Source organism: Tumebacillus sp. BK434 (assembly GCF_004340785.1).
In the GTDB taxonomy this organism is placed as follows: domain Bacteria; phylum Bacillota; class Bacilli; order Tumebacillales; family Tumebacillaceae; genus Tumebacillus_A.
Genome location: NZ_SLXS01000014.1, coordinates 1 through 44,578 on the forward strand (window position 1 = coordinate 1; position 44,578 = coordinate 44,578).

Below are 44,578 nucleotides of genomic sequence, written 5' to 3' on the forward strand. Positions count from 1 at the left end.
TTTTTTAGCCATAAAAAATCCCCTCCAGTCAACAAGGATAAGTCCATCTTATCGATGTCCTTTTTCTCTTGTCTACCATGAGGGGATAATACCACCAAACCACGAAGTCTTTTCCCCTCCCCAAGCTTTTCCCTACATCACGTCATGCAAATGCCGCGCCACATGCACCCCGGCTGCCGAGGCCTGTGCCAGGCCGCGGGTGATGCCGGCGCCGTCGCCGACGGTGAACAGGCCGGATATCTCCGTCTCGAACTTGTCGGTCAGCCGCGGGCGCGAGGAGTAGAATTTCGCCTCGACGCCGTAGAACAGCGTGTGCTCCGAAGCGATGCCCGGCGTGACTTTGTCGAGCGCTTCCATCATCTCGATCAAGGATTTCATCGTGTTGTACGGCAGCACCAGCCCGAGATCGCCCGGCACCGCTTCTTTCAAGGTCGGTTCGAGGAAGCCTTCCTTGATCCGCTTTTCGGTCGAACGGCGCCCTTTCAGGATGTCGCCGTACTTCTGGATGATCACCGAGCCGTTCGACAGGTCGTTGGCGCGGCGCGAGATCTCTTTCGCATACTCGATCGGCTTGTCAAACGGATCGGTAAACGTGTGTGAGACGAGCAGGGCGAAGTTGGTGTTTTGGCTGCCCAGCTTCGGGTCTTTGTACGAGTGTCCGTTCGCCGTCATCACGCCGGAGTGGTTCTCGACCACGACGTGCCCCGAAGGGTTGGAGCAGAACGTGCGCACCGTCGTCCCGACGCTGGTGTTGAACACAAATTTCGCTTCATACAGATGCTCGTTGATCTCCGCCATGATCACGTCGGACGTCTCCACGCGCACGCCGATGTCGACTTGGTTGTTCGTCATCACAAGACCCTGGCGCTTCAAGATCTCGCCCAGCCACTGCGAACCGTCGCGCCCGGGGGCGATGATCACTTTTTTCGCCTGAATCTTTTCCCCCGTTTTCAGGACGACGCCCGTCGCTTGGAGCCCGTCGGCCGTCTTTTCCACGAGAATGTCTTCCACGAGCGTCTTAAACCGCGTCTCGATCCGCCCTTCCAGCGTGCGGTAGATGTTCGCGAGGATCTTCAAGTTCTCCTCGGTGCCCAGATGGCGCACCCGCGCTTTCAACAGCTTCAAGCCCGCAGCCGCTGCCTGCCGCTCGATCTTCGCCACGTCGCGCGTCGTCGGGTCGGTGATCTGCAGCGTCCCGCCGTGCGCGAGGTTGATCGCATCGGCGTATTCGATCAGCTGCAACACCTCCGACGGCGCCAGATAATCCTGCATCCAGCCGCCAAACTCGGTGGTCAGGTTAAACTTCCCGTCGCTGTATGCTCCCGCCCCGCCCCAGCCGGCGGTGATCGAGCAGGCGGGCAGGCAGCCGGCATATTCTTTCTTCTGGTGCGCCGGCGGGCACTTGGTCAGCTTTTCTTCTAAGATCGGACAGCTGCGCCGGAAAATATCATGACCTTTATCGATCAATAGCACCTTCTTGTTCGGATCGAGGTGCGTCAGTTCATACGCTGCAAAAATACCGCCAGGACCTGCTCCGACAATGACCACATCATACAACATTGTTCGGGTATCCCCTTTCTGCTTGTCAATTCGGAAAAATACAAAGGCTCCCGTGGAAACACCGGCCACGTCTGACTGTCCCTGCGCTTTTCCTTGCAAGGGACAGTCATCGTAGTCGGCTCTTCCCGGGAGCCGGTAGAAACGCTGAGCCATATCCTCAGCCTATACGAGCTGTTCAACAGCTCTTATCATACTCAAAAACACGAACAATCGTCAACACCTACTCACTTTTGTTCGTATTCATTGCGGAGCAGTCCATAGATCACCAGATCGCAGAATTCGCCTGACACGAACGCGCCGTGCCGCAGCACGCCTTCCTGTTGAAAGCCGATCTTCTCGAACAGACGGCGGCTGGCCGCGTTATGCGACTCGACCGTGCCCTGAAGGCGGTGCAGGCCCAGCTCCTGAAAGCCGTATTGGATCAGCTTGTGAAACGCTTCGGTCATGATGCCTTGCCCCCAGTACTCTTTGCGCAGCACCGCCACCATCTCCGCCTTGAACTCCTTTGGTTCCCAGCCATAATAGCCGCAGGTGCCGATCAGCCGGCCGCTCTCTTTCCACTCGATCCCAAGACGCAAGGTGGTCTTGTTCTGAAAGCTGTCATCGTACCGGATGATCGTCTGATAGACCTGCTCCAACCGCTCAAACGGGTCTGTGCCGTAGTGTTTCATCACCTCAAAATCGGACAGATACGCAAACAGATCTTCCGCATCTTCCTTGCGCACCTGCCGCAGCACCAGCCGCTCCGTTTCCAATCTCGGGAATCCTGCTTCCATGACGCCTCACTCTCCCTTTTCAGCTTGCCATTATCAGCAGTATAAGTGGGGAAAGTACCGTTTGCCAATCTGTATGAAATGGTCTATACTTTTTCCAATTCCACCTCATGAAACGGGGGCCTAATCTTATGGCAATACGCACTGGTCTGTTTCAGTAGAAACAGGAGAATCGTATACCCAATTCATTCTGCTGTTTCTACTCTCGTCGTGAACTGCCAATAAACGAGAAGAAACAGGAGGTACTTCCCTATGACACAGGAACAAACGATGGTGCCGTTCATGCACCCGCACCAGATCAATTTCATCCGCCACCAGCTGTTGCAGCTGATCGGCGCCTTCTATTTTGCAGGCGATTACCGCGTGCTGGCTGCGTCCCGCGAGAACGTGGAAGACACCGTGCTTTCGCTCTTTCCCGGCGCGACACCGGCTCAGCGTGCCCTGCTGCAAGATGCCAAGAACGTCCGTGACCGCGATGAGCTGAAAGCGTACATGAGCCGTCTGGAGCCGTACATCATCCCGTTCCCGGAGATTACAGCTGCGGAGATCCGCAAGCTGTTCCCGAAGGTGAAGAAGCTCGTGCTGCCCGATCTGGAGAACCTCGACCGCACCAAGCTGACCTACCTCGGCTGGCGCGACATCGCGACCAACAGCCTGTATCTGGTCTCCCGCAACGGTGACAAGTGGGCCGGCACGGAGTTCAAATTTGTCGCGGCTCAGAAGAACCGCACGATGATCTGCTCGTGGTGCCATTCGGTCGGCAAAGGCGATGACGTGGCATTGGTCACGTCGCGGGTGAAAACGAAGATCGTGGACGGGTACAAAACGCAAGGCAATCATCTGTGCCTGGACAGTGCCGCATGCAATGCACGCATCACCTCGACAACGGAGATGGAAGCGCTTTTGGCTTCCTTTCGATAAGTGAAACATGAGTGAATAAGAATAGCGGAGCCGCTCTGGGAGCAGCTCCGTTTTTTCATGTGTTACGACCCGCGCGGTTTCGCCCGGTTGGTCGGGACGGCGCTGTACGCGTCGTCCGGCCAGTGGTGTTTGGGATAGCGGCCTTTGAGGTCTTTTTTCACCTCGAAGTAGGTGTTTTGCCAAAAGCTCGCCAAGTCGCGCGTCACCTGCACCGGGCGGTGCGCCGGAGACAGCAGATGCAAAGTCAGCGGCACCCGCCCTCCCGCGATGCGCGGCGTTGCCTGCAAGCCAAACATCTCCTGCAGGCGCACGGCCAGCACCGGCGCGTCCGGGTCGCTGTAGTCGATCGGGATGCGCGAGCCGCTCGGCACGGTCAGGTGCGTCGGCGCCTGCTCGTCCAGTTCGCGGCGCTGCTCCCACGAGAGCATCGTCTCCAAGATGCTGATCAACTGCAGCCGCTGCAGGTCGTCCCGGTTTTTCAGCCCGTAGAGGTGCGGGGCGAGCCAGTCGGTAAGCGTGTCGATCAGTCCGGCGCGCGACACATCCGGCCAGGACGGATCATGGCGGTGCAGGAAGCTGAGGCGCTCCCGAAACTGTTTCGCCGCTTTCGTCCACGGCAGGATGTCCAACCCTTCCTGCCGGATGCCGCTCAAAAGCGCGACCAGCACCCGTTCCGCGTCGGGGTTCGGCAGCGGGGCTTCTTTCAGCAGCAGCGCGCCGAGCCTCTCCCGTTTGCGCGCCCGCACCCTGTGCGCGGAGGCGTCCCATTCGATGAGCTGCTCGGTGACGATCTGCTCCTGACAATGCTCGCGAAGCTCCGCCTCCTCCACTTCGGCGGCGAGAAAAATCCGGCTCTCTGCCCCTTGGTCGTCCAGTTCGGCCGCGACCAGATACGGGACGAACGACAGGGGCTGTTCCTCCGCCAAAGCAGCCCCTCGCCCGTTGCGCAGCAAAAAGCGCCCGTTCCCGCGCCGCTGCGCGATCCGGTCCGGGTAGGCAAAGGCGAGCAAGAGTCCGCACGACGCCAGATTCCCTTTTTCCCCGGCGGGGAGGTTCAAAGCCCGCTTCCACTGGTTCGCTTCGGCGGTCATCCGGCGGTCGGCCTGCCCGCGCTGCAGCGCTTCGATGCGCAGGCGCAGGTCGGCGTTCCGCTCCTTGAGAAAGTCCCGCTCGTTCAGCACCGCCGCCAGCTCGCAGGCCAGACCGCCGAGCTGAAGCGGCACCGCGCGCAGCACCATATGGGCGAGGCGCGGGTGCAGCCCGAACTCCGCCATTCGCTTCCCGTGCTCCGTCAGCGTCCCCGCATCGCGCAGTGCGCCCAACTGGGCGAGCAGTTCGCGCGCCTGGGCAAACGCAGGTGCGGGCGGCGCATCCATCCACGCCAGTTCCGCCGGGTCGGTCACGCCCCAGACGGCCAGTTCCAGCGCGAGCGGAGCCAAGTCGGCCTCCAAGATCTCCGGCGTGCTGCGCGCGGGCAGCCCTTTGTCCTCGTGCTCCGTCCACAGGCGGTAGCACACGCCCGGCGCCACCCGGCCAGCCCGGCCGCGCCGCTGTTCCGCCGACGCGCGGGACACGGTGACCGTCTCCAGCCGCGTCATGCCGGTGCGCGGCGAAAAGCGCGGCACGCGCATCAGCCCGCTGTCGATGACGACGCGCACGCCTTCCACCGTCAAGCTCGTCTCGGCGATCGAAGTGGCCAGCACGATTTTGCGCTCACCGGGGCGGCTCGGCGCGATCGCCGCGTCCTGCGCTTCCCGGGCCAACGTGCCGTGCAGCGGCATGATCTTCGCCTCGCGCCGCAGCCCCTGCTCGTGCAGCAGCGACTCGACGCGCCGAATCTCGCCCGCTCCCGGCAGGAAGACGAGCAGGTCGCCCGCTTCCTGTGCCAGAGCCGTCTGGATCGTCCGCACGACAAGCGGCTCGATGCGGCCTTCCGCGCGGCGCTCCAAGAAGCGCGTCTCCACCGGGTAGGCGCGGCCAACGCTTTGCAGCACCGGCGCACCGCCGAGCAGCGCGGCGACCGGTTCTGCCTCCAGCGTCGCCGACATCACCAGCACGCGCAGGTCTTCGCGCAAGAGCTGCTGTGACTGCAGGCACAAAGCCAGCCCGAGGTCGCCATGCAAGTTACGCTCGTGAAACTCGTCAAAGATCACGATCCCCGCCTCTTCCAGCGCCGGATCGCTCTGCAGCATCCGTGTCAGCACGCCTTCGGTGATCACTTCGATCCGCGTCTTCGGCCCGACTTTCGTATCCATCCGCACCCGGTAGCCCACCGTCTCCCCGGTCTGCTCGCCGAGCTGGCGGGCCATATACGCCGCCGCCGCACGTGCGGCCAGACGGCGCGGTTCGAGCATGATGATCTTCTTCCCTTGCAGCCACGGCTCGTCTAACAGAGCCAGTGGAACCCGCGTCGTCTTCCCCGCCCCCGGAGCGGCGACGAGGACGGCATTTTCCCGCGTGCGGAGGGTCTCTGTTAGTGCGGGCAGTACTGCATCGATCGGTAAGACAGGCAATCTGCGTCCCTCCATTCTTCCGTTGACAAAACTTCCCCAATCCCTCTATCATGATGTTGTAAGAACATTCTAACGAACCAGGAGGTGAGGTCAAATGAAAACGACAATCGTATGTTCTTCATTTGTTGCCCCCTCGACAACGGTCTGTCCATTCCGCCGCGGGTAACGTCCCGCGGCTTTTTCATTTCTTCGGGGGAATCAACCATAAAGGGGTATGATTCATGACCAAGTGGAACATTGATGCGCTGACCCGCTGCACGGCCGAACAAACGGCCGCAGTGGCAGCGCTGGAAGAGCTCTGCGGCGTTCGCGTCGGCGTGGAGTATCTGGCAGCACGCAAAGGGGATCTGCCGCAGGATTTCCTCTGTTTTCAGGACGAGCAACTGATCGGGTATCTCAGCTGGTCTTCCAATGACGGCATCGTCGCCGTGATCAACGGCATGGTGCACCCGGATCACCGCCGCCAAGGGGTGTTTTCCCAGCTGTTGCAAGCCGCGGAAAACGTGTTCGCGGCGCAAGGCATCCATAGCCTGCTCTTCATCGTCCCGGCCGACTCCCGCTCCGGGCGCAGCTTCGCCGAGCGTCAAGGAGCGGTGTATCGCAACGCGGAGTATGCGATGCAATATGCGGCTTCCTCTGCGCCCGAACTGAACTCCACCGTCGCATTGCGTCCGGCGACCGAGGCTGATGTTGACTTCATGGTTACCTGCATCATGCAGGCTTTTGGCGATACGGAGGAGTGGACGCGCGCTTATCTCACCAGCACCGACCGCCCGAACCGCACCAACCTGATCGTCCTGCAGGACGGGGAGCCATGCGGACTGGTCCGCATCACCTACGGCACGGGCGGGCAGGCGCTGCTCCACGATCTTGCCGTCCTGCCCGACCGGCAAGGCCGGGGGATCGGGCGGCACATGCTCGCACAGGCGATCGAACGGCTGCTGGCCGAAGGTATGCGCCAGATTCAGCTCAGTGTCGTCACCGACAATGAACACGCCTTGGGCCTGTACAAACGCGCCGGTTTCGCGATCACGTCTTGCGAACAGTTTTACGGCCGGGACTCCCGCCTCGCAGCGATCACCGCTTTTTCCCCGGAAGAGGCAGCGGCCGTTGCCGCCTTGGAAGAGCTGTGCAACACAGCGGAGGGGATGAACCTGCGCATCGGCACCGAATACTTGCTGAGCCGATCGGGAGACCAGCCGTACGATTTCCTCTATTACGAAAACGGGCAGCTGCTCGGCTTCCTCTGCTGGTTCACGATGGACGGCAAGGAGGCGGAGATCAATGGCATGGTGCATCCCGACCACCGCAGGCGGGGCATTTTCAAAAAGCTCCTTGCTGCCGCCGACGCGGAAATGCGTAAGCACGGCATCGAGTCCCGGCTCTATCTGGTCAACCCGCAGTCCCGCTCGGGGCTTGCCTTCCTCGAACATCTCGGCGGTGCGTTCCGCCATGCCGAATACACGATGCAGCTCCAGGAATTCCTGCCGCCGTCCACACGCGACGAGGCGCTATGCCTGCGTCCGGCTGCCGAAGCGGATCTTGAATTCATGGTCACCTGCGCAGCGCAAGCGTTCGGCGATCCCGAGGACTGGATGCGCGACCTGCTGCTCAGCACGTCCGGCCCGGAGCGCACCACCTACATCGCCGAGCTCGAAGGGACGCCGGTCGCGATGATCCGCGTCCTCCGCTCCACTGAGGGGATCGCCGACATCCATGGCTTTTCCGTCCTGCCCGCACTGCGCGGGCGCGGTTACGGCCGCCAGATCCTCGCCGACACCGTCGAGCTGCTGCTGCAAGAGCAGCGCACCCGGATCTGCCTCGACGTGCTCACCGACAACGAGCGCGCCTTGCAGCTCTACGAAAGCCTCGGCTTTTCTGTCATCTCCGCCTGCCGCTATTACGCAGGCTAACCGCAACCCCTTTTGCCAGTTGGCAGAAGGGGTTCTTGCGTTTGATACCAAAAAGTGTATCGATTCTCAACTAAATTCTCAACAAAAATGCTGAAGAGATGGTATGATGTTGAACTAGATGTATTCTTTTATGATGATCCCGGAGGAGAAAACCTACAATGAGTATCCTAAACGTTGAAAATATCGGTCACGGCTTTGGTGCCCGCCATCTGTTTTCCGGCGTGACCTTCCGTTTGCTGAATGGCGAGCACGTCGGTCTGGTCGGCGCGAACGGCACCGGCAAGACGACCCTGATGAGCATTTTGACCGGCAAATTGCAAGCAGACCAAGGCAAGCTGGAATGGTCGAACCGCGCCACGATCGGCTACCTCGACCAGCACGCCGCCTTAACACCGGGCAAGACGATCCGCGAGATCCTGAGCGACGCGTTCAAGCCGCTGTTCGACATGGAAGCGGAGATCGGCGTCATCGCGGAGCAGATGGCCGACCCGGAAGCCGATCTGGAAAAACTGCTCGAAGACATGGGCGAGATCCAAGACCGCCTGGAAAACAGCGGCTTCTACATGATCGACGCGAAAGTCGAAGAGATCGCCAAAGGCCTCGGCCTGACCGCCATCGGTCTGGAGCGCGAAGTGCAGGACCTCTCCGGCGGCCAGCGCACGAAAGTATTGCTGGCGAAGCTGTTGCTGGAAAAACCAAACGTGCTGCTGCTCGACGAGCCGACCAACTATCTGGACGTGGAGCACATCGAATGGCTGACGCAGTACCTGCAGGACTACCCGTATGCGTTCATGCTGATCTCCCACGACGTGGAGTTCATGAATGCGGTCGTCAACATCATCTACCACCTCGAAGGCGGCAAGTTGACCCGCTACACGGGCGACTATGAGAAGTTCGTCGAAGTCTACCTCGCCAAGCGCTCGCAGCAGGAAGATGCGTTCGAGCGGCAGCAAGAAGAGATCAAGCGCATGGAGATGTTTATCGCGAAAAACAAAGCCCGCGCCTCGACCTCGACCCGCGCCAAGTCGCGCCAAAAGCAGCTCGACAAGATGGAGCGTCTGGAGAAGCCGGTCACCTATCCCCGTCCGAGCTTCCGTTTTCAGGAGACGCGCCTGTCGTCGAAGCTGGTCTTTGAAGCGACCGACCTGCAGATCGGCTACAACCATCCGCTGCTCCCGCCGCTGAACTTCAAGCTGGAGCGCGGCGAAAAAGTGGCGATCACCGGCATGAACGGGATGGGCAAATCGACCCTGATGAAAACGATCCTCGGCCTGATCAAGCCGCTCGGCGGCAAGATCGAGCGCGGCGACTACCTGGAGCCGGTCTATTTCGAGCAGGAAGTGTCCGATCGCCCGAACGTCACGGCGCTGGACGATGTCTGGAACTCCTTCCCGCACATGCAGAATCAGGATGTGCGCGCCAACTTGGCCCGCTGCGGCCTCGGCAACGAGCATATCACCTCGAAACTCTCCGCCCTCTCCGGCGGCGAGCACGCCAAAGTGCGCCTGTGCAAACTGATGCTCACCGCCTCCAACTGGATCCTCTTCGACGAGCCGACCAACCACTTGGACGTCGCGGCGAAAGAAGAGCTCGCCCTGACCTTGAAAAACTACAAAGGCACCGTGTTGCTGGTCTGCCACGAACCGGAATTCTACAAAGACTGGGTCACCAGCGTCTGGAACGTGGAAGACTGGGCGAAGCAATTGCAGAAATAGCGAGGAAAAACGAAAGGGAAGCCCTGAGGGCTTCCCTTTTTATGATCCGAGGATCGTTTTCACGCGGCCGACTTGGCCGTCTTGAAGACGGACTTTGATGCCGCGGGTGTGGGTGGGGGCGCTGGTGAGGATGTCTTTGACGATCCCGCGCGTGGTTTTGCCGGTGCGTTGGTCTTGTTTCAAGATGATGTCCACCTCGAGGCCGGGGTGGATGTCTTTGCGATTTTGTCCACTCTTCATAACCTAAGCTCCCATCTCTTCCATACTACCGCCCGCGCCGGCCTTTTCCGCCGCCGCCGCGATTGTCAGACCGTCCGCCGCCACTGCGGTTGCCGCCACCGCCACGGGTGTCCGGTCTTCCCCCGCCGCGCGATTCAGGTCTGCCGCCGGAACGGCTTTCGAAACGGTCGCCGCCTCGGTTCCCTGCTCCGCCACGCGTGTCGGGTCTGCCACCAGAGCGGTTGTCAAAGCGGTTTCCACCTTGATTCCCTGCTCCTCCGCGCGTGTCGGGTCTGCCACCAGAGCGGTTGTCAAAGCGGTTTCCACCTTGATTCCCTGCTCCTCCACGCGTGTCAGGTCTGCCACCAGAGCGGTTGTCAAAGCGGTTTCCACCTTGATTCCCTGCTCCTCCACGCGTGTCGGGTCTGCCACCAGAGCGGTTGTCAAAACGGTCTCCGCCTCGACTCTCTACTCCACCGCGCGTGTCAGATCTTCCGCCAGAGCGGTTGTCAAAGCGCTCTCCGCCTCGATTCCCAGCTCCGCCGCGCGTGTCGGGTCTGCCTCCTCCGCGGTTGTCCGGTCGACCACCGCCCCGGTTGCCGCCGCCGTCACGCCCGCCTTGACGCTTCTCACGGGGGACAAAATCATCGCCGCCTTTGCCTGGCCAGGCCTCGCCGTGCGGGCGGCGGATGCCTTCGCCCATCTGGCGCTCCATCTTCATGCCGATGCCGCGCTCGATCATCGTCAGCTCCTGACGGTCGTTCGGCGCCACGATGGTGAAGGCCACGCCTTTCTCCCCGGCGCGGCCCGTGCGGCCGATGCGGTGGATGTAGCTCTCGACATCCTGCGGGATGTCGTAGTTGAACACATGCGTGACCCCTTCCACATCCAATCCTCTCGCCGCCACATCGGTCGCCACCAGCAGTTGCAGCTTCGCGTCGCGGAACGCTTTCATCACCCGCTCCCGCTTCGCTTGCGACAGGTCGCCGTGCAGCTCGTCTGACGCATATCCAGCCGCCTGCAGCGCCTCGTTCAGCGAGCTCGCCCGGCGTTTCGTCCGGCAGAACAGGATCGCCAGATACGGCTGATGCTTCTCGATCAGCTTCATCACCGTGTCCTTCTTGCCGCGATCGGTCGTTTCGATCACGATCTGCTGAATCTCGTCGAGCGTAACCCGCTTGCTCTCCACTTGAATGTCTTCCGGCACCCGCAGATAGCGGTCGGCCAGCTTGCGCACATTTTCCGGCATCGTCGCCGAAAAGAGCAGCGTCTGCCGATCCAAAGGCAGCTCGTCCATGATCATGTTCACTTCCGGCAAAAAGCCCATATGCAGCATCTGATCCGCTTCATCGAGCACCAACGTCTGCACGCCGCCGAGGTCGATCGACCCGCGCGACACATGATCGAGCAGCCGCCCCGGCGTCGCCACGACCACATGCATCGCCCGCTTCAGCCGCTTCAGTTGCGCCTCGACATCCTGCCCGCCATAGACGGCCAATACGTTGACGCCTTCCAAAAACAAGATCATCTTCTTCACTTCTGCCGTGATCTGCAGCGCCAACTCCCGCGTCGGCGTCACGATCAGCGCCTGCACTTCATTGCGCGACGGGTCGATCTTCTCCAAGATCGGCAAAACAAACGAAAGCGTCTTCCCCGTGCCTGTCTGCGCCTGTGCCACCACGTCGCTGCCGGTCAGGACGACCGGGATCGCCCGCTCCTGCACCGGCGTCGCTTCAAAGATCGCGTGCGCCGTCAGCGCCCGCACCAATTCCGGCCTGATTCCCAACGATTCAAAATCCGCCATAACACCACTCCTTTTTCTACACTCTTTCCCTGCTGCTTACTCCTGATATCGCTTCTTCAACTGCGCATCCAGCACAAACGTCCCCAACGGGATCGAAGATGCGATCAACGCCCACAAGCTAAACTGCCACGACCACTTCTTCACGTACGCCGCCTGCAGCACCGCCAAAATGAACAGCACGAACAGCACCCCGTGAATCGCCCCGACCACCGCGACCGGCTCCGGATTGTCCATCCAATACTTCATCGGCATCGCGATCAAGAGCAGCACCAAAAATGAAGTCCCTTCCACCAAGCCGACCAACCGCAACCGCCCGATTGCTGTCTTTACATTCATTCGTCTCCACTCCCCGGTACATGATCAAGCCAAACAAGGGAAGCCGTCCGACTCCCCTTCTTATTCCTCTTCCAGCAGTTCCATCAGGCCGGCCAGTTCCTTGTGCGTCAGATTGCGCCAGTGTCCCAGCTTCAGCCCTTCGAGGCGAATGTTCATGACCCGAATCCGCTTCAGCGTCCGCACCCGGTAGCCCAAAGCTTCGCACATCCGGCGAATCTGGCGGTTCAACCCTTGCGTCAAAATGATGCGGAACGTGTTTTCGCTGACCGGATAGACTTTGGCCGGCTTGGTCACCGTGTCCAAAATCTCCACGCCGCTCGCCATCTTTTTCAAAAAGTCTTTCGTCCACGGCTTGTTCACCGTCACCACGTACTCTTTCTCATGGTTGTTTTCCGCGCGCAGGATCTTGTTGACGATATCCCCGTCATTGGTGAGCAGAATCAGCCCTTCCGAATCCTTGTCCAAACGCCCAATCGGAAAAATCCGGTCGTGGTGGTTGACGAAATCGATGATGTTGTCTTTCACTTTCATCTCGGTCGTCGACGTGACGCCGACCGGTTTGTTCAGCATGATGTAGACCGGCTTGCGGCGCTTCCGCCGCTCTCCGCCGCCGCTGCCAACCTGCTCACCGTCGACGCGGACGACATCGCCGTCCTCCACCGTCATGCCCGTCTCGGCCACACGGCCGTTGATCGTGACGCGGCGCTCTTCGATCAATTTATCCGCTTCCCGCCGGGAACAAAGCCCGGTGCCGCTTATGTATTTATTCAGCCTCATCTTGATCCCTCTCTGCCCATTTTCCAAGTAGTGTTTTCAAAAGCGCAGACCCATTATACCATTTCATCGAGAAAAGCTCTCACTTCTCTCTGTCCCCGTGCAAAATCATTGGCCCACTATTAGAAAAACCTGCCCCGGTCAGCCGGGAGCAGGTTCACGTCTGTCTTGCCTTATGCTTGCGGTTCGCTTGGCGGCGGCGGGTTGCGCTCGTCGTCCTCTTGATTGTCGCGAATCGTCTTTTGCAGAACGAACGAAGACATCACCAGAAACAGCGCCGTCACAGCATAATAGCCTTTCACCGGCAGTGTAGCATCTAACGTATAAATTCCGATAAACATCGCCAAGAAAGCCAAGACAAAAGAGGCCCATGCTAAAAAAGTAAAAGCAGATGTATTCCGTCTTTTCGTTCTCACTGGCAAACGCCTCCTTCCGAACTACCTTGATTTTACAATTTTCCGTTATCTTTGCGCAACTAAAAAGCAGGAAAAACTAAAGCACAACCCGAACACTGTATGGACAGAAACGGAGGTACGGATAGCAGATGAGTGACCAATTGCAAAAGATGCGCGAACTTGTGAACAAGAAAAAAGCGGCGAACAGCAACCAAAAAGGCAAACTGCGCCCGGAAAAGAACCTGGTCGAAGGCAACTTTAAAGTGACCAAACAGCACAAAAAAGGCGGCCTGTTCGACGGCAAATAAAAAAGCAAAACCACCTGATCATACAGGTGGTTTTGTTTTGCGCAGATATTCATGCGAGCAGATCAAACCGACCAGATACAAGGCCAGCGCGATGTAAGCGGGCAGCAGGTGCCAGAAGTCGGTGTAGAGGATCTTCACATGCACGCCGATCCCCGCCGCCAGCCCGAAGAACCCGCCGATCAGGTAGCTCCACCAGAGCCAGCTCTCCCCTTGCCGATAGCCCCAGAGCGAAATCAGGAGCAGCAGGAGCCCTTCGGTGATCAAGGAGCCGCCAAAACCGGCCCGGTCGTGGGCGATCAGCGGGATCAGCCGGTGGTTGTACTCGTGGATCTGCTCCGGGGTCAGACCCATGTAGGCGAGGTCTTCCGGCACGAACACGCCGGTCATGCCGATCGCCGAGATCACAACGCCTGCCGTCAACAGCGCAGCGCCGAGAACGACGAACATCAGCTGTCCGACGAGTCCTTTTTTCCACGCCTTCGTGTTGCGGCGGTTGAGCGACCCGTGCGGCGTGGACAGCTCCCGCGTCCGCACCAGCCCCCAAAGGAAAAAAGGCAGGATCAGCAGGTTGTAGATCACGTGCAGCGAGTCAATGTAGCCGACGACATAGGAGTACAAAAAATTCAGGAAACCGTACCCGGCCGCCGCCGCGAACAGCACGACCGCCCAGCGTTCCCCGCGCCTGATCTTGTGCCACGCGAGCTGCGCGAACAGAAACCCGGCCGACAGCATGATCCCGGCCAGCGTGATCCGGTCGTGCGACATGAAATGAAACAGCTCCTCGCTCCACCCCGCGATCTCCTCCCGCGTCAGCCCCAGGAACTGCTCATCATGCGCCAAAATCACATCGGTCAGCCCGACCAGCATCGCGATCATCCCGGCAAAAAACACCCCGCAGCCCATCAAAAACCAGCTCAGCCACCCTGTGCCGCCTTTCGTGACTACAGAAACGTCACCTTCAGCACCTTCAGCACCTTCAGCACTTTCGACCCTCGCACCCGTACGCGCTGCTTGCAGGCGCTCATCCAGCACCGCCTCGTTGATCCGCTTCGGCAGCCCTGGTCCGCTGAACACAAATCCGCTGTCCAGCATGACCAGATCGGCCCCTGCCGCATACAGATCGAGCGCATCCTGCGGCTCATACACGCCCCCGCCCGCGAGCACCGGCACGTCTGGCCTGGCCGCTTTCCACGCTCGGAGCAGTTCCAGCGCCCGCGTCGTCCCTTCGCGCCCGACGCGCCCGCAAGGCTCTTCCAGATACACCCCGTCCAGCTCCGGCCACGCAGGCAGGTCTCCCTGCACGACCACTACGACCGGCACGCGCACCGACGCTTTTGCTGCGCGATACTCCTCTTCCGTGCCTTCGAACAGAAACAGAGCGGCATACTTCTCCATCCGCTGCATCCACGCGGCATCTTGCCCGCGCCCTGCCCGCACCGCCAGCGGAACGCCGACGCTCCGGTGCCGCTCCAGCCGCTGCACAAAATCCGCCTCGTCGAGCTCCGGCAACGGCGCCCCATAGACCACCGCTTCCCCCGCCGTGTCGAGCGACACCTCGCTGCGAAAGCCCGGCCCCACTTCCAAGAAGCCGAACCCAAACTTCCCCAGCGCTCCCGTCGCCGCGAGCTCCGGATCGATCCGCCCGGACAGCCCGACCGGAGCGCTGAACTCCCGCCCCCAGACCGTCCGCCGCAGCTCCGGCTCCGGCTTCATATGACCCATCAGCTCGATCAGCAAATACCCGCCCGGCAAGCTGTTCAGCGTCCCGATCGCCCGCAACGTCAGCGAGCGCGCTTTGGCTGCAGGCATCCGAAACAGCAGCGGCTTAAACAGCGGGTGGTATGACCAGTCCGGCATCTTCGTTCCTCCTCATCAGGTTCTCATTACCCCCATTATCGCCCCTTCCGCCAAATCCAGCAATTGCCTGCCCTGCCGCTTTGCAAAAAGGGTGCAAAAAATGGATTGACAAACAAAATCCCCCCATAGTAACATAACCCCATCACAATACACCCACATTCCGATGTGTTAATTCGGAATTATTCCCTCGTCTCGGCGAGGGCCTTTTTCAAACACAAGCATAACGATCTCTTATGCTATCAATTAGATTCTGTTATTCAAAGGAGGTGTGCCTGCCGATGGTACAACGTTTGCTGCGACAAGGGCTGTTCGCAACCGTCTTGCTCTATTTCTTCCTGCTCGTCGTGCTGCCGATCGTCAGCGTGTATCAAAAAGGGCTGTCCAACGGCATCGCCGCTTTTTGGAGCAGCATCGCCAACCCGATGGCGTGGGAAGCGGTGCTGCTGACGCTGAAACTGGCGCTGCTGGCGACGCTGTTCAACGCCGTGCTCGGCACCGTCATCGCCTGGGTGCTGGTGCGCTATCGCTTTCCGGGGCGGCGTCTGCTCAACTCGCTGGTCGACCTGCCCTTCGCCTTGCCGACCGCCGTCGGCGGGCTGATCATCCTGCTCCTGCTCGGTCCGCAGAGCTTCGCCGGACAGCTGGCCGCCCGCTTCGGGCTGGAGATCGTCTTTCAAGCCCCGGCGATCGTGATCGCGATGATCTTCGTCACCTTCCCGTTTGTGATCCGCACCTTGCAGCCGTTGCTGGAAGAGCTCGATCCGGCGGAGGAAGAAGCAGCCCACACCTTGGGCGCGGGGCGGGCGCGGACTTTTTTCGGGATCGTCTTCCCGGCGATCCGCCCCGGTCTGCTCGCCGGCGCGATGCTCGCTTTTTCCCGCGCGCTGGCTGAATTCGGCGCGGTCGTGCTGGTCGCCGGCAACATCCCCGGCAAAACGCTGCTCGCTTCTGTCTACGTGTTCGGACAGATCGAAAGCGGCAACCCGGAGGCGGCGGCCGCCGTGTCGGTGCTGCTGCTCACCTTGTCCTTGGTAATCCTGTGGAGCATCGCGCTCACCCAGAAGCGGAGGGATGCCGTATGAAAAAAAGCTTGATCGCGCTGACCTATGCGGTCTTCCTGCTCGTGCTGATCCTGCCGCTCGTGCAGATTTTTACGGAGGCGGGCGCAGGCGGTCTGGACGGCTTCTGGCAGACGCTGCAGCGGCCGGACGCGCAGCACGCCTTGTTCGTCTCTGGGCTGATCGTCGTCATCGTCACCGCGCTGAACACGCTGTTCGGCGTGCTGCTCGCCTTGTATCTAGTGCGGGACGGACGCTTGCCGCACCGGGTGAAGCAGTTCCTGAACGCGCTGGTCGACCTGCCTTTTGCCGTGTCGCCTGTCATCGGCGGCCTGATGATCCTGCTCCTGTTCGGGCCGAACACCATCCTCGGCACGTTTTTTGACGGCATCGGCGTCAAGCTGGTCTTCGCCTTGCCGGGCATGGTGATCGCCACCCTGTTTGTCACCTTCCCCCTGATGGTGCGGGAAGTGATGCCGGTGCTGCAGGAGATCGGGACACAGCAGGAAGAGGCGGCGTTCACGCTCGGCGCCACCCCGTGGCAGACCTTTTGGCGGGTGACATGGCCGTCGATCCGCTATGGCGTCCTGTACGGCGTGGTGCTGACCGTCGCCCGCTCGCTCGGCGAGTTTGGCGCGGTGCTGGTCGTCTCCGGCAACATCGTCGGCAAAACGCAGACGGCGACGACGTTCGTCTATCAGGAGGTCGAGAACTTCGATTTTCTCGCCGCCAACTCGGTGGCGCTGGTGCTGGCGCTCGTCTCGATCCTCACCCTGCTCACCCTCGAATGGACCAAATCGCGAAAGGAAGTGATCTGACGTGCAGATCGACGTGCAGCAACTCAGCAAGTCTTGGGGCCCGGTCAGCGCCGTCTCTGACCTCAACTTCAGCATCACCGAAGGGCAGCTGGTCGGACTGCTCGGCCCGAGCGGCGGCGGCAAGACCACCCTGCTGCGCATGCTGGCCGGGCTGGAGTCGCCCGACTGCGGCGAGATCCGCTTCGACGGGCGGCTCGTGAACGGACTTCCGCCCCAAGAGCGGGGCATCGGGTTCGTGTTTCAAAACTACGCCCTGTTCAAACACATGACCGTCGCGGAGAACATCGCGTTCGGCCTGCGCGTGCAAAAGCGCAGCAAGGCGGAGATCAGCGCCCGCACCGCCGAACTGATCGAGCTGATCGGCCTGGCCGGGCTGGAGCAGCGCTATCCGCATCAGCTCTCCGGCGGGCAGCGCCAGCGCGTCGCTTTTGCCCGCGCCCTCGCGCCGTCTCCGCGCCTGCTGCTGCTCGACGAGCCGTTTGCGGCGATCGACGCCCAAGTGCGCAAAGAGCTGCGCAACTGGCTGCGCGCGATGATCACCCGCGTCGGCGTGACGTCGATCTTCGTCACGCACGATCAGGAAGAAGCTGTCGCCGTCGCCGATGAGATCCTCGTCATGAACCACGGCCAGCTGGAACAAAAAGGCACCCCGTGGGAGATCTTCAAAGCGCCGCGCACCCCGTTTGTCGCCGGGTTTATCGGCGAGACGCACCGCATCCACGACCTCGGCGTGCTGCTCGGCTTCGGCGCGCTGCCCCCATGGGCACCGAAAGCGGAGATCCTCGTCCGCCCCGAATCGGTCGAAGCGGACCGCCAAGGCCAGTTGCAGGCGACCGACGCTTTGACCGGCACCGTACAGGCGGTGCACTTTCGCGGCAACGCCTGGCAGGTCGAGATCCTCGTCGGCACGCAGCGGTTGACCGCCATCCGCGCGCTGGAAAAAGCGGCGCTGCGCCCCGGCGACGACGTAGAAGTCCTGATTCACCGCGCCCATCTGTTCCACCCCGACACAAAGGAGGCCTTCATCTATGAAAAAAGCGCTGCAGCGCACACTCACCCTGTCCGCACTTTCGCTTAGCCTGCTCGCCGTGACCGCATGCGGCTCAACGGAGTCCGGCACCCCAGCCGCCGACAGCAAAAATGTCACCTTGATCCTCGGCGCCTACTCCGTGCCGAAAGAAGCGTTCGGCGAGATCATCCCCCAGTTCCAAAAAGAGTGGCAAGCGAAAACGGGCCAGACGGTCACCTTCCAAGAGTCGTATGAAGCGTCGGGCGCCCAGGCGCGGGCGATCGCAGGAGGATTTGAAGCGGACGTCACCGCCCTCTCTCTGGAAGCGGACATCGACACGATCGCCAAAGCCGGCCTGATCACGCACGACTGGCGCAGCAAACAGCACGGCGGCATGATCACGACGTCTGTCGTGGCGATCGGCACCCGCGAAGGCAACCCCAAGCAGATCCAAGACTGGGCGGACATCGCGAAGCCCGGCCTCGCCGTCCTCTACCCCAATCCGAAAACGTCGGGCGGCGCACAGTGGGACATCAACGCCATCTACGGCGCCGGTCTCAAGCGGTCGGAGGAGCAAGGCAAGCAAGATCCGGCCGTGGCCAAAGACCTGCTCGCCCGCATCCACAAAAACGTGAAGACGATGGACAAAAGCGGCCGCGCCTCAATGACCACCTTCGAAAGCGGGATCGGCGATGCGGTCATCACCTACGAAAACGAACTGCTGGCCCGGGTCAGCGAGGGTGCAAAGTACACCATCGTCGTGCCCCGGCACACGATCCGCGTCGACAACCCGGCTGCCGTCGTCGACAAAAACGCCGACAAGCACGGCGTCCGCCAAGTGGCCGATGCGTTTGTCGACTACCTCTGGTCGGCCGAAGCCCAGCAGATCTTTGCCGAAAAAGGCTTCCGCTCCGTCGATCCGGCGATCGCCAAGAAATACGCCGACCGCTACCAGACGCCGGAGGGCCTGTTCGACATCACCTACCTCGGCGGCTGGGACCAAGTCCGCCAAGACCTCTACGCCGACGGTGCGCTGTGGGATCAGATTTTGATGCAGAAATAAGAAAAGAGAGCCATGTCGGCTCTCTTTTTTGCGTGAACACAATGAACAAAATGCGCAAAATGAGCTTTTTGCAACTTATCTGTCTTAACATAAAATTCGGAATTTACCATGCTATGATGAGCTTGCAATCTTGAAAACGCTATCATTCTCAATCTTCACCACCATAAAAGGGGGCTCTTACAGATGAAAAAGAAATGGGCACTTGCAGTATTGACCGGCGTGATGGCACTGACGCTGACCGCCTGCGGCGGCAGTTCGGGGACGAACGGCACGGCGTCAAACTATCCGGAGAAGCCGATCGTCATCGTCGCACCGAGCGGCGCGGGCGGCGGCTGGGACAAGACGGCGCGTTCGATCACCAAGATCCTCGGCGAAAGCAAGCTGGTCGAGAAAACGATGACGGTGGAAAACAAGCCGGGCGGCGGCGGCACCGTGTTCATGGCGCAGTACGCGACGAAAGACGTGAAAAACGACTACCGCCTGTTCGTCAGCTCCCCGCCGATCCTGATCAACAACTTGAAGAAGGAAGGCAACTCCCAGTTCGGCTACAAAAACACCACGCCGCTGGCACAGCTGACCCGCGACTACGGCGCGATCGTGGTCGGAGCGGACTCCAAGTACACCGACCTGCAAAGCCTGCTCGCAGCGATCAAAGCCGATCCGAAAAGCGTGACGCTGGCGGGCGGTTCCGCGCCGGGCTCGATGGACCATCTGGTCGCCGTGCTGCCGGCCTACAAGGCGGGCGTCGACCCGAAGAGCGTCAAGTACATCTCCTACGACGGCGGCGGCGAAGCGATCGCAGCGCTGCTCGGCGGCAATGCCGATGCGATTGCGACCGATGCGTCCAACGTCAGCGAATACATGAAAGCGGGCAAAGTCAAAGTCCTCGCCGTCACCTCCACCGAGCGTCTCGGCGGCGAGCTGAAAGACATCCCGACTTTGAAAGAGCAAGGCATCGATGCCGAGTTCACCATCTGGCGCGGCGTGTTTGGCCCGGAGCAGATGTCCGACGCGGCCAAGTCCTACTGGGAAACGAAGCTCAAAGCGCTCTCCGAATCCCCGGAATGGCAAAAAGAGCTCGAAGTCAACGGCTGGGCATCCGAATACAAAAACAGCGCCGACTTCACCAAGTTCCTCGGCGAGCAAGAAAAGACCGTCCAAGAGCTGCTCACCGCGCTCGGCATGCAAAAATAAGCAACCAACACCAACAGGGGGAGCCGGACTCCCCCTTCTTGATCTCGATCGATAGGAAGTGATTTCTGTGAGCAAAACGTTCGACCGCTATGCCAGCCTCGTCTTTCTGATCATCGGGGCGGCGTTCATGGTGGAGAGCCGGAGCATCTCCGACAGCGCGTACGGCAGCAACATTGGGCCGGACATCTTCCCGTTTGGACTGGGTCTGGTGTTTGCGCTGCTCAGCCTGCGCCTCTTTTATGAAACGTTCAAATATCCCAAGCAAGAGCAGGATGGCGAGCCGACTGCCCGCCTCGACTACAAGCGCTTTGGCATCATCTTGGCAGCCGCTGTCCTCTATGCGTTCTTTCTGGAAGACATCGGGTTCATCATCAGCACCTTCCTCTTCCTGCTCCTTGGTTTTCAGACGATGGAGAAGGGCAAATGGCTGCCCTCGATCCTCATCGCCGCCTTCTTCTCGTACGGCGTGTACTATTTATTCGTAGAAATTCTGGAAGGCACACTGCCCGGCTGGCCGGTGTGGCTGGGCCTGTAAAGGAGGTTGTGACATGGATGCGCTGCAATATCTCATGAATGGTTTCGCCACCGCGTTTGAGTGGCACAACCTGCTCTTCGCCTTTGTCGGAGTGCTGATCGGCACCGCGGTCGGCGTTCTGCCTGGCATCGGCCCGATGAGCGGCGTCGCGCTGCTGATCCCGGTCACCGCATCGCTCACTTCCGGACTGGGGCCGGAAGCGGCGGCGACCTCGTCGATCATCCTGCTCGCCGGCGTCTACTACGGCGCGATGTACGGCGGCTCGACCACTTCGATCCTGCTGAACACGCCGGGTGAGTCCTCCTCGGTCGTCACCGCCCTCGACGGCTATCAGATGGCCAAGCAGGGCCGCGCCGGAGCCGCGCTTTCGATCGCGGCGATCGGCTCCTTTATTGCCGGGATCGTCGCGCTCGTCGCGCTGGTATTTCTCGCCCAGCCGCTGTCTGAGGTCGCCTTGAAGTTCGGCCCGGCCGAATACTTCTCCCTGATGATCCTCGGCCTCTGCGCCGTCAGCGGTCTCGCCGGCAATTCGATGACCAAAGCGTTCATGATGACGATCTTCGGTCTGATGCTCGGCACGGTCGGCCTCGACACCGTCTCCGGCGTGGCGCGCTTCACGTATGACTTGCCGGAGTTGTACCAAGGCCTCGAATTCCTCACCGTCGCCGTCGGGCTCTTCGCGCTCGGCGAAGTGTTCAAGTCGATCCTCGAACGGGAAAAGAATGACGGCAAGATCGCCAAGATCCACCGCGTGCTGCCGACCAAGCAAGACCTGAAAGACAGCGCCGCCCCGATCGCCCGCGGCTCCCTGCTCGGCTTCTTCATCGGGATTCTGCCCGGTGCCGGTGCGACGCTCGCTTCCTTCTTCTCGTACATCACCGAGAAGAAAATCAGCAAGAATCCCGACCAGTTCGGCAAAGGCGCCATCGCCGGCGTCGCCGCGCCGGAGTCGGCCAACAACGCCGCTTCGGGCGGTGCGATGATCCCGCTGCTCACCTTGGGCATCCCCGGCTCCGGCACGACGGCGATCCTGATGGGCGCCCTGATCATGTACAACGTCCAGCCGGGCCCCTTGCTCTTCGACGAGCACCCGCAGGTCGCCTGGGGGCTGATCGCGTCGATGTTCATCGGCAACCTGATGCTGCTTGCGCTCAACATGCCGTTGGTCAAAGTGTTCGCGAAGATCATCCAGACCCCGCCGAAATATCTGCTGCCGATCATCGTCGCCATCTCCGTGTTCGGCGTCTATGCGGTGCAGGCGAACACGTTCGACCTGCTGCTGCTGATGACCTGCGGCGTGGCCGGCTACTACCTCGCCAAAAACGACTTTCCGCTCGCGCCGCTGGTGCTCGGTCTCGTCCTCGGGCCGATGATCGAAAACAACATGCGCCGCGCGCTGACCGGCTCGAACGGCGACTTCATGGTCTTCCTGGACAAACCGCTCTCGCTCGCCTTCCTGATCGTCTCCGCACTCTGGATCTCGATCCCGCTCCTGCTCAAGCTGCGCGGCAAAAAGGTGCTGGTCAACGAAGAAGGCTAAACACACGCTTGTGGTAAGATGAAGAGAGAACGGAGGAACAGTACATGAAACTGCAATCCAAATTGATCCTCTTCATCTGTTCCCTCTTGCTTACGATCATCCTCGTCATCGGGCTGTACATCGAACACCTGCAGACCGAGTCGATACAGCAGCAGATCGGGATGCGCGCGTTGACCGTCGCCGAGACGGTCTCCCGCATTCCGGAGATCCGCACCGCCTTTTTCGCCCAAGACCCGTCGCAGATCATCCAGCCGCTGGTCGAGGACATCCGCATCGAGACCGGCGCCGAATACATCGTCGTCGGCAACCGCGAAGGCGTGCGCTATTCCCACCCGCTTCCGGAGCGCATCGGCGAGCACATGATCGGCGGCGACAACGCCCCCGTCCTGCGCGGCGAGTCGATCATCTCAGAAGCGGTCGGCTCGCTCGGCCCGTCCCTGCGCGGCAAGGCACCGATCTACGATGAGCGCGGCAAAGTGATCGGGATCGTCTCCGTCGGCTTCTTGCAGGAGGACATCGAACACCGCCTCGAACCGGGCCGGCAAAAGCTGGCCTGGGTGATCCTGCTCGGACTGCTCGCCGCCGTCATCGGCGCGGTCCTGATCGCCAACAGCGTGAAGCGGGCGATCTTCGGCTTGGAGCCGGCAGAGATCGCCCGCCTGTACCGCGAGCAGGAAGCGGTGCTGGAATCGGTGCGCGAAGGCATCTTCGCCGTCAACCGCCAAGGCTTCGTCACGATGGCCAATCACGCCGCCAAACAGATGCTCGGCCTCTCGCCCGAGCAGGATCTGAAAGGCTCGTACAGCCGCGACGTGCAAAAAGGCTGGCGCTTGCTGAAAGTGATGGAGTCGGGCGTCGCCGAATACGACCGCGAGATGATCGTCGGCGACGAAGTGGTGATGGTCAACCGCATCCCCGTCAAAAGCGGCAAAGGCGATGTGATCGGCGCCGTCGCCTCGTTTCGCAGCAAGTCTGACTGGTACAAAGTCAACGAAGAGCTGTCCCAAGTCAAGCGCTACGCCGAGTCCCTGCGCGCGCAGACGCACGAGTTTTCCAACAAGCTGTACATGATCTCCGGCCTGATCCAGCTGGAATCGTATCAGGAAGCGATGGAGATCATCTCCCGCGAATCGGACGTGCACCAGCACCTCGTGCATTTCATCATGCGCTATGTGCCCGACCCGATGATCGGCGGCCTGCTGATCGGCAAGTTCAACCGGGCCAATGAGCTGAAGGTGGAGCTGTACATCGACAAAGAGAGCACTTTCGTCGACCTGCCGCCCGGCCTTGACCGCAACCATCTCGTGACGATCCTCGGCAACCTGATCGACAACGCGATGGAAGCGGTGCTGCAACAGGATGGGGAAAAACAAGTCCACGTCTTCCTGACCGACCTCGGCGCCGACCTGATCCTCGAAGTCGAAGATACCGGCCCCGGCATTCCCGAGGGGGACGTGGAGCGGATCTTCGAGGTCGGGTATTCGACAAAAGGCGCGGAAGAACACCGCGGCTTTGGCCTCGCCTTGGTGAAAAAAGCGGTCGAACAGCTCGGCGGCTACCTCACCATCACCGCCAACCAGCCGACGGGAAGCGTGTTTACCGTCGCCATTCCCAAACACGCGCCGGGAGGTGAATCCACACATGCTGAACATCTTGATCGTGGAAGATGATCCGCGCATCGCCGAGATCAACCGCCGTTTTGTGGAGAAAGTGCCCGGGTACGGGGTGATCGGCATCGCCACCACCCGGCAGCAGGCGCAGGAGCAGCTGGAAGTGCTGCGCCCGGAGCTGGTGCTGCTCGACATCTTTTTCCCGGACATGAACGGGCTCGATTTTCTGCGCTGGATGCATGAGCATCACCGCGAGACGGACGTGATCATGATCACGGCGGCGAAGGAAGTCAATACGGTGCGCGAGGCGATTCGCGGCGGCGTGTTCGATTTTATCGTCAAGCCGCTCGTCTTCGAACGGTTCGAACAGACGCTGCTGCGCTATCAGGAGTACCGCAGCCAGCTCCAGCACCTGAAGACGGAGCACAGCCAGATCGATCAGGCCAAGATCGACCAGCTGATCGGCGGCGGGCAGAAGCTGTCCAAAGAGTCGTACCTCCCGAAAGGCATCGACAGCCTGACGCTGGAGAAAGTCTCCGCCGTCATCACACAGTACGCCGACGGCTTGACCGCCGAAGCGGTCGGACGCGAGATCGGCGCGTCCCGCTCCACGGCAAGACGCTATCTGGAATATCTGGTCGCCCAAGGCGCCGTCAGTGCCGACCTGTCCTATGGCGTGGTCGGCCGGCCGGAGCGGGTGTACCGCAAACGCAAAGAGGGTTAGCTCGTCGACGAGCTGACCCTCTTTTCTGGTTTCAGCACATGAAACAACCATAACGTCAACGGCTGCACACAGATGTAGACCGCAAAGGAGTGCTCGATCTTCCATGCTTTGTACTCAAAGACACCGGCCAGATGCAAGAGCCACTCGATCCCGGTGCTGAGCAGCGACCAGCACAGGATATAGGCCGGCACGGCCAGCCCTTTTACCTCCCAGCGATCATAAAGGTAGACGAAGAGATACCCGGCAGGCGCAAACATCACATAGGTCATCAGGTCGCCGGCATCGAGTTTGTTCCAGTCCATGATGTCATACAGGTCATGCAGAAACGGACCGGCCAGCATGCGGTCAAACGTGCGGGCGGTGGCGAGACAGAACAAGAGCAAAGGGATGATCAAGGAGAGCCGAAACCGTTTCGGCAAGCGCCAGGCGATGAAAGCGCTGAAGAGGAAAAAGCCGATCACCGCCCATTCGTTGAGGTCAAAGTCTTGGGGCAGAGGGATCACGACTGCTGCACCTCCTTCTGCAAGAGGCTGCGCATCCCTTTTTGCAAGCCGACCGCAAACGCCAGCATCACCAGCCAGAAGAAAGGCGACCACCAGAATTGCCATCTCTGGTAGGACATCACCTTCAGGCAGACGATCCCCAGCTCGCACCCGTATAACACGAGCAAACAGAACAGCGCCGCCAGCCATTTCGCACCTCTCCGCTCCAGAGACTGCGAGCGGTTCAGATACAGCAGCAGCACCAGCGGGATGACCAGCACCTCCCAGATGCGGATCGAAACGTAGGTCGGCAGATCTTCCTGCACGCTCAGGAACTTGCCGTTTTTCGGGCCAGCCATGCCGAGCAAGGTGATCAACACAAAAACGAATCCCGTCCAGACCGTGGCGATCTCGCGGGGATGCAACCGTTTGGGCAGACAGATAAAAGCGACCAGCAGGAGCATAGCTGCCGAGACTAGGAATGCCGTTACCATAAGCATGACCTCCGATTTTTATCCTGTCCAAATGTAGCTAAAAAATGAGACGGCCATGCTCGATAAATTGCATATACTTCGCAATTTCGATATTCTAAGGGTAATAGCCGCAAAGGATGGTACGGATGGATTATCGCGATTATAAGCTGGAACATTCGATTGGCTTCAAGCTGGCCAACACCTCACGACTGGTCACCAACCGGCTCAATCAGAACTTCACGGCGAAAAATTTACCTGTCACGCACGAGCAGTGGCTGCTGATGATGGAGCTGTGGGTCAAAGACGGCCAGACGCAAAACGCGCTGGCAGCCGCCACGCACAAAGACCAGCCCAGCGTCTCCCGCCTGCTGGACAACATGATCAAACGCAACCTCGTCATGCGGGTCGCGCATCCGAACGACCGCCGTTCGAACCTGATCTACCTGACGGCAGAAGGCCGCGAAATGCAAAAAGGCCTGATCGGTCAAGCCCAGCAGACGATCTCCGACACCACCGCCGGCATCGATCCGGACGACTTGACCGTTTGCATGCGGGTCTTGGATCAGATCGCCGAGAACCTGAAATAGAAAAAGACCTCCCACCGGAGGTCTTTTTTAGTTGCCGAGCGTCAGATAGACCAGCCCGTCGCGCAGTTGCTCCTCCCGCGCGAACCCCAGCCGCTCCATCAGCTTCAGGCAGCGCTCGTTTGGCGGCTCGACCGTCGCTTCGATCAGCCGCAGTCCCATGTTGCCAAAGCCAAACGCCAGCACCGGGCGCAGCGCCTCCTGCATCAAGCCCTGTCCCCAGAACTCCCGGGCCAGATCGAACCCGATCTCCGCCCGCGCCTCGCTTTGCACCCAGCAATGGTATCCAATCGTCCCGACCAAGGCGCCGCCATCCTTCTCAAACAGGCCCCAGCGCGTGCCGGTGTCCTCCAGATGAAACCGGATGATCTCCTCCGCTTCCGCCAAGTCCCGGCATGGCTCAATGTCCATAAACTCCGTCACTTCCGCGCTGGCAAAATGCCGCCACACCGCTTCCCGGTCGTCCAATGTCAACTCGCGGATCGTCAACCGTTCTGTTTCAATCGTATGATACAACATCATGAGTGCCCCTCTCTGCTCTGAATCTTGGTTATTTTCTACTATATACCAGAAATAAACTTTTGTCTTTACTTTCCATACATAATCATATAATATGTATTCATACAGAATATGGAGGAGTTGGTATTCATGATCAATGAGCGGTATTTGGAACTTGGCTTGACGGCGCTGGGGCGCACCGGGGAAAAACCGGGCTGGTTCGGCGGGCACTACGGCGCGGCCGTCTTGGCTGCCTACTATCTCGATCGGGATATTGACCTGCCTGAACATGTCCGCACCGGCATCCAAAACATGGCGGATCACTTGATCGCCGCCTCTCCCGAGCTGTTCGTCCCGTACGATGGCGAGCAAGCCGACCCGGCGCTGCTCGAACGCATCCTGAACGGCCTGCGCGCCAACACCGCGCGCCTCTCGCACTCCGGACATGGCAACGCGTACGGCTTCCTCGCGCTGAGAGCGCTGCTCGAACGCCCCGACATGCTGTTGCCAAGCGTTGTCAACGGCTTCTACAACTGCCTGATCGCGTCGTCCGAAGGCCCGGGCAACCGCTATTATGGCATCGAAGACTACAGCCGGTTCACCGTCGACCAAGTCACCGCCATCCCGGCGTATCAAGATCTGGATGAGCTGGCCGAGCGCGCGCTGGAAGAGTGCCGCCACATCTATCCGGGTCAAGTGATCGACGGCAAGAAGTACCACTTCACCGGCGAAGTTGAACACGGCCTGACCCACGCCCAAGCCCTGATCGAATACGACCGCCTCGGCTTCCCCGAGCTGACCGAAGCCGGCCTGCCCAACCACCGCATCCAAATGCAGCTCAACCGCACCGTCCCCGTCGACCACGAACAGGTGCGCGGCACCGAGATCGTCGTACCGCCGTTCACTTCGATCTTCGCGCCGGAGTACTGGGGCCGGACCTACAACGACCCGCACTGCCTGAAAGTCCCCTACGCCGCCCTCTTCCTCCTGCAGCGCCTGCCGGAAGCCAAGCGCGCCGAAGCGGAATACAACGTCTGCAAAATCCTTGGACAGATGAACTAATACCAGCCAGCCAGAACACCAAGCCTGCCCGCACGGGGCAGGCTTCTTTTTTCCGCATGGGGTGATATGATAACAATGTGATTTTTACTGCGAAAGAAGGATTCACAACATGAAAGATGCAATTGAACCTGCTTCCCCTCCCTTGTTGTCGACCAAGCTCTATATACCGCATCAACCCTTGTACCACATCTCCCGCGAGCGCTTGCTGGCCAAGATGGCGATGGCGCTTACCTGCAAGCTGACGGTCGTCACCGCCCCGCCCGGTTTTGGCAAAACGACATTGGTCAGCGACTGGGTGCGCCAGTTCCAGATCGCGGCGGCGTGGGTGTCGCTCGACAAAGGCGAGAACGACCTGCTGCGCTTCTGGAGCTATGTGATCGCGGCGCTCGACCCGCTTTTGCCGGGGCTGGCGAAAAAGGCGGCCGGGCTGCTGCAGCCGACCTTGACGTTTTCCATCGACGGGTTGCTGGCCTGGCTGGTCAATCAGCTGTTCCTGCTCGAGCACGATGTGGTGCTGGTGCTCGACGACTGCCATCTGCTGCAGTCGGAAGAGGTGCACCGCTCGCTGTCTGATTTGCTCGAACACCTCCCCCGGCAGGTGCACGTCTGCCTGATCTCGCGTCAGGACCTGCCGATCCCGCTCGGCGCCTTGCGCGCCAAAGGGCAGCTGCTGGCGCTGGAGATCGCCGACATCAAATTCACCGCCGACGAGATGGAGACGTACTGGTCGTTGCAGACCAGCACGCCGCCCAGCGCCGAGGACCTGCGCCTGCTCGCCGCGCGCACCGAAGGCTGGGCGGCCGGGATTCAGCTCGCCGTCGTGTCACAGCGGGCCGGTCAGCCCGGCGCTTTGCAGCATTTTTCCGGCCATCACCGCTATGTGGTCGAGTATCTGATGGAGGAAGTGTTTCAGCACCTGCCCGACGCGGTGCAAAGCTTCCTCTTGCACACTTCGATCCTGTCGCGGATGAACGGCGAACTGTGCGCGTCGGTCACCTTGCAAGCGGACGCCGAAGCGCTGCTTCGCCAGATCGGCCAGGCCAATCTCTTCCTGATCCCGCTCGACGAAAGCCGCTATTGGTTCCGCTACCACCACCTGTTCGCCGACTTTTTGAGCAGCCGCCTGCAACACGAGCCGGTCAAAGCAGTGTCTCTTTTGCATGAGCGAGCCTCCCGCTGGTACGAAGCGCAGGGCCTGATCGAAGAGGCGATCCCCCACGCCCTCGCCGCCGGGAGCTATGAGCGGGCGAGCGGGCTGATCCGGCGCATCGTCCCCTCCCTGTTCCGCCGGCGCGTGCTGTCCACGCTCTACGACTGGCTGCTGCAATTGCCCCCGCCGTTCTCCGCGCAGCCGGAAATGCTGCTGATCCAGTCGTGGACGGAGCTATTGATGGGCAAGTTCGACGGCATGCAGCGCCATCTCCGGGACTTGAACGCCGCGCTTCTCACGATGGGGCAGACGGGAGACCCGCTCCTGCTGCGCATGGGTGAAGAGGTGCAGATCCTCGAGAACTTCTCCGCGCTGATCACCCGCAACTTCGACCTCGCGATCGAGCTGATCGACCGGCTTTATGCGCGCGACGACCTCCCGGAACAGGACGCGCTGCCGCTCCTGCTGTCCCTGGGCATCGAATTAAACGACGGTGCGGTGCCGTTCATCCGCAGCTATTACGGATTCGACGGCCGGATCAAACTGGCCTCGCGCCACCATGCGGTCTACGATGCGTTCATCAGCAAAAACGGCCTGCAGCGCTTTCCCTACAGCGCCTATCAGCGCCTTGCGCTGAGCGAGCTCTGCTATGAGCGCGGCGAGCTGGAGCAAGCGGAGCGGTGCGCCGATGCAGCCATCGCCCTCGCCAAGCCGGGCCACCTGCTCGGCGCGTACATTCCGGCGATGATCGTCATGTCGAATGTACTCCGCGCCCAAGGCGATCTCGACGCCGCGCAGGAAACGCTGACTGCAGCGCTGACCGTGCTGCAAGAGCACGACCTGCTCGACTCCCACTGGCACAGCGCGTTGAATGCCGCCTTCATCCGACTTGCGCTGGCAAAAGGCGACTTAGCGCCGGTCCGCACGTGGCTGGACGCTGCCAAGCAGCAGTTTCGCCCCGGCCAGGAGTACGAGACCCTGACCTGCATCCGCGCCCTGCTCGCCGTTGGCCGGGCGGAAGCTGCTGTTCCGCTGGCCGAAGCGCTGCTGAAGACGGCCCGCCGGAAGCACTGTGTGATGACGGCGCTGGAGGCGCAGCTTTGCCTCGCCGCCCTGTCGCACCAGCTCGGCAACGACCACGCCGCCTTGCTCCACCTGCACGAAGCGCTGACCCTCGGCGAGCTCCATGGCTACCTGCGCACCCCGGCCGAAGCGATCCGTGAAGCGGACGCGCTGTTGTGCCGCTATGCCGAAGTGCGCAAGAAGCGCCACATGCCGGAACTGCAGACGGGCGTGTCGCAGGCCTATTTCAACCGCCTCCTGCTCACCGCCGGAAGCGGGGCTGCGGCTTCGCCTGACGCCCCGCCCGTGCACACGCTGACCGCCCGCGAGCTGGAAGTCCTGCAACTGCTCGCCACCGGGCGCACCAACCGCGAGGTCGCCGCCGCGCTCGTGCTGACCGAAGGCACCGTCAAACTGCACCTCAACCGCATCTACAGCAAACTGCAGGCCAAAGGCCGCGTGCAGGCGATCCAAAAGGCGAAAGAGCAGCGCCTGCTGAACAGGTGAAGTTATAACGTCCCGTATAACGTTCGATGGATGGCTCCCCCTTTTCTCTCCCGTAAGATGGAAGAAAAAGGGGGATTGTTTATGAAAACGACTTATGACGTCATCATCGTCGGTGCCCGCATCGCCGGCTCAGCGCTCGCCTATGAGCTGTCCCAAAAAGGTTTTACCGTCCTGCTGCTGGAGCGCAGCACCTTCCCGAGCGATGTCTACTCCACACATAATTTTTTCAACAACTCGGTCGCCATGCTCCGCGAGATGGGCGTGTTAGACAAATTGCTGGCGACCCATACGCCGACCTACAAGCGCTGCTACATGAAGTTCGAAGACGCCGAGATCGACGGCGACATGCCGGAAGTGGACGGCGAAACGCATTGCCTCTGCATCCGCCGCCCCTACCTCGACACCATCCTGTACGAGCACGCCACCGCCCAGCCCGGCGTGACGGGACGCCAGGGCTTTCGCGTCACCGAGGTGCTGCGGGCAGACGGCGCGGTGAGCGGCGTGGCCGGCGTTGACCAGGACGGTGTCCGGCAAGAATATCAGGCCAAGCTGGTCGTCGGCGCGGACGGACGCCGCTCCACTGTGCGCCGTCTGGTCGGTGCACAGCAGAAGCTGGCGGTGCCGACCGATTACGCTTCCTATGTCGCGTACTACTCCGGCTTCCAATCGGACGGTGAGACCTGTGTCGAGTTTTACAAGATCGGTGAAAACATCGCCATCGTCTTCCCGACCTCCGACGGCCTCGCCGTGGTCGGTGTGATGTATCCGCTCGACAATCAGAAGGAGATGGAGCGTTTCCGGCACGACCCGGAACGGGCGATCCTCGATCTGCTCCGCGAAAGCTTTTCTAGCACCACCTTCCCTGAGCGGCTCAGCCAGGCCACGCTGGTCGGCAAAGTGAAAGGGCTGCACGGCTATGACAACGATTGGTACCAAGGCATGGGTCCGGGCTGGGCGCTGCTCGGCGATGCCCTGTCGTTCAAAGACCCGGCCGTCGGCCAAGGCATGCACGACGCCTTGTACGGTGCGCGCGTGCTGGCCAAACACCTCGACTGGAACCGATCGTGGGCGGAACTCGCCGCCGCGTACGAAGGCGAGATGGAAGCGCACATGATGTCCCGCTTCCAATTGGCCTGCGTCTTCACCAAAAACATCCCGTTCACGCCGGAGCAGACGGCCGTCAACAAGCTGATCGGCTCCGACGAGCAGGCGACCCGCGCCTTCCTCGGCTTCTACAACTACCACAACGAGATGGAAGACGTGGAAAAAGAAGTCGGGCGCATCTTGACAACGATTTCGCGCTCCTCATATAATTAATGAAATTTACCTGGGCGCAGGTCTTGCAGCAGCACTTGGTGTTCCCAATTGGTTTGCCAAAACGGAAAGGAGGCGTTTCCCTTGTTGATTCCCATTCGATAACCGCACAGTTCCCAATCGAAAGGATGAACGATTGTATGACAACTCCGAACACCTCGCTTTTCACGATCACCGCTGCGGTGACCGACCAAGACCTGCAAGACTGCGCCACCGTCAAAAACACGCTGACCCCGAAAGAACCGGTCACGCTGGAAGCTCTGAAGAATGATGTCGAAAGCAACCCGGACGGACTTTTGCTCATCGCCCGCGTCGGCGACCGCCCGGCCGGCAGCGCCGTCTGCAAAGCGTCCAGCTCGCCGCAGCAGGCGTTCACGATGCTCCGCGTGCTGCCCGAGTGGCGCAACAAAGGGCTCGGCACCCTGTTCTACCAAGCGGTGTCGGAACACGCCCGCAAGCTGAATCGCAGCTCCCTGCAAGGCCGCGTCACCGAAACGGACCGCGCCGCCTTGGCCTTTTTTGAAAAGCGCGGCTTTGCCGAAGTGGCCCGCGAATGCCCGGTCATTCTGAATGTGCAAGACCTCGTTGTAACACCCGCTGCGCTGCCGGACGGACTTGAGGTCGTGGCGCTGCAAGACCGGGAAGACCTGTACGCGGGCGCACACGCAGTGGCGGCAGAAGGCTTGCCCGACATTCCACTGCCCGAGCCGCTGACCGTTCCGGCGCTGCCCGACTGGATCGCGTCTGAGATCTCGGCGCCGGGCATCCGCCTCGACGGATCGTTTGTCGCGATCGCAGACGGCGAAGTGATCGGCTATGCCGGCATCGTGGAGATCTCCGACACCGCCGCCGAGCACCTGCTGACCGCCGTCAAGCGCAACTGGCGCGGGCAAGGGATCGCCTCCCTGCTGAAAAACGCCCAGCTGGTCTGGGCGAAACAAGCCGGCCTGCACGAGCTGATCACCTACAACCACCAAGGCAATGACCCGATCCAAAAGCTCAACGCCCGCCTCGGCTATCAGCCTGAGCCGATCTCGCTGGTGCTGCGCGGCCCGCTGTGCGACTAATCCATGCAGTAGAACATGCAAAGAGCCTGCCCCATGCGTTGAGGGCAGGCTCTTTTTCGATCACTCGTCAAACAGACTCAGGTACTGGCCGTACCCTTCCTTCTCCAGCTCGGCTTTCGGAATAAAGCGCAGCGCGGCGGAGTTGATGCAGTAGCGCAGCCCTTCCGGCCCCGGACCGTCGTCAAACACGTGGCCGAGATGGGAGTCGCCCTGCTGACTGCGCACCTCCATCCGCACCATGCCGTGGGAGGTGTCCATCCGCCCTTTGATGTTCGACATGTTCATCGGCTTGTGGAAGCTCGGCCAGCCGCAGTTGGAGTCGAATTTGTCAAAGGAGCTGAACAGAGGCTCGCCGGAGACGATGTCCACGTAGATGCCTTCCTCCTTGTGATCCCAGAACTCATTGCGGAACGGCGGCTCGGTGCCGTTTTCCTGCGTGACCTGGTATTGCATCGGCGTCAGGCGTTCGCGCAGCTCCTGCTGGTCTTTCTGCAGTGTCCAGTGCCGCTCGATGAACGCATCGCGCCCGGAGCCATGGCGATAGCGGTTGTAGTGGGCCGGGTTCTTCTTGTGATAGTCCTGGTGATACTCTTCCGCCGGGAAGAACTCCATCGCCGGCAGAATCTGCGTCGCGATCGGCTTCTGAAAGCGCCCGCTGTCCTGCAGCGCCTGCTTCGACGCTTCCGCCGCCCGCTGCTGCTCCTCGCTGTGGTAGAAGATCACCGTCTGATACGACTGCCCCCGGTCATAAAACTGCCCGCCCGTGTCGGTCGGGTCGATCTGCCGCCAATAGGTCTGCAGCAGTTTCTCATACGGGTAGACCGCCGGATCAAACGTGATCTGCACCGCTTCATAATGACCGGTCGTCTCCGAGCAGACCTCTTCATAGGTCGGGTTCGCCTTGTGCCCGCCGGTGTAGCCGGAGACGACCTTGAGGATGCCCGGCTCCTCTTCAAATGGTTTGACCATGCACCAGAAACAGCCGCCCGCAAACGTGGCGAGCTGATGATTGTGTTCGCTCATGTCCAATTCCTCCCTTTGTTTCTAGTTTACCTTATCTCAGCGGCAGCCACACCTCAAACACGGTGCCCTGCCCCGGCTGGCTGGTGCAAGAGATCGTGCCGCCGTGAATGTCGAGGATCGTTTTCGTGATCGAGAGCCCGAGTCCCGCCCCGCCATGCATCCGGGAGCGGGCCGAGTCGACACGGTAGAAGCGGTCGAACAGCTGGGCGAGGTGCTCTTCGGCGATCCCCGTACCGTTGTCCTCGAAGGTGAGCAGCAGACCGTCCGCTTGCTCCTGCAGGCAGACGGCGATCCGCCCTTGCTGCGGGTCGGTGTGCTGGACGGCATTCTGGAACAGGTTCAAGATCACCTGCTTGATCCGGTCGGCGTCGAACCACGAGGCCTGCTCCGTCGTCAGCGTGAGCGCCACCTCACGCTCCCCGGCCAGCATGCGCAATTGCGGTTCCATGTCGGAGAGCAGCCGGTCGAGCCGCCCGTCCGTTTTTTCCGCCTGCGGGGTGCGGTCAAGGCGGGCCAGGGTGAGCAGATCCTGCACCAGCTTGGACAGGCGCTCCGATTCGCCGTGCATGCTCTGCAGGGCGCGCTGCAACTGCTCCGGATTGTTCGCCGCGCCGCGCAGCAGGACTTCCAGAAAGCCGCGGATCGAGGTCAGCGGCGTGCGCAGCTCATGGGAGGCGTCGGCGACAAAACGGCGCATCGTCTCCCGCGCCTCTTTTTCCGTTTCAAACGAGTGCTGCAGTCGCTCCAGCATTCCGTTAAACGACGCGGAAAGCCGCTCGATCTCCAACTGGCTCAGCTCGGTCTGCAGGCGCTCGTCGAGGTTGCCCGCGTTGATCCGCTCCACCGTGTCGACCATCTGCGACAAAGGCACCAGCGTGCGGCGCAAGATCGGCAGCAAGGTGAGCAGCCCGGCCAAGAGCGCCACCGCCGCCAGCACCAAGAAGATGGCCAGCTGGGAAAACAGCACATGCTGCAGCGGCTCCACCCGCGTGCTGACCTGCACCAGCCCGGTTGTCTGCTCGCGGTAGTACAGCGGGGAGAGCACGATCAGCTGCCCGTCGCCATGCTCGTCTTCGATGATGTGGTACGCCGCCTCGCCATCATCGCCGTGCTTTTGCGGCTGCAGGGCTTTTTGATAGAATGTCGGTTTCAACTGCGGCACCTTGCCGTGTGCGCCGCGGCTGTACAACGCGTGCACCGTTCCGTTGAGGTCGACAAAAGCGACGTTCGAATCAGGGATGGCCAGATACTCCGCATCGCGGCGGTCGAAGTCGCCGTCCCGTTGCGGATCGCTGAGCAGGCGCGCCCAGACTTGGGACGGCACGCTGCGGATCTGCGACTGAATGCTCGCCGCTTTGTTCTGGAACAGGAACTGCTGCATGAAGAGAAATTGAAACAGACCGATAAACAGCAGCAGCCCGAGCAGGATCAGCAGCGAGCGCGAGAGGAGTTGGAAGCGAAGCGAGCGCGGGGCGAACAGGCGGCGGATGCGCTCCGGCAGCAGCTTGTTGCGGGCTGCGCTCTTCATGGCAAGTCCACCCGATAGCCCGCCCCGCGAATCGTGCGGATCACGCTGTGCTCGCGGTCGCCAAGTTTCTCGCGGATCGAGCGCACATAGACCTCGACGATGTTGTCCTGCCCGCCGAAATCATAGCCCCAGACGGCGTCGAGGATCATCGGCTTGCTGAGCACGAGGCCATGGTTCAGCACCATGTATTTGAGCAGTTCATATTCGGTCGCCGACAGCGCCAGCACGTCGCCTTGAAAGGAGATCTCCTTGCGCCGGTCGTCGATGCGGAACGGCCCGTACGACACTTCGCTCAGCAGATGGGGGAATTGGTTGCGCACGCGGGCTTGGATGCGGGCGAGCAGTTCCTGAAAGGAAAACGGCTTGATCATATAGTCGTCCGCGCCGAGCTGCAGGCCTTTGACGCGGTCGTCCACTTCGTCCTTGGCGGTGAGCATGATGATCGCCGCCTGGCTGACTTTTTTCAACAGCTTGCAGACTTCAAATCCATCCATGCCCGGCATCATCACATCGAGGATGACCAGATGCGGATGGTGTTCCTTCGCCGCGTTGACCGCCGTCATGCCGTCGGGCGCGGTCAGGACGTGGTAGCCTTCGTTTTGCAGGCCCAGCTCTAAAAATTGCAGGATATTCGGCTCATCATCGACGATGAGAATCTTGATCGCTTGTGGTTGGTACATCGGGTTCACCTCCCCTTCAGTGTAGCCGATTCTGTTCTGCAGTGCGTGGCTCGCCGCCGATTTTCAGCAAGTTTTCAGGTTGGGCTCATCTTCGTTTCAGGTTGCGGTCAGATAATGAAGCCATCAAGATAACGTTCACGATAAACGATGACGAAATGAGGGACTTCATCATGAATAAAAAGAAACTTGCCAACTGGATCATCCGCCTGAGCAGCGTCGCCGCCGTGACGGCGCTGGCCGGCTACCTCGGCGAACACAGCACGGCGAACTCCGCCGTGACCACCACGTCGCAAGTCGAAGCGAACACCGACACGGTGTCCGAGTGGGATTGGAACTGGGAGCTGCCCTTCTTCGGCGATGAGACGGAAGACGACACGACAGACCCAAGCGATGGCCAAGGGCTGCCGTCCCAACAGACACCGCCCGGCACCGGCGGGCGCGGACATCATGGCCACGGCGAGTCGAACAGCGAGTACCGCCAGAGCCCGGGCGCGCAGTACCCTGCTGAGGACGGCAGCAGCAACGGCAGTTTTTCATGGCTGCCTTCGACGCCGGACACGAAGACGCACGGCTCATGAACTCATACAGCCATTCGTTTCGCGCCATGAACACCGGGGTCGAGCTGAAGCTCGTGCCGCAGCAACCGCTCAGCGCGCACGAGCTGCAGGAGATCTTGACAGATGTCGAGCTGCTCTTTCAGCACGTCGAAGGAGTCGGCAGCCGCTTCCGTCCGGACAGCGAACTGTCCCAGCTCAACGCGGCAGAGGGTCGCGAAGTCGGCGTCTCCCCCCTGCTCTTCGACCTGCTGACCGCCGCCCTCGCAGCTTATGAAGAGACGCAAGGCCTGTTCCACCCCGGCCTGCTGACTCAGCTGACCGAAGCCGGATATGACAAGTCGCTGGAGCTGCTCGAACCGTCTGCCGAAGAAGCGCACTTCACTTGCGACGCCCCCTCCGCCATGGCCCCGTTCACGCTCGATGCCGCCCGCAAGACGGTACAAGCCGCTCCCGGCGTGCAGCTCGATCTCGGCGGCATCGCCAAAGGCTGGACGGTCGATCTCGCCGCCGGTTACCTCCGCCAGCTCGGGCACGGCTTTGTCAACGCGGGCGGCGACTTGCACGTGTTCGGCCGTCGCGCAAATCCGTGGAAGATCGGCGTGATGAACCCGTTCGCAGCGGAGGAGCAGGTCGGTGTGCTCAACTTGCGCCACGGCGCGGTCGCCACCTCCTCGACTTACAAGCGCCGCTGGCAAAAAGGCGCGCGCTGGCTGCACCACCTCCTCGATCCGCGGACGGGGCGTCCGACCGACAGCGAGATCGTTTCCGCCACCGTGGTCGCCCCAAGCGCCGTGCAAGCGGACGTCTGGGCTAAGACCGTCCTGCTGCTCGGCGCGGACGCGGGCACCGACTTTATCAGACAGCGCGGCGCCCGCGCCGTGCTGATCGACCAACACCAACACGTAAGGAGTGTCGCCCATGATCTTGTTTAACGCCTGGCTGCTCATCCGCGCCTCAGGCATCGTCGCCTATGTCCTGCTTTCGCTTACCGTTCTCACCGGCTTGTACAGCATGTTCCGCAAACACCGCAGCCTGCCGCCCGGCCTCGTGCCGGCGCTGCACAACACGCTGTCCAACTGGGCGTTGTACCTCGTCCTCTTCCATGCTGCGATGCTCTTTTATGACCATTACAAAAGCTACAGCTGGCAGGACATCCTGATCCCGTTTCACGCGGCCGACGCCGCGAGAATCCCGATGGGCATCGGCATTCTCGGCCTCTACCTGCTGGCCTTCACCATCCTGACCACCGAACTGCGCCGTACGATCGGCAGCCGCATCTGGCGCCTGCTGCACATGCTCTCCCCCGTCGCCTACCTGCTGGCGACCGTACACGGCATCTGGCAAGGCACCGACACGCAGGCCGCATGGATGGTCGGGATGTACTGGGTGTCGTGGAGCTTGACGCTGTTCATGGTCGGCCTGCGCATGCTTCCGAAAAAAGAAATCCCGGCGGCCGAATGAAGCAGCTCTTTTTGGCAAATGGTATAGCTATCTAGCTGTACCATTCTTTGCTGAACTGAGGTGGACACTCCTTTGCAAACGAACCGACTTGTCTCCGCCGAACTGGGCAGCTTGTGGCAGACCTATCAGTACGAATCGATGTCGCATTGCATCCTCACCTATTTTGACCGCACGCTGGACGACCCGGAAGGCAAGCTGCTGCTCCGGCGGCTGCTCGATCTGCAAGAAGGCCATCTGGCCGCCTTGCGCCAGTTCTTCGAGCGCGAGCGAATCCCCCTGCCGTGCGGCTATACCGAAACGGATGTCCACCCTGGCGCGCCCAAACTGTTTAACGACGCGTTTATCCTGCAATTTGTCGCGTTCATGAACCAAGTGGCGCTGGAGCAGTCGCAGATGTCGCTCTCCACCGCGCCGACCCGCGATCTGCGCCACTTCTTGATGCAGCGCCTGCATCACTACACCGAGCTGGAAGACGCCACGTTTGAGCTGTTGCTGGAAAAAGGCCTCTTCGTGCGCGCCCCGTACGTGCCGTACCCGACCGAAGTCACATTCGTGCAGGATCCGGGCTTCTTGGCCGGGCTGCTCGGCAACAAGCAGCCGCTCAACGTCCTGGAGACGGGCCATCTGTTCATCAACTCGATTCGCAACCAGCTCGGCACCCTGCTGATGACCGGGCTGATCCAGACGGTGCAGGAGCCGGAGATCCGCGAGTACTTGCTCAAAGGCAAACAGCTCGCGCGCGAGATCGCCGGGATCTTTGACAGCGTGACCAAAGAGGCCGAACTCCCCCCGGCCGCATTGATCAGCGTGGAGGTGACCGATGCGACCGAGCCGCCTTTTTCCGATCGTCTGATCCTCAACTTCGTCACGGCGCTCAACACGTACGGGCTCGGCATCTACGGCTTCTCGCTCGCCCATACGACGCGGGCCGACCTCGCGGCGCAGCTGGTGCGGATCATCGGTGAAACGGGCAAATACGGTACGGAAGGGCTGCAACTGCTGATCAAATACGGCTACTTGGAAGCACCGCCAGCCACGCCCAACCGCCAAAAGTTAGCCAAACAAGAATAGAAGACCTCGCCACAGCGCAGCGTGGCGAGGTCTTTTCTTGTGAGGCGGAACCGGCAAAACATGGTACACTGGAACAAGAAACTAGGCAAAAGGAGCCCTACTCCCATGCAGCGTCTGGCAAGTGACGGCAGGATGGTCTCGGCCCATCCTGTCGTGGTACACCCTGATTTTGCAGACCGGGTGGAGATCACGAAGATCTTCTACCTGGTCGATGGTTTGAAAGTGGCCGGTTTCATCGCCCGGCCCCTTTTGGCTGGCCATAACTGCCCCGTGCTCCTCTACAACCGGGGCGGTTACCGCTCGTTCAGCAAGCTCAACGACGCCGCGCTCGTCCGCGTCGCCGAGTACGCGGCGCGAGGCTATGTCGTGCTCGCTTCGCAGTACCGGGGCAACGGCGGCGGCGAAGGGCGCGACGAGTACGGCGGGGCCGATGTGAAAGACCTGTTCGTGCTGGCCTGGCTCGCCGAATCGCTTCCGTACGCCGATGCGTCACAGCTGTTCATGTTCGGCCATTCACGCGGCGGCATGATGACCTACCTCTGCATCCGCCACGGTCTGCCCCTGCGTGCGGCCGCCGTCGTCGCCGCGCCGACCGATCTCGCCCGCCGTCCGCTGCCGCATGCCATGGAGCAGCTCTACGGCGGCCTGTTCGGAGACCCCGCCGCGAACCCGGAGCCTTACCGCGAGCGCTCCGCGCTCTGCTGGCCGGAGCGGTTGCTGCGCGTGCCGCTGCTGATCCAGCACGGCGGGCAGGACCGTCGCGTGTACCCGGAAGAGTCCTTGCAGCTGGTCGAGCAACTGCAGGCGCACGGCGCGGAGCACAAGTTCATCCTCTACCCGGAAGGCGATCATTTTCTGCAAAACGTCCATCAGGCGCGCGACCGGGAGATCTTCAACTGGCTGGGAGGCTATGCAAGATGACCAAAAAGTATTTCGGCATCGTCCTGATCGGGATTTCCTTCCTGTTGTACGGCGCGATCTTCCTCGTGCCGTTCACCCCGTTTCCCACCGGCGTCAAAGCAACGCTGGTCGCCGGGCTCGCCATCGCCGGTGAGGTGACGTTTTGGATCGGCGGCTTTTTTGTCGGACGGGAACTGGTGAAAAAATATCGCTCGAAGCTCAACCCGTTCAAGCGGAAAACAAAAGAACCGGACATTGAAAAAGCTGACACCCCATAAGGTGCCAGCTTTTTTGCCGCCCGCTTACTTGCCCAAAAACGAGTTGAGCATCCAGACGTGTTTTTCCAGACCGGAATAGATCGCAAGCAGCATGTCGCCGGTCGGCTCGTCGCCCGATTCCTCCGCCGTTTCCATGCCCGCCTTCAGCTCGCCCATCAGCGTCTCAAAATCGCGAACGACGTTTTGCACCATCTCTTCCGCGCTTTCGGTGCCGTTCGCTTCCTGCACGGACGCCAGCTCCAGCGCTTCGCGCATCGTCGCGACCGGGCGGCCGTGCAGGGACAAGAGGCGCTCCGCCAGCTCGTCGATGTGCAGGGCGGCTTCGGTGTAGAACTCTTCGAACTTGGTATGCAGCGTAAAGAACTGCGGGCCTTTCACGTACCAATGGTAGTTGTGCAGTTTAATGTACAGCACCGTCCAGTTGGCGATCTGCTGGTTCAATACGGCAGTCAACTTGTTGCTCATGCTCACACCTCCGGCAGTATGTAGGGGGACTCACGCTGCTAGTATACCTCGCGTTGCCACACATCATCCCGCCTGCAGCCGGCCGGATCGCAAAACGAGACTGCCCTTGAAGGCAGTCTCGTTCTTTGGCTTGCAACTACTTGCCGGTGTCGAGGTTGTCGACATAGTGGTGCATCGCGTCGCGCATGAATTCGGCGAGGCCCGGTTTGATTTTTTCGTAAAACTCGGTGAAGCGCTCATCCAGCACATAGAGGTCGCCGAGCCCGCGGAAGATCTCCGGGGTGCAGTCGTAGTAGTAGTCGGTGATCGCCTGACGGCTGTCGGCGATCGCTTCCTGCACCAGCGGGTCGGCCGGGCCGTTGTGCATGTTGTCGAGGATCTGCTTCATGTTCGCTTCCTGGCGGGCGTTGATCTTCGCCCAATCGTCCTGGCTGTAGCTGTCAGCTTTCTTTTCTGCCTTCTCGACGATTTCGTCTCCGTAGCGCTCGCGTGCTTCTTTGGAGTACTTGTTTTTATGGTCTTGGATCTGTTTCATGTCGAATCCTCCGAACATTTCCTTTTCGCTCATCGTGGGTCCTCCTTCGATCGAAGCGATCGTTTTGTTGACGGTGTCGATGATGTCTTCCAGCCGCTGTTTCTTCTGCAGCAGGATCTCCTTGTGGGCCGCCAAGGCGCGCTTGCGGTCAAAATCCGGGCTGTCCAGGGTGTCCTTGATCTCCTGCAGTGAGAATCCGATCTCCCGGAAAAACAGGATCTGCTGCAGCCGCTCGAGCTCTTGCGCAGCATACAGCCGATACCCGGCTGCACTGACCTCGCCGGGCTTGAGCAGCCCGATTTCATCATAATGATGCAGCGTCCGCACGCTCACGCCCACCAGATCGGCAAGTTCTTTTACTTTGTAGGCCACACATCATCACCTCCGATGCTTCGATCTTACGCCCTCACGTTGCGTGAGGGTCAAGAGGAAAGTTGAAAAAACCTGCCCCAATTATCGGAGCAGGCTGCTAGTTACTTCCCTTGCCGGTGCTCTTGCACCGGGAACCACCCCGGGGTGTTGGCAACCCCTTTCTGAAACCAATATTCCCACCTTCCCCCAGAAAAATCAAACGGGCCGGCCCCTGAATTGCTCAGGAGCCGGCCCGTTTTGGGTGCAAGTTGTTACTTCCAGATCACCATGCCGTTCCCCAGCTTCTGATACGCATGAGGGACGGAGGCGCGCATGATGTCTTTGTACGCCCAGTAGTTGGGCGGTACATCCGACCAGCGCTGCGGCTTGTTGACGTTCAGATCGTTCCAGCCCAGCACCTTGTTGAAGATGACGACCGCTTCCGCTCGAGTCAGCGCGTTGTCCGGACGGAACTTGCCGTCCGTATGGCCGCTGAGCAGGCCCGCTTGTTCCGCGAGCAGGATCGCATTCTTCGCCCAGTGCTTGTCGATGTCGGTGAACGAAGACTTCTGCGGCGTGCCGGACAGGTCTTTCACTTTGCCAAGCACGACGGCGATCTCCGCGCGGGACATCTCCTTGTTCGGCAGGAACGTGCCATCCGGGTAGCCGACCATCAGGCCGCGCTTGGTGACTTCTGCGATTGCAGGAGCCGCCCAGTTCGAAGGGCTCACGTCACTGTAGATGGAGCCGGACGTTTCTGCTTTGATGTTGATCACACGCAGCAGGATCGAAGCCAGCTCAGCGCGCGTGATGCCTCGGTTCGGCTTGAACGTGCCATCCGGGTAGCCGGTGATGTACGGCTCGATGACACCTTCCTCCAGCACTTTCGGCTGCAGCGTGATGTTCGTCTTCACAGCAGATTGACCGACGTGAAGAACGTTGCTGCGGCCGTCGTACGTCTCGTAGCCGTCTTTTTCGGCCACGATGTAGTAGTCACCTTCAGGCAGGAGCAGCCAGCCGAACTGGCCGTCCTTGCCGGTCGTTTGACCGTTGGCGTTCTTGTTCGTCATCGGGGACAGTCGCGGCAGCTCAACTTTCGAGCCCGGGGTTCTGCCCTGGCTCTTGTTCAGCGCCGTGTCCGCCCAGTAGACGGTGACAGTCACGCCATCCACCGCTTTCTTGCTGATCGCGTCGGTCACTACGCCAAACGGATCGATGACCGATGCGCTTGCCGTCGCTTCCTTGTTGCCGTTGACGGTCAGCATCGCGGTCTCACCGGCCAGTTTCGCGCCGTTGTCGCCGAGCACATAGATCACCATGCGGTACGAGCCCGGCTCCAGCTTCTTCAGCTCGAACTTGCCATTCGCGCCGATGATGTCAACCCCGCCTTGCAGCAGCGTCTTGCCATCCGCGCTATACACGTCCGCACTGAGCTTGTTGCCGTTGCCGATCAGCTTGGTGATGTTACCAAGCAGCGTGCCTTTGACTTTGTCGTCAACGGGCGGCACATAGGCAGCGCGCGTGACAGTGATCGTGTAAGGCTTGGTCGTCAGGCCGTCTTGAGCGGTCACCATGATCGTGATCGTATTCGGACCGACGTTCAATTCGACCGGCACCGCGTTGCCGCTGTCGCGCTTGACACCGTTGACCGTCATCGTCGCACCGGCGTGACCCAGCGTCGGCGTTACGTTCAGCGTGCTGACGCTGTACGGTACCGTCACGGTGTAGGTGTCCTTGTTCAGTGCAAATGCAGGAGTCAGCAGACCTTGATTGACCGTCAGGTTGCTCAGGTTCGCGTTGGTAGACGGAAGTCCGATTGTCACAGTGATCGTATACTGATTTGCCGTATAACCCGGCGCCGTTACGTTCACTGTGATGTCTGTTGAGCCATCCAGATCGAGCGCAACTTCTACAGCTTCACCAGCTGTCGAAGTCCCGTTAACCGATGCAGCTACGTCCGTCACAGCCGGCAATGCCAGTGTGACATCAACCTTTTCAGTTCCATACGGAGCCGTCACCGCATAGGTCAAGTTGTTAGGATCAAACGTCAGACCGCCCGGTGTGACATTCAAACCGGTCAGTTTGATCAGCTCTTCCTCTGTCACGGTGATCGTGTACTGGTTCGGGGTATGGCCCGGTGCTGTCACTTGGATCGTGATCTCAGTCGTTCGATCCGCATCGAGCGTGATCTCGACCGCTCCACCGCTTGTCGCCGTGCCGTTGACCGTCACAATCGTTCCGGCAACGCCCGGCAATGTCGGTGTAACGTTCACTTTCCCCGTGTTGTGCGGCACCGTCACCGCATAGCCCTTGGTGTCTTGATCAAACGTCAGGCCACCCGGCGCATCAATCGCCAAATTGTCCAGTTTGATCAGCGGCAATGTCGTCACGTGGATCGTGTACTGGTTCGCCGTGTAGCCCGGCGCTGTCACGTCCACTACGATCGTTGCCTCGCCGCTCCCGTCGAGTGTAACTGTCGCTTTCCCGCCGACCAGCGGCGCTCCATTGACTTTTACATCCGCACCGATCACCGGCGGCAGCGTCGGAGTCACTTCCACAGTTGCCGTGCCATTCGGCACGTTGACCGAGTAGTCCGTGGTATCGGGATCGTAGGTCAGACCGCCCGGTGTGACATTCAAACCGGTCAGTTTGATCAACTCTTCCTCCGTCACGGTGATCGTGTACTGGTTCGACGTATGGCCCGGTGCTGTCACTTGGATCGTGATCTCAGTCGTTCGATCCGCATCAAGCGTGATCTCGACCGCTCCACCGCTTGTCGCCGTGCCGTTGACCGTCACAATCGTTCCGGCAACGCCCGGCAATGTCGGTGTAACGTTCACTTTCCCCGTGTTGTGCGGCACCGTCACCGCATAGCCCTTGGTGTCTTGATC

42 protein-coding genes and 1 riboswitch are annotated in these 44,578 nt (G+C 60.6%); of the genes, 24 read left to right on the forward strand and 18 right to left on the reverse strand.

The window, feature by feature from the left end:
• Positions 1-132: 132 nt before the first annotated feature.
• Together EV586_RS19915 and EV586_RS19920 are read right to left on the reverse strand one after the other, a co-directional pair.
• Positions 133-1,560 (reverse strand): NAD(P)/FAD-dependent oxidoreductase, encoded by a 1,428-nt coding sequence (locus tag EV586_RS19915; RefSeq protein ID WP_132946825.1) that lies wholly within the window; start codon positions 1,558-1,560, stop codon positions 133-135.
• Between the two features lie 92 nt (positions 1,561-1,652).
• A riboswitch (purine riboswitch) is annotated at positions 1,653-1,750 on the reverse strand.
• 34 nt (positions 1,751-1,784) lie between these two features.
• On the reverse strand, positions 1,785-2,336 hold the full coding sequence (locus EV586_RS19920) for a GNAT family N-acetyltransferase (RefSeq protein ID WP_132946826.1): 552 nt from the start codon (positions 2,334-2,336) through the stop codon (positions 1,785-1,787).
• 249 nt (positions 2,337-2,585) lie between these two features.
• Between EV586_RS19920 and EV586_RS19925 the strand changes: the two genes are divergently transcribed.
• Positions 2,586-3,254, forward strand: coding sequence for a FusB/FusC family EF-G-binding protein (locus tag EV586_RS19925; RefSeq protein WP_132946827.1), 669 nt, complete (start codon positions 2,586-2,588; stop codon positions 3,252-3,254).
• A gap of 62 nt (positions 3,255-3,316) precedes the next feature.
• Here EV586_RS19925 and hrpB read toward each other — a convergent pair whose 3' ends face one another.
• On the reverse strand, positions 3,317-5,767 hold the full coding sequence (hrpB, locus tag EV586_RS19930) for an ATP-dependent helicase HrpB (protein WP_132946828.1): 2,451 nt from the start codon (positions 5,765-5,767) through the stop codon (positions 3,317-3,319).
• 221 nt (positions 5,768-5,988) lie between these two features.
• Here hrpB and EV586_RS19935 point away from each other — a divergent pair, with 221 nt between their 5' ends.
• Positions 5,989-7,680 carry a GNAT family N-acetyltransferase gene (locus tag EV586_RS19935; protein WP_132946829.1) on the forward strand — a complete coding sequence of 564 codons (1,692 nt, stop codon included), beginning with the start codon at positions 5,989-5,991 and terminating at the stop codon, positions 7,678-7,680.
• A 158-nt stretch (positions 7,681-7,838) separates the two neighbouring features.
• Positions 7,839-9,395 carry an ABC-F family ATP-binding cassette domain-containing protein gene (locus EV586_RS19940; RefSeq protein ID WP_132946830.1) on the forward strand — a complete coding sequence of 519 codons (1,557 nt, stop codon included), beginning with the start codon at positions 7,839-7,841 and terminating at the stop codon, positions 9,393-9,395.
• 39 nt (positions 9,396-9,434) lie between these two features.
• On the opposite strand, the gene EV586_RS19945 is transcribed toward EV586_RS19940, so the two are convergent.
• From EV586_RS19945 to EV586_RS19965, 5 genes are all read right to left on the reverse strand, one after another.
• Positions 9,435-9,635: a YwbE family protein gene (locus EV586_RS19945; RefSeq protein WP_132946831.1), complete on the reverse strand. Its 201-nt coding sequence runs from the start codon at positions 9,633-9,635 to the stop codon at positions 9,435-9,437.
• 25 nt (positions 9,636-9,660) lie between these two features.
• The gene (locus EV586_RS19950; protein WP_132946832.1) at positions 9,661-11,418 is read right to left on the reverse strand and encodes a DEAD/DEAH box helicase; all 1,758 of its coding nucleotides are present in this window, start codon (positions 11,416-11,418) and stop codon (positions 9,661-9,663) included.
• A gap of 36 nt (positions 11,419-11,454) precedes the next feature.
• Positions 11,455-11,754: a DUF3817 domain-containing protein gene (locus tag EV586_RS19955; RefSeq protein ID WP_132946833.1), complete on the reverse strand. Its 300-nt coding sequence runs from the start codon at positions 11,752-11,754 to the stop codon at positions 11,455-11,457.
• Between the two features lie 60 nt (positions 11,755-11,814).
• Positions 11,815-12,531, reverse strand: coding sequence for a 23S rRNA pseudouridine(2604) synthase RluF (rluF, locus tag EV586_RS19960; protein ID WP_132946834.1), 717 nt, complete (start codon positions 12,529-12,531; stop codon positions 11,815-11,817).
• Between the two features lie 170 nt (positions 12,532-12,701).
• Positions 12,702-12,944, reverse strand: a complete 243-nt coding sequence (locus EV586_RS19965; RefSeq protein ID WP_132946835.1) for a YiaA/YiaB family inner membrane protein — start codon at positions 12,942-12,944, stop codon at positions 12,702-12,704.
• Between the two features lie 128 nt (positions 12,945-13,072).
• On the opposite strand from EV586_RS19965, the gene EV586_RS21275 reads away from it, so the two are divergent.
• Positions 13,073-13,231 (forward strand): hypothetical protein, encoded by a 159-nt coding sequence (locus EV586_RS21275; protein ID WP_165898722.1) that lies wholly within the window; start codon positions 13,073-13,075, stop codon positions 13,229-13,231.
• 18 nt (positions 13,232-13,249) lie between these two features.
• Here the strand turns inward: EV586_RS21275 and EV586_RS19970 are convergent, their stop codons facing one another.
• Positions 13,250-15,088: a dihydroorotate dehydrogenase gene (locus EV586_RS19970; protein ID WP_132946836.1), complete on the reverse strand. Its 1,839-nt coding sequence runs from the start codon at positions 15,086-15,088 to the stop codon at positions 13,250-13,252.
• Between the two features lie 278 nt (positions 15,089-15,366).
• Between EV586_RS19970 and cysT the strand changes: the two genes are divergently transcribed.
• From cysT to EV586_RS20015, 9 genes are all read left to right on the forward strand, one after another.
• On the forward strand, positions 15,367-16,170 hold the full coding sequence (gene cysT / locus EV586_RS19975; RefSeq protein WP_132946837.1) for a sulfate ABC transporter permease subunit CysT: 804 nt from the start codon (positions 15,367-15,369) through the stop codon (positions 16,168-16,170).
• Entirely contained in the window at positions 16,167-16,964 is a 798-nt protein-coding gene (locus tag EV586_RS19980) for a sulfate ABC transporter permease (protein WP_132946838.1), read from the forward strand. The genes cysT and EV586_RS19980 overlap by 4 nt, the downstream gene beginning before the upstream one ends.
• 1 nt (position 16,965) lies before the next feature.
• Positions 16,966-18,042, forward strand: coding sequence for a sulfate/molybdate ABC transporter ATP-binding protein (locus tag EV586_RS19985; RefSeq protein ID WP_132946839.1), 1,077 nt, complete (start codon positions 16,966-16,968; stop codon positions 18,040-18,042).
• On the forward strand, positions 17,993-19,036 hold the full coding sequence (locus tag EV586_RS19990; RefSeq protein ID WP_132946840.1) for a sulfate ABC transporter substrate-binding protein: 1,044 nt from the start codon (positions 17,993-17,995) through the stop codon (positions 19,034-19,036). Before EV586_RS19985 ends, EV586_RS19990 begins: the two co-directional genes overlap by 50 nt.
• A gap of 183 nt (positions 19,037-19,219) precedes the next feature.
• Entirely contained in the window at positions 19,220-20,230 is a 1,011-nt protein-coding gene (locus EV586_RS19995) for a Bug family tripartite tricarboxylate transporter substrate binding protein (RefSeq protein ID WP_132946841.1), read from the forward strand.
• Positions 20,231-20,297: 67 nt separating this feature from the next.
• The gene (locus tag EV586_RS20000; protein ID WP_132946842.1) at positions 20,298-20,765 is read left to right on the forward strand and encodes a tripartite tricarboxylate transporter TctB family protein; all 468 of its coding nucleotides are present in this window, start codon (positions 20,298-20,300) and stop codon (positions 20,763-20,765) included.
• Positions 20,766-20,778: 13 nt separating this feature from the next.
• Positions 20,779-22,305, forward strand: a complete 1,527-nt coding sequence (locus EV586_RS20005) for a tripartite tricarboxylate transporter permease (RefSeq protein ID WP_132946843.1) — start codon at positions 20,779-20,781, stop codon at positions 22,303-22,305.
• A gap of 44 nt (positions 22,306-22,349) precedes the next feature.
• The gene (locus tag EV586_RS20010; RefSeq protein ID WP_132946844.1) at positions 22,350-23,975 is read left to right on the forward strand and encodes an ATP-binding protein; all 1,626 of its coding nucleotides are present in this window, start codon (positions 22,350-22,352) and stop codon (positions 23,973-23,975) included.
• Positions 23,947-24,639 carry a response regulator gene (locus EV586_RS20015; protein ID WP_132946845.1) on the forward strand — a complete coding sequence of 231 codons (693 nt, stop codon included), beginning with the start codon at positions 23,947-23,949 and terminating at the stop codon, positions 24,637-24,639. The genes EV586_RS20010 and EV586_RS20015 overlap by 29 nt, the downstream gene beginning before the upstream one ends.
• Here EV586_RS20015 and EV586_RS20020 read toward each other — a convergent pair.
• Positions 24,636-25,142 (reverse strand): hypothetical protein, encoded by a 507-nt coding sequence (locus EV586_RS20020; protein WP_132946846.1) that lies wholly within the window; start codon positions 25,140-25,142, stop codon positions 24,636-24,638. The genes EV586_RS20015 and EV586_RS20020 overlap by 4 nt on opposite strands.
• A complete protein-coding gene (locus EV586_RS20025; RefSeq protein WP_132946847.1) occupies positions 25,139-25,615 on the reverse strand; it encodes a hypothetical protein in 477 nt (158 codons plus the stop codon). The genes EV586_RS20020 and EV586_RS20025 overlap by 4 nt, the downstream gene beginning before the upstream one ends.
• Before the next feature lie 125 nt (positions 25,616-25,740).
• Between EV586_RS20025 and EV586_RS20030 the strand changes: the two genes are divergently transcribed.
• The gene (locus EV586_RS20030) at positions 25,741-26,181 is read left to right on the forward strand and encodes a MarR family winged helix-turn-helix transcriptional regulator (RefSeq protein WP_132946848.1); all 441 of its coding nucleotides are present in this window, start codon (positions 25,741-25,743) and stop codon (positions 26,179-26,181) included.
• 27 nt (positions 26,182-26,208) lie between these two features.
• Here the strand turns inward: EV586_RS20030 and EV586_RS20035 are convergent, their stop codons facing one another.
• Entirely contained in the window at positions 26,209-26,700 is a 492-nt protein-coding gene (locus tag EV586_RS20035) for a GNAT family N-acetyltransferase (protein WP_243653104.1), read from the reverse strand.
• Between the two features lie 126 nt (positions 26,701-26,826).
• On the opposite strand from EV586_RS20035, the gene EV586_RS20040 reads away from it, so the two are divergent.
• From EV586_RS20040 to EV586_RS20055, 4 genes are all read left to right on the forward strand, one after another.
• Complete coding sequence (locus EV586_RS20040; RefSeq protein WP_132946849.1) at positions 26,827-27,738, forward strand: hypothetical protein; 912 nt, start codon at positions 26,827-26,829, stop codon at positions 27,736-27,738.
• Positions 27,739-27,847: 109 nt separating this feature from the next.
• Positions 27,848-30,457 carry a winged helix-turn-helix domain-containing protein gene (locus tag EV586_RS20045; protein ID WP_132946850.1) on the forward strand — a complete coding sequence of 870 codons (2,610 nt, stop codon included), beginning with the start codon at positions 27,848-27,850 and terminating at the stop codon, positions 30,455-30,457.
• 81 nt (positions 30,458-30,538) lie between these two features.
• The gene (locus EV586_RS20050; RefSeq protein ID WP_132946851.1) at positions 30,539-31,774 is read left to right on the forward strand and encodes an NAD(P)/FAD-dependent oxidoreductase; all 1,236 of its coding nucleotides are present in this window, start codon (positions 30,539-30,541) and stop codon (positions 31,772-31,774) included.
• 137 nt (positions 31,775-31,911) lie between these two features.
• Complete coding sequence (locus EV586_RS20055; protein ID WP_165898723.1) at positions 31,912-32,838, forward strand: GNAT family N-acetyltransferase; 927 nt, start codon at positions 31,912-31,914, stop codon at positions 32,836-32,838.
• A 60-nt stretch (positions 32,839-32,898) separates the two neighbouring features.
• Here the strand turns inward: EV586_RS20055 and msrB are convergent, their stop codons facing one another.
• Genes msrB through EV586_RS20070 form a run of 3 tightly spaced genes read right to left on the reverse strand, consistent with a single transcriptional unit; the run spans position 32,899 to position 36,069 of the window.
• On the reverse strand, positions 32,899-33,861 hold the full coding sequence (gene msrB / locus EV586_RS20060; RefSeq protein WP_132946853.1) for a peptide-methionine (R)-S-oxide reductase MsrB: 963 nt from the start codon (positions 33,859-33,861) through the stop codon (positions 32,899-32,901).
• A 31-nt stretch (positions 33,862-33,892) separates the two neighbouring features.
• Positions 33,893-35,389, reverse strand: a complete 1,497-nt coding sequence (locus tag EV586_RS20065) for a sensor histidine kinase (protein ID WP_132946854.1) — start codon at positions 35,387-35,389, stop codon at positions 33,893-33,895.
• On the reverse strand, positions 35,386-36,069 hold the full coding sequence (locus EV586_RS20070) for a response regulator transcription factor (RefSeq protein WP_132946855.1): 684 nt from the start codon (positions 36,067-36,069) through the stop codon (positions 35,386-35,388). The genes EV586_RS20065 and EV586_RS20070 overlap by 4 nt, the downstream gene beginning before the upstream one ends.
• A 170-nt stretch (positions 36,070-36,239) precedes the next feature.
• Here EV586_RS20070 and EV586_RS20075 point away from each other — a divergent pair, with 170 nt between their 5' ends.
• The 6 genes from EV586_RS20075 to EV586_RS20100 all read left to right on the forward strand — a co-directional run bounded on the left by EV586_RS20075 (position 36,240) and on the right by EV586_RS20100 (position 40,336).
• Positions 36,240-36,647: a hypothetical protein gene (locus EV586_RS20075; protein ID WP_132946856.1), complete on the forward strand. Its 408-nt coding sequence runs from the start codon at positions 36,240-36,242 to the stop codon at positions 36,645-36,647.
• Positions 36,644-37,558, forward strand: coding sequence for an FAD:protein FMN transferase (locus EV586_RS20080; RefSeq protein ID WP_165898724.1), 915 nt, complete (start codon positions 36,644-36,646; stop codon positions 37,556-37,558). Before EV586_RS20075 ends, EV586_RS20080 begins: the two co-directional genes overlap by 4 nt.
• Entirely contained in the window at positions 37,545-38,087 is a 543-nt protein-coding gene (locus EV586_RS20085) for a ferric reductase-like transmembrane domain-containing protein (RefSeq protein ID WP_132946858.1), read from the forward strand. The genes EV586_RS20080 and EV586_RS20085 overlap by 14 nt, the downstream gene beginning before the upstream one ends.
• Before the next feature lie 72 nt (positions 38,088-38,159).
• Positions 38,160-39,158, forward strand: a complete 999-nt coding sequence (locus EV586_RS20090; protein ID WP_165898725.1) for a DUF3231 family protein — start codon at positions 38,160-38,162, stop codon at positions 39,156-39,158.
• Positions 39,159-39,263: 105 nt separating this feature from the next.
• Positions 39,264-40,079, forward strand: a complete 816-nt coding sequence (locus EV586_RS20095; protein WP_165898726.1) for an alpha/beta hydrolase family protein — start codon at positions 39,264-39,266, stop codon at positions 40,077-40,079.
• Complete coding sequence (locus EV586_RS20100; RefSeq protein WP_132946861.1) at positions 40,076-40,336, forward strand: transporter suffix domain-containing protein; 261 nt, start codon at positions 40,076-40,078, stop codon at positions 40,334-40,336. The genes EV586_RS20095 and EV586_RS20100 overlap by 4 nt, the downstream gene beginning before the upstream one ends.
• 24 nt (positions 40,337-40,360) lie before the next feature.
• On the opposite strand, the gene EV586_RS20105 is transcribed toward EV586_RS20100, so the two are convergent.
• The 3 genes from EV586_RS20105 to EV586_RS20115 form a co-directional block, all read right to left on the reverse strand.
• Entirely contained in the window at positions 40,361-40,801 is a 441-nt protein-coding gene (locus tag EV586_RS20105) for a Dps family protein (RefSeq protein WP_132946862.1), read from the reverse strand.
• A gap of 136 nt (positions 40,802-40,937) precedes the next feature.
• A complete protein-coding gene (locus EV586_RS20110; protein WP_132946863.1) occupies positions 40,938-41,708 on the reverse strand; it encodes a MerR family transcriptional regulator in 771 nt (256 codons plus the stop codon).
• Between the two features lie 251 nt (positions 41,709-41,959).
• On the reverse strand, positions 41,960-44,578 hold a 2,619-nt coding region (locus EV586_RS20115), incomplete at its 5' end, for a cadherin-like beta sandwich domain-containing protein (RefSeq protein ID WP_207893950.1).

Bases quoted from the DNA above. Each gene is read 5' to 3' on its own strand.
- EV586_RS20045 (WP_132946850.1), top strand. From the start codon at position 27,848: ATGAAAGATGCAATTGAACCTGCTTCCCCTCCCTTGTTGTCGACCAAG.
- EV586_RS20065 (WP_132946854.1), bottom strand. From the start codon at position 35,389: ATGAAGAGCGCAGCCCGCAACAAGCTGCTGCCGGAGCGCATCCGCCGC.
- EV586_RS20100 (WP_132946861.1), top strand. From the start codon at position 40,076: ATGACCAAAAAGTATTTCGGCATCGTCCTGATCGGGATTTCCTTCCTG.
- EV586_RS19925 (WP_132946827.1), top strand. From the start codon at position 2,586: ATGACACAGGAACAAACGATGGTGCCGTTCATGCACCCGCACCAGATC.
- EV586_RS19940 (WP_132946830.1), top strand. From the start codon at position 7,839: ATGAGTATCCTAAACGTTGAAAATATCGGTCACGGCTTTGGTGCCCGC.
- EV586_RS20030 (WP_132946848.1), top strand. From the start codon at position 25,741: ATGGATTATCGCGATTATAAGCTGGAACATTCGATTGGCTTCAAGCTG.
- EV586_RS20075 (WP_132946856.1), top strand. From the start codon at position 36,240: ATGAATAAAAAGAAACTTGCCAACTGGATCATCCGCCTGAGCAGCGTC.
- cysT (WP_132946837.1), top strand. From the start codon at position 15,367: ATGGTACAACGTTTGCTGCGACAAGGGCTGTTCGCAACCGTCTTGCTC.
- EV586_RS20080 (WP_165898724.1), top strand. From the start codon at position 36,644: ATGAACTCATACAGCCATTCGTTTCGCGCCATGAACACCGGGGTCGAG.
- EV586_RS19990 (WP_132946840.1), top strand. From the start codon at position 17,993: ATGAAAAAAGCGCTGCAGCGCACACTCACCCTGTCCGCACTTTCGCTT.
- EV586_RS20055 (WP_165898723.1), top strand. From the start codon at position 31,912: ATGACAACTCCGAACACCTCGCTTTTCACGATCACCGCTGCGGTGACC.
- EV586_RS20015 (WP_132946845.1), top strand. From the start codon at position 23,947: ATGCTGAACATCTTGATCGTGGAAGATGATCCGCGCATCGCCGAGATC.
- EV586_RS20005 (WP_132946843.1), top strand. From the start codon at position 20,779: ATGGATGCGCTGCAATATCTCATGAATGGTTTCGCCACCGCGTTTGAG.
- EV586_RS20095 (WP_165898726.1), top strand. From the start codon at position 39,264: ATGCAGCGTCTGGCAAGTGACGGCAGGATGGTCTCGGCCCATCCTGTC.
- EV586_RS20070 (WP_132946855.1), bottom strand. From the start codon at position 36,069: ATGTACCAACCACAAGCGATCAAGATTCTCATCGTCGATGATGAGCCG.
- EV586_RS19995 (WP_132946841.1), top strand. From the start codon at position 19,220: ATGAAAAAGAAATGGGCACTTGCAGTATTGACCGGCGTGATGGCACTG.
- EV586_RS19920 (WP_132946826.1), bottom strand. From the start codon at position 2,336: ATGGAAGCAGGATTCCCGAGATTGGAAACGGAGCGGCTGGTGCTGCGG.
- EV586_RS19955 (WP_132946833.1), bottom strand. From the start codon at position 11,754: ATGAATGTAAAGACAGCAATCGGGCGGTTGCGGTTGGTCGGCTTGGTG.
- EV586_RS20085 (WP_132946858.1), top strand. From the start codon at position 37,545: ATGATCTTGTTTAACGCCTGGCTGCTCATCCGCGCCTCAGGCATCGTC.
- EV586_RS19915 (WP_132946825.1), bottom strand. From the start codon at position 1,560: ATGTTGTATGATGTGGTCATTGTCGGAGCAGGTCCTGGCGGTATTTTT.
- EV586_RS19950 (WP_132946832.1), bottom strand. From the start codon at position 11,418: ATGGCGGATTTTGAATCGTTGGGAATCAGGCCGGAATTGGTGCGGGCG.
- EV586_RS20010 (WP_132946844.1), top strand. From the start codon at position 22,350: ATGAAACTGCAATCCAAATTGATCCTCTTCATCTGTTCCCTCTTGCTT.
- EV586_RS20025 (WP_132946847.1), bottom strand. From the start codon at position 25,615: ATGGTAACGGCATTCCTAGTCTCGGCAGCTATGCTCCTGCTGGTCGCT.
- EV586_RS20035 (WP_243653104.1), bottom strand. From the start codon at position 26,700: ATGATGTTGTATCATACGATTGAAACAGAACGGTTGACGATCCGCGAG.
- EV586_RS20040 (WP_132946849.1), top strand. From the start codon at position 26,827: ATGATCAATGAGCGGTATTTGGAACTTGGCTTGACGGCGCTGGGGCGC.
- msrB (WP_132946853.1), bottom strand. From the start codon at position 33,861: ATGAGCGAACACAATCATCAGCTCGCCACGTTTGCGGGCGGCTGTTTC.
- EV586_RS20050 (WP_132946851.1), top strand. From the start codon at position 30,539: ATGAAAACGACTTATGACGTCATCATCGTCGGTGCCCGCATCGCCGGC.
- EV586_RS19945 (WP_132946831.1), bottom strand. From the start codon at position 9,635: ATGAAGAGTGGACAAAATCGCAAAGACATCCACCCCGGCCTCGAGGTG.
- EV586_RS19970 (WP_132946836.1), bottom strand. From the start codon at position 15,088: ATGCCGGACTGGTCATACCACCCGCTGTTTAAGCCGCTGCTGTTTCGG.
- EV586_RS19980 (WP_132946838.1), top strand. From the start codon at position 16,167: ATGAAAAAAAGCTTGATCGCGCTGACCTATGCGGTCTTCCTGCTCGTG.
- EV586_RS20105 (WP_132946862.1), bottom strand. From the start codon at position 40,801: ATGAGCAACAAGTTGACTGCCGTATTGAACCAGCAGATCGCCAACTGG.
- EV586_RS19935 (WP_132946829.1), top strand. From the start codon at position 5,989: ATGACCAAGTGGAACATTGATGCGCTGACCCGCTGCACGGCCGAACAA.
- rluF (WP_132946834.1), bottom strand. From the start codon at position 12,531: ATGAGGCTGAATAAATACATAAGCGGCACCGGGCTTTGTTCCCGGCGG.
- EV586_RS21275 (WP_165898722.1), top strand. From the start codon at position 13,073: ATGAGTGACCAATTGCAAAAGATGCGCGAACTTGTGAACAAGAAAAAA.